At 63.5% G+C, this 57671-nt stretch carries 35 protein-coding genes and 5 pseudogenes (1 of these 40 running past the window's edge); 11 read left to right on the top strand and 29 right to left on the bottom strand.

Features of this window, described 5'->3' with window-relative positions:
- The 11 genes and pseudogenes from V5B44_RS18555 to V5B44_RS18505 form a co-directional block, all read right to left on the bottom strand.
- Positions 1-1006, bottom strand: a pseudogene (locus V5B44_RS18555) (Swt1 family HEPN domain-containing protein); it reaches 2350 nt to the left of the window's first position.
- Positions 1007-1013: 7 nt separating this feature from the next.
- Positions 1014-1319: a HepT-like ribonuclease domain-containing protein gene (locus V5B44_RS18550; RefSeq protein WP_332360488.1), complete on the bottom strand. Its 306-nt coding sequence runs from the start codon at positions 1317-1319 to the stop codon at positions 1014-1016.
- A gap of 19 nt (positions 1320-1338) precedes the next feature.
- On the bottom strand, positions 1339-1644 hold the full coding sequence (locus V5B44_RS18545; RefSeq protein WP_332360486.1) for a nucleotidyltransferase family protein: 306 nt from the start codon (positions 1642-1644) through the stop codon (positions 1339-1341).
- Positions 1645-1663: 19 nt separating this feature from the next.
- Positions 1664-4556 (bottom strand): annotated as a pseudogene (locus tag V5B44_RS18540) (DUF1156 domain-containing protein).
- A complete protein-coding gene (locus V5B44_RS18535; protein ID WP_332360485.1) occupies positions 4553-5206 on the bottom strand; it encodes an RloB family protein in 654 nt (217 codons plus the stop codon). The pseudogene V5B44_RS18540 and the gene V5B44_RS18535 overlap by 4 nt, the downstream one beginning before the upstream one ends.
- 3 nt (positions 5207-5209) lie before the next feature.
- The gene (locus V5B44_RS18530; RefSeq protein ID WP_332360484.1) at positions 5210-6502 is read right to left on the bottom strand and encodes an AAA family ATPase; all 1293 of its coding nucleotides are present in this window, start codon (positions 6500-6502) and stop codon (positions 5210-5212) included.
- Between the two features lie 229 nt (positions 6503-6731).
- A complete protein-coding gene (locus V5B44_RS18525; protein ID WP_332360483.1) occupies positions 6732-7031 on the bottom strand; it encodes a type II toxin-antitoxin system PemK/MazF family toxin in 300 nt (99 codons plus the stop codon).
- Entirely contained in the window at positions 7021-7251 is a 231-nt protein-coding gene (locus V5B44_RS18520) for an AbrB/MazE/SpoVT family DNA-binding domain-containing protein (protein ID WP_169069339.1), read from the bottom strand. Before V5B44_RS18520 ends, V5B44_RS18525 begins: the two co-directional genes overlap by 11 nt.
- 23 nt (positions 7252-7274) lie before the next feature.
- Positions 7275-7669 (bottom strand): annotated as a pseudogene (locus V5B44_RS18515) (DUF3883 domain-containing protein).
- A 347-nt stretch (positions 7670-8016) separates the two neighbouring features.
- Positions 8017-8799, bottom strand: coding sequence for a hypothetical protein (locus tag V5B44_RS18510; protein WP_332360481.1), 783 nt, complete (start codon positions 8797-8799; stop codon positions 8017-8019).
- Between the two features lie 286 nt (positions 8800-9085).
- A pseudogene (locus tag V5B44_RS18505) lies at positions 9086-9310 on the bottom strand (C-terminal helicase domain-containing protein); the annotation flags it as partial.
- A gap of 83 nt (positions 9311-9393) precedes the next feature.
- Between V5B44_RS18505 and V5B44_RS18500 the strand changes: the two are divergent.
- A complete protein-coding gene (locus tag V5B44_RS18500) occupies positions 9394-9552 on the top strand; it encodes a hypothetical protein (RefSeq protein ID WP_332360480.1) in 159 nt (52 codons plus the stop codon).
- A 227-nt stretch (positions 9553-9779) separates the two neighbouring features.
- Here the strand turns inward: V5B44_RS18500 and V5B44_RS18495 are convergent, their stop codons facing one another.
- Positions 9780-10964 carry a DEAD/DEAH box helicase gene (locus V5B44_RS18495; RefSeq protein ID WP_332360479.1) on the bottom strand — a complete coding sequence of 395 codons (1185 nt, stop codon included), beginning with the start codon at positions 10962-10964 and terminating at the stop codon, positions 9780-9782.
- A 181-nt stretch (positions 10965-11145) separates the two neighbouring features.
- Between V5B44_RS18495 and hpnC the strand changes: the two genes are divergently transcribed.
- From hpnC to hpnE, 3 genes are read left to right on the top strand one after another with little or no spacing between them, the layout of a single operon-like run.
- Positions 11146-11946, top strand: a complete 801-nt coding sequence (gene hpnC / locus V5B44_RS18490) for a squalene synthase HpnC (protein WP_332360477.1) — start codon at positions 11146-11148, stop codon at positions 11944-11946.
- A gap of 43 nt (positions 11947-11989) precedes the next feature.
- Positions 11990-12823: a presqualene diphosphate synthase HpnD gene (gene hpnD / locus V5B44_RS18485; protein WP_332360475.1), complete on the top strand. Its 834-nt coding sequence runs from the start codon at positions 11990-11992 to the stop codon at positions 12821-12823.
- Positions 12820-14178, top strand: a complete 1359-nt coding sequence (hpnE, locus tag V5B44_RS18480) for a hydroxysqualene dehydroxylase HpnE (RefSeq protein ID WP_332360474.1) — start codon at positions 12820-12822, stop codon at positions 14176-14178. The genes hpnD and hpnE overlap by 4 nt, the downstream gene beginning before the upstream one ends.
- Here the strand turns inward: hpnE and V5B44_RS18475 are convergent.
- Positions 14099-14785: an ABC transporter ATP-binding protein gene (locus V5B44_RS18475; protein WP_287632554.1), complete on the bottom strand. Its 687-nt coding sequence runs from the start codon at positions 14783-14785 to the stop codon at positions 14099-14101. The two genes, hpnE and V5B44_RS18475, sit on opposite strands and share 80 nt — an antisense overlap.
- Here V5B44_RS18475 and V5B44_RS18470 point away from each other — a divergent pair.
- The 4 genes from V5B44_RS18470 (at position 14784) to V5B44_RS18455 (ending at position 19788) form a co-directional block, all read left to right on the top strand.
- Positions 14784-15401, top strand: a complete 618-nt coding sequence (locus V5B44_RS18470) for an arylesterase (protein ID WP_332360473.1) — start codon at positions 14784-14786, stop codon at positions 15399-15401. The genes V5B44_RS18475 and V5B44_RS18470 overlap by 2 nt on opposite strands.
- A 28-nt stretch (positions 15402-15429) precedes the next feature.
- A complete protein-coding gene (gene mnmH / locus V5B44_RS18465; RefSeq protein WP_332360472.1) occupies positions 15430-16482 on the top strand; it encodes a tRNA 2-selenouridine(34) synthase MnmH in 1053 nt (350 codons plus the stop codon).
- Between the two features lie 27 nt (positions 16483-16509).
- A complete protein-coding gene (locus V5B44_RS18460; RefSeq protein WP_332360470.1) occupies positions 16510-16998 on the top strand; it encodes an OsmC family protein in 489 nt (162 codons plus the stop codon).
- Positions 16999-17097: 99 nt separating this feature from the next.
- Complete coding sequence (locus tag V5B44_RS18455) at positions 17098-19788, top strand: bifunctional acetate--CoA ligase family protein/GNAT family N-acetyltransferase (protein ID WP_332360468.1); 2691 nt, start codon at positions 17098-17100, stop codon at positions 19786-19788.
- A gap of 136 nt (positions 19789-19924) precedes the next feature.
- Here V5B44_RS18455 and V5B44_RS18450 read toward each other — a convergent pair whose 3' ends face one another.
- The gene (locus tag V5B44_RS18450; RefSeq protein ID WP_287694269.1) at positions 19925-20122 is read right to left on the bottom strand and encodes a DUF3460 family protein; all 198 of its coding nucleotides are present in this window, start codon (positions 20120-20122) and stop codon (positions 19925-19927) included.
- 865 nt (positions 20123-20987) lie between these two features.
- Here V5B44_RS18450 and V5B44_RS18445 point away from each other — a divergent pair.
- Together V5B44_RS18445 and V5B44_RS18440 are read left to right on the top strand one after the other, a co-directional pair.
- On the top strand, positions 20988-33734 hold the full coding sequence (locus tag V5B44_RS18445) for a Calx-beta domain-containing protein (RefSeq protein ID WP_332360465.1): 12747 nt from the start codon (positions 20988-20990) through the stop codon (positions 33732-33734).
- Positions 33735-33777: 43 nt separating this feature from the next.
- Positions 33778-34524, top strand: coding sequence for a hypothetical protein (locus V5B44_RS18440; RefSeq protein ID WP_332360464.1), 747 nt, complete (start codon positions 33778-33780; stop codon positions 34522-34524).
- Between the two features lie 118 nt (positions 34525-34642).
- Here V5B44_RS18440 and V5B44_RS18435 read toward each other — a convergent pair whose 3' ends face one another.
- The 13 genes and pseudogenes from V5B44_RS18435 to V5B44_RS18375 all read right to left on the bottom strand — a co-directional run bounded on the left by V5B44_RS18435 (position 34643) and on the right by V5B44_RS18375 (position 53731).
- A complete protein-coding gene (locus tag V5B44_RS18435; RefSeq protein WP_332360462.1) occupies positions 34643-34876 on the bottom strand; it encodes a DUF3567 family protein in 234 nt (77 codons plus the stop codon).
- Between the two features lie 13 nt (positions 34877-34889).
- Complete coding sequence (gene clpB / locus V5B44_RS18430; protein WP_332360461.1) at positions 34890-37469, bottom strand: ATP-dependent chaperone ClpB; 2580 nt, start codon at positions 37467-37469, stop codon at positions 34890-34892.
- 270 nt (positions 37470-37739) lie between these two features.
- The gene (moaE, locus tag V5B44_RS18425) at positions 37740-38189 is read right to left on the bottom strand and encodes a molybdopterin synthase catalytic subunit MoaE (RefSeq protein ID WP_332360460.1); all 450 of its coding nucleotides are present in this window, start codon (positions 38187-38189) and stop codon (positions 37740-37742) included.
- A 4-nt stretch (positions 38190-38193) separates the two neighbouring features.
- The gene (gene moaD, locus V5B44_RS18420) at positions 38194-38448 is read right to left on the bottom strand and encodes a molybdopterin converting factor subunit 1 (RefSeq protein ID WP_034909059.1); all 255 of its coding nucleotides are present in this window, start codon (positions 38446-38448) and stop codon (positions 38194-38196) included.
- Positions 38449-38461: 13 nt separating this feature from the next.
- On the bottom strand, positions 38462-39667 hold the full coding sequence (locus V5B44_RS18415; protein WP_332360458.1) for a molybdopterin molybdotransferase MoeA: 1206 nt from the start codon (positions 39665-39667) through the stop codon (positions 38462-38464).
- Positions 39661-40182 (bottom strand): molybdopterin-guanine dinucleotide biosynthesis protein B, encoded by a 522-nt coding sequence (gene mobB, locus V5B44_RS18410; protein WP_332360456.1) that lies wholly within the window; start codon positions 40180-40182, stop codon positions 39661-39663. The genes V5B44_RS18415 and mobB overlap by 7 nt, the downstream gene beginning before the upstream one ends.
- On the bottom strand, positions 40179-41513 hold the full coding sequence (locus V5B44_RS18405; RefSeq protein ID WP_332360454.1) for a hypothetical protein: 1335 nt from the start codon (positions 41511-41513) through the stop codon (positions 40179-40181). Before V5B44_RS18405 ends, mobB begins: the two co-directional genes overlap by 4 nt.
- A 5-nt stretch (positions 41514-41518) precedes the next feature.
- On the bottom strand, positions 41519-43456 hold the full coding sequence (locus V5B44_RS18400) for an ATP-dependent DNA helicase (protein ID WP_332360453.1): 1938 nt from the start codon (positions 43454-43456) through the stop codon (positions 41519-41521).
- A gap of 210 nt (positions 43457-43666) precedes the next feature.
- Positions 43667-44671: a transglutaminase family protein gene (locus V5B44_RS18395; RefSeq protein WP_332360772.1), complete on the bottom strand. Its 1005-nt coding sequence runs from the start codon at positions 44669-44671 to the stop codon at positions 43667-43669.
- Positions 44672-44682: 11 nt separating this feature from the next.
- The gene (locus V5B44_RS18390; RefSeq protein WP_332360452.1) at positions 44683-47241 is read right to left on the bottom strand and encodes a circularly permuted type 2 ATP-grasp protein; all 2559 of its coding nucleotides are present in this window, start codon (positions 47239-47241) and stop codon (positions 44683-44685) included.
- Between the two features lie 41 nt (positions 47242-47282).
- A complete protein-coding gene (locus V5B44_RS18385) occupies positions 47283-50669 on the bottom strand; it encodes a DUF2126 domain-containing protein (RefSeq protein WP_332360450.1) in 3387 nt (1128 codons plus the stop codon).
- Positions 50670-50807: 138 nt separating this feature from the next.
- Positions 50808-53402 (bottom strand): annotated as a pseudogene (locus V5B44_RS18380) ([protein-PII] uridylyltransferase); the annotation flags it as partial.
- Positions 53399-53731: a hypothetical protein gene (locus V5B44_RS18375; RefSeq protein ID WP_332360447.1), complete on the bottom strand. Its 333-nt coding sequence runs from the start codon at positions 53729-53731 to the stop codon at positions 53399-53401. The pseudogene V5B44_RS18380 and the gene V5B44_RS18375, both read right to left, overlap by 4 nt.
- A 452-nt stretch (positions 53732-54183) precedes the next feature.
- On the opposite strand from V5B44_RS18375, the gene gltA reads away from it, so the two are divergent.
- The gene (gene gltA / locus V5B44_RS18370; protein WP_332360771.1) at positions 54184-55488 is read left to right on the top strand and encodes a citrate synthase; all 1305 of its coding nucleotides are present in this window, start codon (positions 54184-54186) and stop codon (positions 55486-55488) included.
- A gap of 133 nt (positions 55489-55621) precedes the next feature.
- Here the strand turns inward: gltA and V5B44_RS18365 are convergent, their stop codons facing one another.
- Entirely contained in the window at positions 55622-56548 is a 927-nt protein-coding gene (locus V5B44_RS18365; RefSeq protein WP_332360446.1) for a TatD family hydrolase, read from the bottom strand.
- A 17-nt stretch (positions 56549-56565) separates the two neighbouring features.
- On the bottom strand, positions 56566-57348 hold the full coding sequence (locus tag V5B44_RS18360) for an EboA domain-containing protein (RefSeq protein WP_332360445.1): 783 nt from the start codon (positions 57346-57348) through the stop codon (positions 56566-56568).
- Positions 57349-57671: the final 323 nt, after the last annotated feature.

The following is a 57671-nucleotide window of genomic DNA, read 5'->3' as shown; positions in this document are numbered from 1 at the left end:
CGTCGGCCGCCAGCCGCGCGAATGCTGGTTTGCCGCCAAGCTGCCAGGCCAGTTCGCCCCAAAGGGTGCGCACGACCGTGCCGTCGGGCTTGGTAGACGGGTTTCCCGGAGAAATCTTGTTACCCACCAGCACCACGCGCCGGGTCGTCGGAATCCTGCTCGCCCCGGCGGCGGCCATCACCTCGTCGATGCCGGCCAGCTCGGTCGGCGCGATGCCCGAGAACAGGTGGTAGAGCGCCAGCATCGAGTGCGTCTTGCCGCCACCGAAGTTGGTCTGCAACTGCACCACCGGGTCGCCGCCGCCGGTGGTCAGGCGCTGCACCGCGCCGACCAGCATCCCCTTGAGGCTTTCGGTCAGGTAGGTGCGGCAGAAGAACTCCACCGGGTCCCGGTATTCGTCCGTCCCCTCGCCGAGATGCACCTGCCACAGATCGGCGGCGAACTCGGCCTGCTGGTAGCGACCGCTCGCCACGTCGGCATGCGGCATGACCACTTCGCGCCAGGGCTTGAGGTTGCCGGTGACGCCGCTTTCGATCGCCGTGCTGGCCGATTTCCGCTTTTCGCTGCGCGCCTGCTCGTCGAAGCGCACGCGCAGCAGTTCCATCTTCATCTTGTCGACGTCGTCCGCCTGCGCTGCCGAAACGGCGGACAGCAGGCGCCCGGCGGAATCGAGGGCGCGGTAGGCGTCGTCGCTGGAGAAGGGTTCCTGATGCGCCCAGGCGTTGCGCACGCCCAGCAGTTCATTGACCAGACTGCGCTCGCTCTTGCCGAGAATCTGGCGAAACACCTCGGTCCATTTGCGGTCCATGACCACCAGCGAGGCGGCGACGTCGTGAAGGGATTCGCCCTTGCCGGCGCTAAGGCGGGTGTCGGACAGTAGCTCCTTCACTTCGAAAGCCCAGCCGTTGCCATACTTCGCTTTCAGTTCCCGCTCGATGAACGGCAGCAGGCCGGTTTTCAGAAGTTCCAGCGCTTTGCCGACGCGCTCGTGGTTGGTGAGGGCCATGGTGGTGTTACTCCGATTCGAACACGGTTTTCAGTTGTTCCAGAAGCCCCGGCAGCGCGAGCTGCACGGTGTCCCACAGGATGTTCTGGTTGATGTCGAAGTAAGCGTGCACCAGGCGATTGCGCATGCCGACGATCTGCGGCCAGGGTACGCCGGGAAACTCGCTGCGCCCGGCTTCGCTCACCTGAGTTGCGGCCTCGCCGACGATCTCCACGGCGCGAGTCAATGCCAGGCGTAACATCGGGTCACTCTCCAGATCCTCGCGTCTGCGTCCCTCGACGAAAGCCAGCGCCTGGCTGGCCGCATCGATCATGTGGCCGACCCGCCAGCGATCATCCGGCGACATACTGCACCTCTGCCGTACGAACCACCTCGTCGCGGAAGTAGCGACTCAAGTCCTGCGCGGTACGCAGATCGACTTTCCGCCCCCCGAGGGCTTGCGACAACTCGATTTCCATCTGCGCCATGTCGAGCAACGTCGGTCGCGCGTCCGGCAGAAACTCGACCAGCAGGTCGACGTCGCTGTCCGGCCGAGCCGTTCCCTTCAGTTGCGAGCCGAACAGCGACAGGCGGCGAATGTGATGGGCTTTGCAGAACTGCGCCAGCGCTTCTGCGTCGAGGTTCAATAGTCGTTTCATGACAGGCTCCTTCGCTGCTTCATTCTTGCCCAAACAGGTCAGGCGTACCAGCTATCAACGCACAGGGCTTCTCGGCGGCCAGGCGGGTGATCTCCGGCCAGCTCTGCACGAGACCGTTGTAGGCCATGGCCTCGACAGCGCGCTTCTTGCGCTCGCACAGGGTGTAGAGGCGGTAACAGAGTTCGCGGGCGGTTTCGGCCTTGCTGCCGAGCTTGGCGACCAATCCGGCCGCGGCGCTTTCGCCGCCGGATTCAGCGCGCGAATGAGGTGGTGCACGATCTCCCAGTGGGTCAACCGCTTGTCGGTCAGCGGGTCCCAGTCGGCCGGCAGTTCGTCCGGCTTCAGCAGGCGCACCTTGCCGGCCCTGGAGACCAGAATGCCGGCTTCGTCCAGGCCACCGACGCTGGTGTTCTTGGACTTGGAAAGCTGCTCCGCGACACCGTAATCGCCTTCGGCAAAGCCGGTCTGGTCGAACCAGGTGAGCGCCCAGCGGCTGTCGGCGTCGAAGTCGCCTTCCTGCTCCGCCAGGGCTTCGTCGAGGGTCTCGTTGATCAATGCCAGTGCAGCGCGCACCGAGAGCTGCTTGCCTTCGGCATCGAGCACCTTCGCGTAGCGCGTATAGACCGCCATGCCGGGGCCGATCGCCGCTTGCGCCAAGTCTACCGGGGCGATGTTGCCGGCCTGCAGGTGAGCCAGCGCCTGTGGAAGTTCGGCCTTGAGGGCAGTGACAAACTCACGGCGGGTGGCGGTGGGTGCGGTAGCTGGACGTTGGCGACAGACGAGGACGATGCTGGACGCGAGCGCGTTGGTGCCCGATCCGATCATGCGGTTGCTCAGTTCGGTGCGCATTGGCCAAGTGCCGCTGATGGCAAAACCGGCTTCGATGACGGCAGCGAGAAAGGTGTCCCAGCCAGTGTTGGTCGTGCCGTCCGCGCCGTCACTCTCCGCTTGCTTGAAGGCGTAGTAGATGGTCACGGGAAAGGCCGGGTGCGCCTGTTCGGCGAGCCGGTGCATGGCCTGCGTCATCCCCTCGAGGAAGAAAGTCTCGGCTTTTGCCTTGCTGCCGTGACGGTAGGGCGTGGCCACCAGTTCTTCGGCCTTGGGCACGGCCAGCGTCGCAAAAAGATCGGGGAAAACCCGCTTGAGCGAATGGCGCAGCCAGACGTAGAAGAAATCCGACAAATCAGCGTAGCCGATGTTGTCGTAATACGGAGGGTCGGTGGAAACGACCCTATCAACGCTCGTCGTCTGGGTGCTTGCGTCGGATTGAAGCGCACAGCCATTCATAGCGCCTGCACAAGCCACGCCTTTAGTAGTGTAGTCGAGCGAATTGCCGAAACTACCCGACTGAGTTGAAAGTGGATTCACTTCGGCAAAGTCCCAGGACATTGGAATTGCTTGCCGGGCGAAAGTGTTTCGCATTTTGGTGCCCCACGTCGGTCCGCCAGCATCCCAAGTGCAGATCGTTGTCATCCGATCTGACAGGCTGCTTACTACGAACCCCAGGTACACCCCAACCGCATCCGCATACGCCGTGGCGCCAGCGCCGACTTCCTCCAACGCTTTCCCGTCATCGGGCAGGCCGCCGGCGATGGCATCGCGCTTTACCCGTTCGCGCGCTTCCTGCACCAAGTCGGAAAAGGTCGTCAGCGCGACGAGTTGGCGGGGGGTGAAGAGGTCGCCATACGTTGTCAGCCCGTAGGGTGGCGTCCAGTGCGAGCGCATGTCTGCGGGTAATGGCGTCTCCGGCTTCCACTCTGGTTGCGCCGTCAGGGCGATCGCTTCCATTTCCGGCGTTGGCGCGAGATAGACCCGCCCGCGCTCGCCCTCGGCAACGATGGCCATCAACCGCGCGCCCATCCGTCCCGCCTTGCCTTCGCTCTTGACATGATCGCCAGACATCGGCGCGTCCGACATCAGGCACCTGAAGTTCGCCCCCCGCGACAGCTTGGTGCCGTTCTTCGCTCCCTCAGCATCCTTCGGCTTGCCCACCTTGACCGTGAACCGATAGCCGCCACCCTCGATCACCGGCTCGACATAGGCTTCCTTGCCCGCCTTGGTCGAGAGCATGAAGGTCGAGGCCAGCGGCACATCGATGTTGGCGAAGGCCGGGTTGGGGCTCTTGACCGTGCGCGCCCACAGCCAGGCGATGACCGTCAGCTTCCGGCCGCGTATTGTTTCAGGTCCGGCCGTTCCTGCACCATCGCTGCCGTGACCTCGATCTTGGGGTAGAGATGGCCGATGCGCTTCTCGGCCTCGTCACGCATCCACTGGCCGTAGTAGCGCACGTCCTCGGCGAGGCCCTGCGCGCCTCGCCAGCTCTTGTCCATCTGCGCTTTCTGGCGCTGCGCATCCGGGTTCACCGGCGGTTTGCCGGCGAACTTCGGCGGAATTTCGATCATCGCCTTGTTGATCAGCACCGCCACCGGGTTCAGGTCGCTGGCGTAGCTCTCCAATCCCAGCCGCTGCGCTTCGAGCGGCAGCGCGCCACCGCCGGCGAACGGGTCGTGAAACGCCGGCAGCCTGTAGCGGTCGAACAGTTCCTTCGCCCGTGGATGATCGGCATTCTCGGCGCAGGTATAGCGCCAGCTCTGCCAGATTTCGTCGCGTGCCTGCTGCAGCACGGTCTCGTTGGTCGTGTTCTCCCACTTCACCAGATCCTCGATGATGCGGAACAGCCGCTGCCGCTCCTTCTCCTGCTTCTTCTCGGTGGGGAAGATGTCGAGATGCGCCGATGGGTCATCGACCATCTGCGCGAAAATCACCGCCCGCGCCGCCGCCAGCGGCCGCCGCGCCCACCACAGGTGCAAGGTGCTCGGGTGCCCGTGGCGGATCGATTTCTCGCGCGCACTGGCGATGTTGATCGCCTCCAGCGGCAGCGCGACTTCGATGAGTTTTTTCTTCTGGATCACGTGATGTCTTTCTGATCGGCCACTTGCGCGAAATGCCGGAGCACGTGGTGAACCGAGGTGTACGGGTTGTACCCGGTGTGCTCTGCCTCAGTCTCGACCCAGGCGGCGTTTTCGAGGGCGTTTTGCAGCCTCGACATGAGTTGCCTGGCAATGGTGACATCCGCTTTTTCATAGCCTGGCATGTGCTCGCGAAGTCGTTCGATCACGTCGGCGCAACGGTTGAACGGAGCGTCCGTTCTTTCGTGGTGCAGGAGCACCCAGAATTCGAAACACGGGATTGAAATCGCGTCCCGAACGGGGAGCGGCTTGTTCTTGCGCCCGGCCAAGGTTGCGATCCTTGCTCGCGCGCGGTCAAAGCTTTCGTGGCCGTCACGGTCGAAGACACAGTAGATCTGATCATAGCCGCCGCGCTCCGCACACTTCTCCTCGGCGCAGGCGACGACGCTGATGGGCGCCGCGCCTTTCGTGTTCTCGGCAAGAACGATTTCCGCGGTCGTCAGCCCGTACTTGAGACGCGCGGCCTCGAAATACTCCTGTTCGGTCTCGCCCTCGCACACGATGAGGGTGATTGATCGGGGCGGCTTCTGTCCTGCCGTACGACGGAATGATCCACGATCCCGCAGCTTCGAAATCGGCATGCGGCGCGCCATGCGTCAACCGCCGATGCTGCCGATGAAGGGAATCGCGCCGTAGCGGCCCTTGAGATAGCCACGCTCCAGGGCTTCGTCCTTCCTTGGCGAGTATTCCAGCAGTGAATAGAGGTGCGAACAACCCTGCTTGTCTTTCTCCACGAACCAGATCTGGTCGCGCCGTAGAAGTTCGGTGTCCAGCAAGGTCGTGTCATGCGTCGTGAACACCAGTTGCGCGTTCTTTTCGTTCTTCCGGCTATGGAACAGACACACGAGGAAGCGCGTCATGTGGGGATGCAGGCTGCGGTCCAACTCATCGACGAGCAGCGTTGCCCCCCATTCAAGCGCACGCAACCAGCCGCCCGAGAACTCAAACAGCTTCTGCGTACCGTCGGACTCGTCGCCCATGTCGAGCGCCACTTCTTCGTTGGAATCCGCCCGCTTGTGCCATGCCAGGACGCGCAAGTGCTTCGGTGCTTGCGGAGGAGAGCCCAACGGCAGACCAACCTCCAGGTGAACCCGTACGGCGCCCGGAGGGAGCTTGCCCGCAGTGGGCGAGGGATGGTCTTCTTCCAGCAGTTCCAAACGATCGATGCCGATATCCGCCGCGCGCATGAAGCGCATGATCTGTTCGTGCTCACCCGCGTCGCGCAGGAGGTTAAGGCTCAGGAATGGGTTCATGTCGACACCGGGCACCAACACGATGAGCTTCTGGGTAATCCAGTTGAAAGCCGGCCGGAGTTGGGCGTTGTTCAGTTGAATGGCCGTCGACAGAAACAAGGCGTTGTCCCGGGTGAACTCCTGCCAGACCTTGCGCTCCGCCCGCTCGGCGCTGAAGTTTGGTCCGAACCACCAGCGTTGCGTTTTGCTTTCCGCGCTGTACTCCCGTTCAAACCACCTTTGCGCGCGACCATGCGGGTAGGCCACGAGCCATTCCTTGAACACACGCTCGGAACTTGCCGCGCAACAGTAGTGATAGCGGACACCATCGTCGGCAGTGAAGATGATCTCGAATTCCGAAGGCTCTTCAGATGACGCCTGTGCAAAGAGAAACGGCGTCACGGGGATGGCATGGCCCTCCTGGAAACTCGTGGCGGAGTTCTGCACCAGTTGCCGCAAGGTTTCCACGGCGCGCAAAACGTTGCTCTTGCCCGCCGCGTTCGGACCATAGATGACCGCTGACCGCAACAGGCGCAACTCTTTAGTCTGGCCCGTGACGTTGCGTTGAAGATGAGCAGCGTCTGAGCTCGCTACCATGCTCAGCTTTTGCCCCGCCCGAATCGAGCGGAAATTAGCGACGCTAAACTCAATCAACATGTGGGTCGACTCACCAAACGTGAAATCACGGTCTGATTCTTGCTGTATTTCCGCAATTTGGCAATCAAAATTTCACATTCTGGCCGCTTTACTCAACTGATGTCGGGGATTCACGGCCGGCGTCAGCAGGTCGGCGAAGTCGGAGTTGACGCGGGTGACCCCAAGATCCGGCTCGCGCTGAAATGGCTGGCGTAGGTGATATTCACGGTCGACCTGGCCAAGGCCCAGGCTACGTTGGATGGCGATCGAGCTTCCCGAGTTCGCCGCGCACCAGGCGATGGTCGAGGGTGAAGAGCTTGAAACGCACCTTGGACGGCGCTGGCAAGCCGGCGGCGGCGAGGTCGGCGAGCGGGCAGTCGAGCGGCCAGGGGGCATTGGCCTGCGAGGTGATCATCGCCATCACCGAATGACCGGCCGGAGTGTTGAAAGCCGCGGCGTCCGAGAGCACCAGCGCCGGGCGGTTCTTCGTGGCGTTGCGGTCGGTGAAGGGAAACGGCACGCGGACGACCGCGAAGCGTTCAAAGCTCACGATAGGCTTCCTCGTCGGCGCTGCCCGACCATTCGGAGAGCGTGCCTTCGACGGCGCGCAGGTATTCGAGGTCCAGCGGTTGCACGCGGCGGACGGTCGCCGTGCCGTCGGCGCCGACTTCCCAGGCGATCAGGTCGCCGGGGGCAACATGCAGTGCGGCGCGCACGTCCTGCGGGATCGTGGTCTGGCCCTTGGCAGTGATCTTGGCAACGGCGAGCATTTCGTTCTCCAGTAAGGATTGCATTACATTCTTACTTTACAGCGGGCATTCGCCTGAATCAAGCAAGCAGGAGGGCTTAGCGCGGGTCCCTCGGCACGCGCCAGCAATCCGGCAAAGTCGTAATCGACGGTCACAGCGTTGAAATCGGGCTCGCGCTGAAACGGCTGGCGCAGGTAATGCACCTTGTGCGTGGTCGCGTCGATGAACTCGACGATGGCGAGGATGAAGTCGTCGGGCTTGTTGAGCGAGTAGAGGATCTCGTTGCGCGTGACGGTGATCGTCGGCGCGCCGGAACGCGGCCCTTCACCTCGATGAAGCGCAGCTTGCCGGTGCCGGGAACGCGGCTTTCGATGTCGTAGCCGAGCTTCTCGAATTCGCGGTCGGTGGGCTCGAAGCCGAGCTTGCGCTCGATGTCCATGACGATGGCGCGAGCGCGGGCGGCGCTGATCTGGGTGTCGACGGGCGGGTGTGGTCGGCGAGCGTTGTTTGGCCGGTCATGGCCTTGATCAGGCCGATCGGCACGACCAGCAGGCCGCCCAGCACCACCGGCGGCAGCGGCGAGATCTGCGCTTCGAGCTTCAGGTCGTCCAGCCGCTTTTGCAGCCGCCCTTGCAGGAGGTCGGCGCGCTTGCGTGCCTCGCCGGAGTTGAGCTTGGCGTTGGGCTTGCCCGGCCTGCTCCTGCAGCTTGAGTTCTTCGGCGCGGTGGTCCCAGTAGGTGATTTCCTTGGTGAGCCGATCCTTGACCGCGGCCTCGGTCTTGGCGATCAGTTCGAGCTTGCGCGTCCCGCACCTCGGCCAGGTGTTCCGGCACGACCTGGGCGATGGCGTAGCCCTGGCCTTTTTCTCCAGTTCGCGGTGATCCACTGGCATTCGGGCCGGTCGAGGATCGCGTCGATGCCGGGCTCGCCCGTCGCGAGCGGGCGGTAGTCGAGATAGGGGGCGTAGTGCACATGGCGGGTGCGCCGTCTGGCGTCCATTTCGACATAGAGCATGCGCTTCGAGACGACCCGGCGCTCGCCGGCGCGGGTGAGGCCGGCGTCCTGGATGGCGTGCTCCAGGTAGAACAGCACGCGCGGCTGCATGCCGGGATCGCGCTCATCCACCAGCACGGTGCCGCGCTTCAGCAGGTCGCGGTGACGCTCCAGCGTGAGGTCGATGACGGCGTCGAGCAGCGGGTGGCCGGGGCAGACGAAAGCGGCCAGCGGCTGGCCCTGGGGCGCGACCAGCGATTTCTCGAAGGCGATGCGCTCGTAGCGCGGCAGCACCGGTTCGCCGATGCCGATCAGGCGGTCGCGGTTGCGCACCGGGGCGGGCACGTGGGTGATCTCGTAGCGGCGGGGCTCGCGCTGTTTGGCGGTGCCGCCGAGCCGCGCTGAAGGCTTCGTGGAAGAACGACTCGATGTAGTGCGGCTGCAGGCGGCGGGCCTCGGCGCGCTCCATGTCTTCGCGGATGCGCTGCACCCGGCTGGCGTCCATGGCGTCGTGGGCGAGCGCGCGCTCTTCGAGCAGGCCTGCAGGTGGCCGCGGTCGAGCGCGTTGTCGAGCACCGTCGTGAGGTAGGCCTTGACCTCGGGCTTTTCGCCGTAGCGGATGGCCTCGATCAGCAGGTCGCGCAGCGGCCTTGCCCTCGAACTGGAGCTTGCCGAGCACGTCGAAGACCTGGCCGCCCAGCGCCTGGCGCGCCTGTTCGAGCTTTTCCAGCAGCTTGCGGTAGACGTCGCCCTCGCGGGTCTCGTCGGCCACCAGGTTCCACAGGTGGCAGACCTCGGTCTGGCCGATGCGGTGGATGCGGCCGAAGCGCTGCTCGAGCCGGTTGGGGTTCCACGGCAGGTCGTAGTTGACCATCAGGTGCGCGCGCTGCAGGTTGATGCCCTCGCCGGCGGCGTCGGTGGCCAGCAGCACCTGCACCTCGGGGTCGTGCTTGAAGGATTCCTGCACCTTCAGGCGCTCTTCGCGGCCGATGCCGCCGTGGATGATGACCACGGCCTCCTTGCGGCCGAGCAGCGTGGTGATGCGCTGTTCGAGGTAGTTGAGCGTGTCGCGGTGCTCGGTGAAGATGACCAGCTTCTGGTGCGGCGAAGGCTTGGGCGGCGGGATCGGCCGGCGCCATAGGGGCGGCGGTTCGGCGAACGCGATGGCCGATGGCCGCCGGGGTGAAGATCTCGCCGAGCAGGCTGGCCAGTTCGCGCCACTTGGTGTCCGGTGCCGCTGCGGCGGACGGCCAGCGCCTGGCCTTCCAGCCCTTCAGGGTTTCGATCTCGATGCGCAGTTCGGCGATCGAGCGCGCGGCGGTGGCCTGATCGAGGATTTCTTCCTCGGCGGCCTCGACCTCGTTGTCGGGCGCTTCGTCCAGGTCATCGACGTCTTCGCTGTCGAGGGCGGGCAGCGATGGCGGGAGATCGGCGCGGTTTGGCCGCCGCGCTGCAGCACTCCAGTTCGCGCAGCCGGCTTTCCAGCCGCTCGCGGCGGCGGCGCAGCGACTGGTAGATGGCCTCGGGCGAGGAGGCCAGCCGCCGTTGCAGGATGGTCAGGGCAAAGCCGACGGTGCCGGCGCGCTTGTCGTTCTCCAGGGCCTCGGCGCGGTTGAACTCCTCGCGCACGTAGTCGGTGACGGCCTTGTAGAGCGCGGCTTCGGCGTCCGAGAGCTGTAGGGCACGGTGTAGGCGATGCGCTCGGGGAACAGCGGCGTGCCGTCGAACTTGAGCAGGTTTCCTTCACCATGCGGCGCATCAGGTCGGACACGTCGGCGGTATGCACGCCGTCGCGGAAGCGGCCCTCGAAGCGGTCGCCGTCGAGCAGCGCCATGAAGAGCTGGAAGTCCTCTTCCTTGCCGTTGTGCGGCGTCGCCGTCATCAGCAGGAAGTGCCGGGTCAGCGTCGAGAGCAGCTGGCCGAGCGGTAGCGCTTGGTGTACTTGGTCTCGCCGCCGAAGACGTGGCCGACATCTTGTGCGCCTCGTCGCAGACCACCAGGTCCCAGCGGCAATCGGGCGCCTGCAGCTTCTGCTGCACGTCTTCGTTGCGCGAGAGCTTGTCGAGGCGGGCGATGACCAGGTTGGTTTCGAGGAACCAGTTGCCGGTGCGCGCGGCTTCGAGCTTGTCGTTGGTGAGAATCTCGAAGGGCAGGTGGAAGCGCCGGTAGAGCTCGTCCTGCCACTGCTCGGCCAGGCTGCCGGGGCAGACGATCAGGCAGCGCTGCAGGTCGCCGCGGGCGATCAGCTCCTTGATCAGCAGGCCGGCCATGATGGTCTTGCCGGCGCCGGGATCGTCGGCCAGCAGGAAGCGCAGCGGCTGGCGCGGCAGCATCGCCTCGTAGACGGCGGTGATCTGGTGCGGCAGCGGATCGACGACCGAGGTGTGGACCGCCAGCACCGGGTCGAACAGGTGGGCGAGGCGGATGCGCTGGGCCTCGGAGACCAGGCGGAACAGCGCGCCGTCGCCGTCGAAGCTCCAGGGCCGGCCCTGCTCGACGAGTTCCAGGCGGGGCTCGTCGTGGCGGTAGAGCAGCTCGTTGGCGACCTTGCCGGCGGCGGTCTTGTAGGTCAGTTCCAGCGCCTCGGAGCCGAACCACTGGACGCTGACCACGGTCACCAGGGCGTCGGGAACGATGCCGCGGATGGCGGCGTTGGGTCTGGAGTTGTTCGAGCATGGCTGATCGGAACCGGTACGGACTACCTTGGACTGCTTTCTGCCCAGGAAGGGAATCGCCCCCACACCTTGCGGCGGCAGGACCTAAACCTGCTGCGTCTACCAATCGCCAGGCACTGCCATGGCGCCGGGTAGCAACTCGATCTCGCCAGCAACGCCACTGCTCCGTCGATCAATGGATATTCTAACCGCCCGCACCCTATACTGTCAGCCGCCGCCGGGCTTCTGGCCAGCCAGCTCCTCAACGATGCCTGTCGACGAGAACTTCCCTGTTGCCTCGCTGCTATTGCCGCGGCGCCTGCGCCGGCCGATCGAGGCGATCTATCGTTTCGCCCGCGCGGCCGACGACATTGCCGACGAAGGAGAGGCGCGCGCCATCCGCCTGCAGGGCCTGGCTGAGTACCGGGACGAACTCGACCGGATCGAACGTGGTCAGGCTCCCGCCGGGGAGGACTTCAAGGAGCTGGCGGTGATCGTCGCCGAGTGGCAACTGCCGGTACCGCTGCTCCGCGACCTGCTCGACGCCTTTGCCCAGGATGTCGTCAAGAAGCGTTACGCGGACTACCCGGAATTGCTCGACTACTGCCGGCGGTCGGCCAACCCGGTCGGTCGCCTGTTGCTTCATCTTGCCGGGCGAGCCAGCGAAGAGAACCTGCGCCGCTCGGACTGCATCTGTTCGGCCCTGCAACTGGTGAACTTCTGGCAGGACATCGCCATCGACTGGCAGAAGGACCGGGTCTATCTGCCACAAGCCGACCTCGCACAGTTCCATGTCGCCGAAACACAGATCGCGGCCGGACGCTGGACTGCCGAATGGGCTGCGCTGCTTGATTTCCAGCTCGACCGCACGCATCGCCTGATGAGCGAAGGCGCGCCGCTGGTCCATCAGCTGCCGGGCCGCATCGGTTGGGAAATACGGTTGACAGTCCAGGGGGGCCTGCGCATCCTGGAGAGAATCCGTCATGCACGCGGCGACGTCTTTCGGTATCGGCCGATGCTTGGCGCCGGCGACTGGCTGCGCGTCGGTGGACGCGCGCTGTTGATGTAAGTCATGGGAGAATGACTGCCCCGTGGAAATCCCGAGATCGCGCATGACCCCCGACGAATACTGCCAGGAGAAGGCGGCCCGCAGTGGCTCGAGCTTCTACTACAGCTTCCTTTTCCTGCCGCAGAATCGGCGGCGCGCCATCACGGCGCTCTATGCGTTCTGCCGGGAAGTTGACGACGTCGTCGATGAATGCCAGGACCCGCAGGTGGCCGCCACCAAGCTCGCCTGGTGGCGACACGAGCTGGCACGCATCGACGGCGGCCAGCCGCAGCACCCGGTGACGCAGGCGCTGCAGGCGGCCAGCGCAGAATTCAACCTGCCGCAGGAGCAGTTGCAGGAGATCGTCGATGGCATGGAAATGGATCTGCAGCAATCACGTTATCTCGATTTCAAGGCGCTGTCGCTCTATTGCTACCGTGTCGCCAGCGTCGTCGGTCTGCTGGCGGCAGAAATCTTCGGTTACCAGGACCGCAGGACGCAGAAGTACGCCCATGATCTCGGCCTCGCCTTCCAGCTCACCAACATCATCCGCGACGTCGGCGAAGATGCGCGCATGGGCCGCATCTACCTGCCGATCGACGAATTGCAGCGTTTCGAGGTGACTGCCGCCGACATCCTCAACGCCCGCCATTCGGACAACTTCCGCCGCTTGATGGACTTCCAGGTCGAGCGCGCCGAGAGCTATTACGCGCAGGCGATCGACGCCCTGCCGGCGGCTGATCGCCGGGCACAACGCCCGGGGCTGGTGATGGCGGCGATCTACCGCACGCTGCTCGACGAGATCAAGCGTGACGGGTGCCAGGTCCTCACCCAGCGAACTTCGCTGCCGCCGATCCGCAAGCTGTGGATCGCCTGGCGGACCTGGGTGCGTGGATGAGGGCAGCGATCGTCGGCGCCGGCTGGGCAGGTCTGTCGGCTGCCGTCGAACTGGCGCAGGCGGGATTTCGCGTGACCGTCTTCGAGGCCGCCAGACAGCTTGGTGGACGCGCCCGCAGCGTCGAGGTTCAGGGGCACCGTCTCGATAACGGGCAGCACCTCCTGGTCGGCGCCTATCGCGAGACGCTACGGCTGATGAAGCAAGTCGGTGCCGACCCCGATCGCCTGCTCAAGCGCCTGCCGCTCGAACTGAGCTTCCCTGGCGGTCCGCTTCCCTTCCGCCTGCGCCTGCCGCGCCTGCCCTCACCCTGGCACCTGGCGGCCGGCCTGCTGACGGCACGCGGCGCCTCGCTGGCCGAGAAGATCAGTGCGGCTCGCTGCATGCGCTCGCTGCAGCGTGACGGCTACCGGCTTGGCGAAGACTGCACGGTGACCGCCTTGCTCGATCGCCATGGCCAGCGCGGGAGCCTGCGCCGTCACCTGTGGGAGGCGCTCTGCCTGGCAGCGCTGAATACGGCGCCCGAACGGGCCTCGGCGCAGATCTTTGCCAATATGCTGCGCGACAGTCTCGGCGGCGGGAGCGGTGCGACCGATCTGCTGCTGCCGGCAGCCGACCTCGACCAGCTGTTGCCGGCAGCCGCTGCCCGCTTCATCGAAACGCATGGCGGCGACCTTCGCCTGTCGTGCCGCGTCGAAGCCGTCGACGCCGGCCCGATGATCGATGGCGAGCGCTTCGACTGTGCCGTCGTCGCAGTCGGCCCGCAGCATGCGGCGGCCTTGCTCGCTCGCCATACAGAAACAGCGGCTGTCGCGAAGATGCTCGCCGGCTATGCCTTCGAGCCCATAGGCACTGTCTACTGCGCGTATCCGCCGCAAGTCGCCCTGCCCTTCCCGATGCTCGGGCTCGACGATCGTCCTTCCGGGCAGGTCGGTCAGTGGGTCTTCGATCGCGGAGCGCTTTGCGGCACGCCAGGGGTCATGGCCTTCGTACTCAGCGGCCATGGCGCCTGGGAGCAACTCGACAACGCGGCGCTGGCCGCAGCCCTGCAGCGCGAACTCGCCGCGACACTGCATGCCCGCCTGCCACCGGTGCTCTGGCAGCAGGTGATCCGCGAACGTCGGGCGACCTACTCCTGCCGCCCGAATCTGCACCGCCCAGCCGCCCGGACGGCGCTGGCCGGCTGCTGGCTGGCCGGCGATTACGTCTGCGCCGACTATCCGGCAACGCTGGAAGCAGCAGTCCGCAGCGGCGTCGCTGCGGCGCAGGACATCCTGCTCAGCGCAGCTCTTCCAGCTGCCCGGCGTGCATCCGCAGACGGCGCGAACAGCGCGCCGCGATCTCTTCGTCATGGGTGACGAGAATCAGCGTGGTGCCGCGCTCGGCATTGATTTCGAACATCAACTCGATGACCTGATGGCCGGTCGCGGCGTCGAGATTGCCGGTCGGCTCATCGGCCAGCACCAGCCGTGGGCCCGGGGCAAAGGCACGCGCCAGGGCGACGCGCTGCTGTTCCCCACCGGAGAGATGTTTCGGATAGTGTCGCAGGCGGTGCGCCAGTCCAACCCGCTGCAACCAGTGTTGGGCCTCGGCTCGGGCATTGGCGGCGCCGGCCAGTTCGAGCGGCAGCATGACGTTCTCGATGGCATTCAGCGAAGGCAACAACTGGAAGGTCTGGAAAACGAAGCCCAGCACGCGGCCGCGCAGAACCGCCCGCGCATCCTCGTCCAGGCGACCGAGATCCTCGCCAGCCAGGGCCACCGTACCGCTGCTCGGCAGGTCAAGGCCGGCCAGCAGGCTCAGCAGCGTGGATTTCCCCGAGCCGGAAGCGCCGACGATCGCCACCGTCTCGCCGGCCGCGACGGCGAACGAAATCTCGTGCAGAATGGTCAACGGCTCGCCACCGTTATCGACCCGCTTGGCAAGATCCTTCACCTCAACGACCATCGCTGTGTCTCGAACCATGTCCCTTTTCCGGAAATACCGCCACTTCCTGCTTGCTGGCCTGATGCTGCTCACCGCGACCGTCCAGGCAGCAGGAACCATCCTGGTTTTTGGCGATTCGCTTTCAGCCGGCTACGGTATTCGGCAGGATGCCGCCTGGCCCGCCTTGCTGGCCAGGCGCCTGCAGGAGAAGAGGCTCGATTATAGCGTCGTCAACGCCAGCATCTCGGGAGAAACCACCAGCGGTGGCCGTACCCGGATCGAAGCGGCGCTGGCCAGGCACTCGCCACGGGTGGTCATTGTCGCCCTCGGCGCCAACGACGGCTTGCGCGGGCTGCCGGTGGCGCAAGTGCGCGACAACCTGACAGCCATCGTCGCCAGCGCCCAGAAGAAGAATGCCCGCGTGCTGCTGGTCGGTCAGCGAATCCCACCCAACTACGGCCAATACGCGCTGCAGTTCCACCAGGTCTTCGCCGAGGTCGCCAAAGCCCGGCAAACGGCGCTGGTAGACTTCCTGCTCGACGGCGTGGCAACGCAGGCAGCGTTGTTTCAGGCCGACAACCTGCATCCGACCGCCGAGGCGCAGACGCTGCTGCTCGACAATGTCTGGCGCGGACTTGCCCCACTGCTAAAATAGCCGGCCGTCAGCAAGAGGCATTGCGCGCATGAAACATGACATCGCTACCGTCGAGCGGATCAGCGAGCTTTCTTCCTTTGATGAAATCATCGACGTTCGCTCGCCGTCCGAGTTTGCCGAAGACCACATCCCCGGCTCGGTCAACTGTCCGGTCCTCGACGACCAGCAGCGGATCGAAGTCGGCACGCTTTACAAGCAGGTTTCGCCCTTCGCAGCCAGGAAGATCGGCGCCGCCCATGTCGCCGAAAACATTGCCTGCCATCTGCGCACTCGTTTTCTCGAACGTCCGAAGAATTGGCGACCCCTGGTCGTCTGCTGGCGTGGCGGCCAGCGCAGCGGCTCGATGACCCACGTTCTGCGCCGGGTTGGCTGGGACGCACAACAACTGGACGGCGGCTACAAGACCTATCGCCGGCTGGTCATCGAGAATCTCGCAGCCATCCCTCGCCAGCTGAAGTTCAAGGTCATCTGTGGCGCAACCGGCAGCGGCAAGAGCCGCATCCTCCAGGCCGTCGGACGACTCGGCGAACAGGTGCTCGACCTCGAGGAACTCGCCTGCCACAAGGGCTCGGTGCTTGGCGTCCTGCCGAACTGCCCGCAACCATCGCAAAAGATGTTCGAGTCCCGTCTGCTGACCGCGCTGCAGGGCTGCGACCGCGACCGCCTGGTGTATGTCGAAGCGGAAAGCCGGAAAATCGGGTCGCTGCAATTGCCGACGGCCCTGATCGAAACGATGCGCGCCGGCGAGTGCGTGAATATCGAAGCGACGCTCGACGCCCGGGTCGATTTCCTCTTGCGGGATTACGACTATTTCCTGACCGCACCCGAGTGGCTGGACGCTCGCCTGCAACCCCTGCGCAATCTGCAGGGCGCAGAAACGATCCTGCGCTGGCGCGACCATGCCCGCGCGGGCCGCTGGCGCCAACTGGTCGCCGAACTGCTTGAACTGCACTATGACCCGCTCTACAGCCGCTCGCAGAATCAGAACTACGCCGGCTTCGGGGCGCCGACCAAGCTGAGCACCGACGATCTGACGCCTGCTGGCATTGAGGCCCTGGCGCAGCGCGTTTGCGGCCGATGATCAGATTCACCCGAGGAGAAAAAAACGATGGCACAAGACAGGCATGACCTGGTCGTTGTCAGCGAAAACGGCCAGGGACCTTACCAGCAGACGGTCCGCGTCGGCAAGCACTGCCTGATCGCCGATGAACCGGTCGCCATGGGTGGCAACGATGCCGGCCCGGCGCCCTTCGATTTCCTGCTCACCAGCCTCGGCAGCTGCACTTCGATCACCTTGCGCATGTATGCCGAACGCAAGGAACTGCCGCTGACCGGGGTCAGCGTCGAGTTGACCCACGACAGGGTCGACGTCGAAGGTGGCGGCAGGGTCGATCGCATCTCGCGCCTGATCCGCCTTGACGGCGACCTGACGCTGGAAGAGCGCAGCCGGTTGCTGGCGATCGCCAACAAGTGTCCGATGTACCGCTGCCTGCAATCGGACATCCGGATCGACAGCCTGCTTGCCGACCCTGATGCGGCATCAGCGGCCGATCGAGCGACACCGGGCGTACCAAATGTCACGGACAGGAGCGATTAGAGCCCGATTGCTAGAGACTTGCGGGACCATTCGTAGTAGAATTGATGCACTGCAACATCAACCCGTGCGGCGCCTCTCCAACCAGAGGTAAATCTTCCCATGCTAGAACATCACTACCTCACCACCCTGTTTGAGCCCAAGTCCGTCGCCGTCATTGGCGCTTCCGACCGGGAAAATTCGGTCGGTAATGTCCTCTTCAAGAACATTCTCGATTCCGGTTACAAAGGACGCCTGTACCCGATCAATACGGCCCACGACACGATCCAGGGGGTACCGGCTTACAAGTCGATCGAGGAGATCAGTGCCCGTGTTGAACTGGCTGTCGTCGTCACCAGACCACAGACGGTGCCGAAAATCATCGAACAATGCGGTCGCAGCGGCGTCAAGAACGCCATCGTGATCACTTCGGGTTTTGCCGAGGCGGGTCACTCGGGCGCAGCGCTCGAGCGCAAGATGATGGAGATCGCCCGCAGCTACGGGGTCCGCCTGCTTGGCCCGAACTGTCTCGGCATCATTCGCCCGAACCTGGGCCTCAACGCCACGTTCGCGCGCGTCAGCGCCAACGTCGGCAATCTGGCACTGGTTGCACAATCGGGCGCCATCTGCTCGGCCGTTCTCGATTGGGCAAGCAGCAACCGCATCGGCTTTTCCAGCGTCATCTCACTGGGTGGTACGGCGGATGTCGACTTCGGGGAAATCCTCGATTACCTGATCTACGACAACCTTACCCATTACATCCTGCTCTACGTCGAAGGCATTCGCGACGCGCGCCGCTTCATGAGCGCCTTGCGTTCGGCGGCGCGCATCAAGCCGATCGTTCTGCTCAAGGCCGGCCGTCACGCCGGCGGCCTGGCGGCCGTCGAAACGCACTCCGGTATGGCCGCCGGCTCGGATATCGTTTTCGACGCTGCCGTTCGCCGGGCAGGCGTCGTGCGCGTCAAGAACATTGGCCAGTTGTTCTACGCTGCCAAGGCTCTGGCGTCGAAGTTCCGCCCGCAGGGCAAACGTCTGGCGATCATCACCAACGGCGGCGGACCAGGCGCCATGGCGGCAGACCGCGCCGGTGATCTCGAGATTCCGCTCGCCGAATTGTCGGCCAGCACCATGCAGGCGCTCAACGCCACGATGCCACCGACCTGGTCGCAGCGGAACCCGGTCGACATCGAAGGTGACGCGACGCCCAAGCGCTATTACGACGCCATCCTCGCCGTCGCCGGGGATCCGGAGGTCGACGGCGTTCTCGTCATGCTTTCGCCGCAGGCCATGACCCAGCCGCTGGAAGTTGCCAAGGCGGTGATCGAAGTCGACCTGCTGACCGCCAAACCCATTCTGACCTGCTGGATGGGCGAGGAGCAGGTTCATCCGGCACGCGCCCTGCTCGAAGAAAACGGCATTCCTTCCTTCCGCATGCCGGAAACCGCCGTCGAGCTGTACTTCCACATTTCGACCTATTACTGGAACCAGAAGCTCCTCCTGCAGACGCCTGCACCCCTGTCGAAGCATGCGCGCCCGGAAACCGAGGGCGCCAAGATGCTGATCGAAGCGGTGCTGCATGAACGCCGCAAGATCCTCTCGGAAATGGAATCGAAGGCCATCCTGCGCGCCTTCCGGATCCCCGTGGCGCAGACCATGGTCGCGCATACGCCGACCGAGTCGCTGTTGCTTGCGGAGCAGATTGGCTTTCCGATCGTGATGAAAATCGACTCGCCCGACATCGTCCACAAGAGCGAAGTGGGAGGAGTGCGGCTCAACATCACCAATGCGCCGGCCGCCCGCAACGCTTATCACGACATCATCGAGACCGTCAAGAAACGCCACCCGACGGCGCGTATCAATGGCCTGTCGATCGAACCCTACCTGGCTCGCCCGAACGGCCGTGAGTTGATGATCGGCGTCTCGCGTGATCCGATCTTTGGTCCAATCATCACGTTTGGCGCCGGCGGTACCGAAGTCGAGGTTTTCAGCGACCGGGCGGTTGCCTTGCCGCCGCTCAACCGCTTCCTGGCGCGGGATCTGATCCGGTCAACGCGCGCCTCGAAACTGCTCGGCGAATTTCGCAACATGCCGCCGGTGAACCTGGAAGCGCTCGAAGACGTGCTGCTGCACGTCTCACAGATGATCTGCGAACTGCCCTGGCTGCAGGAACTGGACCTCAACCCGCTGATCGTCGACGAGAACGGCGGTATTGCCGCCGATGCGCGCATCGTCATCGACTATGCAGCGCCATCCGGTGACCGCTATGCGCACATGGCGATCCATCCCTACCCGGTGCATCTGATCCAGGAATGGGAACTGCCGGATGGCCGAACGGTGACGATTCGTCCTATCCGTCCGGAAGACGCCGAGCGCGAGCAACAGTTCGTCATTGCCCTGTCCGACGAAAGCAAGTACTACCGCTTCATGGATACCATCCGCGAGCTGACACAGACCATGCTGGTGCGCTTCACCCAGATCGACTACGACCGCGAAATGGCCCTGGTGGCGACACTGCCCGACGCGGAAGGCAAGGAACTGCAAATCGGGGTCGCCCGCTACGTCACCAATCCGGATGGCGAATCGGTCGAGTTTGCTCTGGCGATTGCCGATGACTGGCAGAAGCAAGGCATCGGCCGCAAACTGATGAGTGCGCTGATTGACTGCGCGCGTGCCAAGGGTTACCGGACCGTCGTCGGCGATGTGCTGTCGATGAATACCAAGATGTTCAATCTGATGACCAAACTCGGCTTCACGATTCACCCGCACCCGGACGATCCGGCCGTTAAACGGGTCATCAAGCCCCTGAACAACTAGGCACTGCTCTAAAGGGCCGTGGCAGAGACAACGTACCAAGGTTGACGAAGTCGGAGTCTTCGGCCGGCTGCAGAACCCATGCCGACGACTTCGCCTGAACGCCTCCAGACCGGCGTCTTGGCCCCTTCCCGCTGCCCTACTGCTGTTCGAAATTCACATCGTAGGGATACGAACGATGGGGTTCATTGGACTCCCGGCACGCCTTCTGCTCGTTGAGGTCGACTTTCCTGTCCCACCAGATGGCCCGTCCTCGGCGCTGATCCTCGGCCCATTCCGGGTGCTCGACCATCATTTCGCGCATGAACTTGGTGTGATCGGATTCGTACAACGCCATCTCGCCTGCTCCCAGTAAGAACACCCGCCAACGCGGGAAACTGCCGACGATTATACGCCCGCCCGGCGGCGCCTGCGCGTTGCCCCGGCGGCCGGTCAATGCAAGCACGATCGACCGCGCTGCCCGACGCACTATCGTCGAGCAAGGCGTCGGGCAGCGCGAGCGCTCTTGGCATTGGGCAGTCGGCGCGGCGGGGTCGTGGTGCCGCGGATCCCGCGGACCGCGCGCTGAGCAAGATCGGCTTGTCGCATGCCCACGTTCAGTGCGGCCGTAATCGACGGAAGCTAATCCTTGCGAGTCGGCGGACGACCAACTCCCAGTAGCTTTCCGCCAGAACTCATCGAAGGACCGCCAAGTGGACAGAAGGCGCCCCACTTTGGTCCAAAGCAGAGAGCAGCGGTGCAGTGCCCCTTACTCTCCAAATCAGGAAGAGTGTTGATCTAGGTCAAGCGAACTGCAGTTTTCACCATTTAGAGTAACTCCTGCGGATGCCCTCCGCAAAACGAATGGCTTGGGAGCGCAGGGGGAGCGCGATGCGATGCACCTGGAGTCTTACTACGATCTTGCAGCGAGTCTGGTGAAAAACGGCGCAGCGGGGAAACATGAGGCTGCCTACTGACTCTGCCAACTGCGCGTTCAATGGCCAATGCGCGGCACCTCCCTCACCGCGCAATACCTTCGCCAATTTCGGGGTGCGTCCTTTCACTCGGGGTAGCGGTCATCCACACGCAAGCAGCGCTGAACCCGATCGGCCGACGCCCATCGCTAAGGAAGCAATCAAGCCTCCACTTGGACGACTTTGGTCGTCGCGAAGGCAGCGCTCTGTCTTGTTCGCCACACATCATAGATCCCGGAGGTACTAGTTATGGCTACGATCACGCTAATGGATGATGACGACCTCGTTAACGCAGGAGATGAGGACGACATCATCTATGCCGGCGGCGGCAACGACACGGTAAATGCGGGCGGAGGCAACGATACCCTGATGGGCGATACCGGCGATGACCTGCTCGCGGGCGGGGCGGGTGATGACCAGCTGTTGGGAGACGCTGGGAGTGACCGCCTGTACGGAGGAGAAGGCAACGACGTCCTCGATGGCGGCACGACCTTCTGGACGGAGGACTTTCTGGCCGGCGGGCCCGGCGACGAAACCTACGTCATCGAGTGGAACAGGGATGCGGTCGTCGAGGCACCATCGGAGGGTGTGGACCTCATTCGCGCGGCTGCGGGCAACTACTTTTTTGGCGCCTACACGCTGCCAGACGGTGTTGAGAACCTGGATGCGGGGCAAGTGTCAGGAACCACGGTGAGGGGCAATGCGCTCGACAACGTGATCACGGGCAGTAGTGGCAACGACCAGTTGTACGGCCTGAGCGGCTCGGACCACCTGATCGGCGGGGACGGTGGTGACACGCTCATTGGCGATGGCGAAGGCTCTGACAGCGGACAGGTATCACTCTACGACGTGGGCCGAGGCGTGGGGGGCGTGCGGATCAACGGCGAGAAGGCGAACGACTATGCAGGAAGCTCGCTCACTGGGCTGGGAGACGTCAATGGCGACGGACACGCAGATATCGCGGTCGGCGCGTCGAGCGCGGTGTATGTTCTGTTCGGACCTTTCGGCAACAACTGGCAAATCAACCTCAACGATGCCGCGGCGGGTATCGGGGGCTACAAGATCGTTGCCAGTGGCAGTGAATACATCTACGGCTCGATCACCAGCGCGGGTGATGTCAACGGTGATGGCCTGGGCGACCTGCTGATCGCCAACTACAACGACCCCGAAGGCGGTGGCGGTTATTCCGGCGCGGCCTTCGTGGTCTTCGGCAAGGCCGACGGTGGTCAGATTGACCTGGCGCAGGTTGCCGCTGGCAACGGCGGCTTCAAGATCGTCGGCGAGTATGGCAATCAATACGGCTACTACTATGGTGACTGGGCCGGCTACTCGTTGTCCGCAGCGGGCGACCTCAATGCCGACGGCAACGACGACGTCTTGATTGGTGCGCGCTGGAACGACGAAGGCGGCTACCAGGCCGGTGCGGCCTACGTGGTGTGGGGCAAGGCCGACGGCCTCAAGGTCAATCTCGACGACGTCGCCAACGGGGTCGGCGGCTACAAGATCGTTGGCGAAAACGGTGACCGTCAACGCGCGGATGGACCGGGCGATGCGGCGGGTGAATCGGTCGCCGGAGTGGGCGACGTCAACGGCGACGCCATTCCCGACCTGCTGATCGGCGCGCCCGGACAAGCAGCCTCCTACCTGGTTTACGGCAAGGCCGACAACGGCAAGATCAATCTCGACGACGTTGCGCAGGGAATTGGCGGCTTCAAGATCAGCGGTGCAGGCAGTTCGGTGGCCTCGGGCGGAGACGTCAATGGCGACGGGCGGACAGACTACCTGATCGGTGGCTCGGGCGTGAGCTACGTGGTGTTCGGCTCGGCCACACCGGGCAACGTCTTGCTCACCGAGGTCGGTGCGGGCAACGGCGGCTACGCATTGAACTTCGGGGGATCGCCGGTCAACCTCGGGGATATCAATGGTGACGGGCGGGGCGACCTGCTGGTGACCAACTTCACGTCACAGCAGAGCAGCATCTACCACTCGGGCGTGGTATTCGGGCGAGCGGGCGGGACGCCCGTAAACGCGGCAGAGATACTGGCCGGAATCGGCGGCTTCGCGATCGGCATCGAGCAATACGTGTCGTTCTCGGCGACCGCCGCACCCGGTGACGTCACCGGCGACGGCGTGCCTGACCTGCTGGCCGGGTCGACCTACAACGACAATAACCGTGGGTACGCGTACCTGATCGACGGCCACGCAGCCGCGCACGTGCGAGGCGATGACCTGATCGAGGGCGGAGCCGGCGATGACTGGCTCGTCGGTGGCGGTGGCAGTGACAAACTCGACGGCGGGATAGGGACGGATACGGCGGACTACTCGGGCTCCGCGGGTGCCGTCATGGCCAACCTCGGTGTGGGCATGGCCACCCAGGACGGCCTGGGCGGTACCGACACCCTCGTCGACATGGAGAACCTCAACGGCTCGGCGCACGCCGACAAGCTCTTGGGATCGGCGCTCGCCAACGCGCTCTACGGTCAGAACGGCGATGATGAACTATGGGCCGGGGCGGGTGCCGATCTGTTGGACGGCGGCGCGGGCAACGACGTCCTCGGCAGCGATGCCGGGGCCGACACCCTGACCGGCGGTGCCGGGGCGGATTGCTTCGTCCTCCTGCCGGGTATGGAAGGCGAGACCATCACCGACTTCGTGCGCGGCCAGGACCGCATCGATGTGGCGGGCTTCGGAGCACTCGTTGCCGACTGGGCGGCCTTGCGCGCGCGCGTCAGCTATGTGAGTGGAGAGGCGCGCATCGACTTCGGCAACGGCGACCTTCTCACGATCAAGGGCATGCCCGTCGACGGCCTCACCGAAGCCGACTTCGTCGGGCTGGGAGCGCTGGGCGAACGCTGGGTTGGCTCCACGGGCGACGACGGCTACAGCGGCACGCCCTTCGACGACGTGCTCGACGGCCTGGCCGGCAACGACACGGTGAATGCCGGCGGTGGCGACGACGTGCTGACTGGCGATACCGGCGATGACCGGCTCGAGGGCGGCGCGGGTGATGACCGCCTCGAAGGCAACGGCGGCAACGACACACTCGACGGCGCAGCGGGCATCGACACCGCGGACTACTCCCGTGCGCTGGGCTCGGTCGGCGTGGATCTGGGTGCCGGGTTGGCTGCCGACGACGGTAACCTCGGCAGCGACACACTGATCGACATCGAGAACGTGATCGGCAGCCCTTATGCCGACCGTTTGGTAGGTAACGACGTATCGAATGGCCTGCTGGGCTCTTTCGGAAATGACGTGCTGATTGGTCTTGGCGGCAACGACGTGCTTGACGGGGCGTCGGGCAATGACACGCTGTACGGTGGTGCGGGTGACGACCGTCTCATCGGGGGGGCGGCCAACGAGGACGACTACCTGTATGGGGGCGAAGGCAACGACACGCTGGAGGACTTCGGTACCCCGTGGTTGCGCGGCAACACACTTGCCGGCGGGCCGGGCGACGACACCTACATCGTTGGCGACGCGACCTGGGGCGGGATAGTCGAACTTCCGAACGAAGGTGACGACCACATCATCGCAGACCTCGCCAGTGCCGACTACATCGCCTTTAGCTCGGTTCTGCAGGACAACGTCGAACGACTGAGCATCACGAAACCCGGCATGGCGCGTGGCAACGCCCTGGACAACGTGATCACCGGGAGTACGGGCAACGACAGGCTGATCGGCTTGGCTGGCACCGATCATCTGATCGGTGGCGCTGGCAACGACACGCTGCTGGGCGATGGCGAAGGCGCTGACAGCGGGCAGGTGTCACTCTACGACGTGGGCCGAGGCGTGGGGGGCGTGCGGATCAACGGCGAGAAGGCGAACGACTATGCAGGAAGCTCGCTCGCTGGGCTGGGAGACGTCAATGGCGACGGACACGCAGATATCGCGGTCGGCGCGTCGAGCGCGGTGTATGTTCTGTTCGGACCTTTCGGCAACGACTGGCAAGTCAACCTCAACGATGCCGCGGCGGGTATCGGGGGCTACAAGATCGTTGCCAGTGGCAGTGAATACATCTACGGCTCGATCACCAGCGCAGGTGATGTCAACGGTGATGGCCTGGGCGACCTGCTGATCGCCAACTACAACGACCCCGAAGGCGGCGGCGGTTATTCCGGCTCGGCCTTCGTGGTCTTCGGCAAGGCCGACGGTGGTCAGATTGACCTGGCGCAGGTTGCCGCTGGCAACGGCGGCTTCAAGATCGTCGGCGAGTATGGCAATCAGTACGGCTACTACTATGGTGACTGGGCCGGCTACTCGTTGTCCGCAGCGGGCGACCTCAACGCCGACGGCAACGACGACGTCTTGATTGGCGCGCGCTGGAACGACGAAGGCGGCTACCAGGCCGGCGCGGCCTACGTGGTGTGGGGCAAGGCCGACGGCCTCAAGGTCAATCTTGACGACGTCGCCAACGGGGTGGGCGGCTACAAGATCGTTGGCGAAAACGGTGACCGTCAACGCGCGGATGGACCGGGCGATGCGGCGGGAGAGTCAGTCGCCGGAGTGGGCGACGTCAACGGCGACGCCATTCCCGACCTGCTGATCGGCGCGCCCGGACACGCAGCCTCCTACCTGGTTTACGGCAAGGCCGACAACGGCAAGATCAATCTCGACGACGTTGCGCAGGGAATTGGCGGCTTCAAGATCAGCGGTGCGGGCAGTTCGGTCGCTTCCGGCGGGGACGTCAATGGCGACGGGCACACTGATTACCTGATCGGGGCATCCGGGACCAGCTACGTCGTCTTTGGCAGCGCCAACCCGAGCCACGTCTCGCTGACCGACGTCGCGGCCGGCAATGGCGGCTACCGGCTGGACTTCGGTGGCGCGCCGATTCGCGCGGGGGATCTCAATGGTGACGGTCGCGACGATCAGTTGGTGCTGAACTTCAACTACCCGCGTAGCGTCTTGTCGGGCGTCGTCTATGGCAAGGGCAGCGGCGTACCGGTCGGAGTCGGCGACCTGACTGGCGGGACGGGCGGCTTTGCCGTGGCCAACGAATACTCGGAGTGGATGCGGGGGATGGCCGCGGCAGGTGACGTGGACGCCGACGGCGTTCCCGACTTCCTGATCAGCACGGCGGGCCCCAGCAACGTCGGGGTGACCTATGTCGTCCTCGGCAAGGACGCCGTGCACGTGCGCGGCGATGACCTCATCGAAGGTGGAGCCGGCGACGATGCACTCATCGGCGGCGGCGGGAACGACACGTTGATCGGCGGTGCTGGCAACGATTACCTTCGAGGTGGCGACGGGGACGATGCTCTGGATCCGGGCATTGACGGCGATGTGCTCGATGGCGGCACCGGGACTGACCGGTTGATTCTGGACTGGTCGGGCGTTGGGGTGACCGGATCGGGGGACGGCATCGCCATGGAGGCCTACGACGCGAGTGGCGCGCCGACAGAGGATCCGACACTGGCGGTGGAATGGTCGATCCAGCAGGGGGCCACGACTGTCAATCTGGTGACCGCAAGGGGCATGGAGGTATTCGACCTCGCCGGGACGGCGGCCGATGACGTGCTTCGCGGTACCGTCCTCGCCGACACGCTGAAAGGCGGGGCCGGCGACGATGTTCTCGATGGCCATGCTGGTGCCGACCGGCTGACCGGCGACGAGGGGGCCGATACCTTCCGAGGTACACTTGCCGAACTCGACGGCGATACCATCAGCGACCTGTGCACCCTGGACGCGTTCCTCGTGACCGGCGACCGGCTGACAGCCAATCAGGTCGCATTCTCCAACGGCACTCTGCGCATCGACACCAACGGTGATGGCCTTTCCGAGGCCGAAATTGGCTTGGAGGGGAGCTTCTACGGCCGATTCGAGGTTACAGCCAGCGACCCCGCTGACGCCGCGGCGACTACCGTGCGCTACGTCACCGAACCGCCGGTGATTTCGATCAAGGCCCTAGACGACGAGAAGGCGGAAGGCGAGTCCGGTGTGACACCGTTTACCTTCGAGGTGACACGGAGCGGCGATCTTAACGGTACCTCGTCCGTGGACTACGCGGTGAGCGGGTGGGGCGACAACCCGTCTGACTGGCGAGATTTCAATGGATCAGTGATCGGTACGATTACCTTTTCTGCCGGAGAGTCATCACGAATGCTAACGGTAAGTGTGGCTAGCGACGATGCGCCGGGTCTAAGAGAGTCCTTCGCGGTTCAACTATCGAACGCGACCAATGCGACTTTCGCCATTCCTTCCGCTATGGCTTCAGTGTACGAACCACCTTTCCTTACAAAGGCCAATTTGACTGCAACTGAACTGACCATGGTCAACGGCTTCATACACAGCGCATACGGCCAACCAATACCTGGTGGCTACCGCCTACTCGGCCACACAGACCTCCCGACTATACCGGCTGGAAGATTCGATGCCCAAGGGTTTTTTGTCGGCGACCCGATACCCAACACCCCATTAGCTCAAGATCCCCAGCGGTGTCTCCCTGTGATCAGCAATAACGGCATGGAAATCATACTTGTGCACCCAGGCGGAAAAGTAGCCTCAGACGCGCATACCCATGGGGAGCTTTACCAAGGGGAGTCATTACTAATAAGCGCTATTAGAACTTATGTGCAACTTCAATATCCGACTGCCTCACCTGATTTATGGATCGTCGGGCATAGTCGCGGCGGGTCGACCGTAAATGAAATATTTACACAGGAAAAAAATCGCGCTGGCCCAACAGATATTTTTGACCAAGCGCGCTATATCGCTTTCGCTCCCGGAAACGTACAGGGAAATTCTGTGCTGCTGCGGGAAATAGCCAACATCGGATTCGAAAATGACTACGTGTTCAAGAGATTGCAGGGGGGTATTAACGATGAGAGCGATCCAAAGCGTCTTCCAGAAAACACCTCCACCACAGATAATCTCGTGTTTTTCTGGGAGGACTATACAGATTCGCGATCAGGGTGGGGCAGAGATGCGAACTCCATGCGTGCCCACGCACTCGATGCTTCGGACCTGTTTGTGGAAGTCGCAACAGATCCGCTGTATACGCAATACATTTTCGAGGATTCGGCTGTTCTGTTGAATCATGATGCCTCAAAGACCTATGATTTTCGCCACATCACGTCGAGCCATTACGGCTCCAGTGTGACCATTTTTGGCCGAGCAGCGAAAGACGAGATCATTGGAAGTGCGTATGGCGACAACCTGTTTGGCCGCTCCGGCGATGACACGATTATAGGGCTAGGTGGCATCGATAACATTTTCGGGGGGAGCGGCTCGGATAGCTTGTCCGGCGGCCCTGACCAAGACAGATTTATCGGCACACAGAGCGAGCTTAATGGGGATACGATCAAGGACTTCTGGTCAGAGGACGTGATTCGTTTTGATGGAGCGCGGTTTAGCAGCCGTGAACTCAATTACCAAGTGGGCTCGTTACTTATCGACAGTGACACGAATGGCACATTCGAAACCACCATCAAGTTGGGTGCCGATTTGTCGCCCGGGAAATTCGTCGCGACGCAGAGCTCTCCAGGGGAGCCAGTTCATACCCTCATTACTTACGAAGCGTCGGATGCCCTAGTCTGGATCGTGCCACCCTCCGTGAGTTACTATGAAGGTGATGTCGGCTCGGTCACGGAGTACGTTTACACAGTCATTCGGTCGGGCGATTTGGAAAAGCCGTCAATCGTCCACTGTACGATCGCTCCAGACGGTGCAGATGGTGCTGATCCAGACGACTTCGAAGGCGGGGTATTCCCAAAGTCGCGCGAGCTGATCTTCCAGCGGGATGAGACATCAAAAGATCTCCGGATTCGTGTTCAAGGTGACGACCAGAAGAACGAAAATGACGAAGGGTTCAAGATCACGCTATCGCCGATCACGAATGCGACAGTTGTCGGGGACAAGAAAGAGGCGATTGGAGTTATCCAGGATGATGATACCTATCCGCGTTTGACGATCTCAGATGCGACCGCCATGGAGGATGACGGGAAGATCGTGTTCTCGATTAGCCGTTCCGGTGATTTGAAGTACGACTCCGCCGTGAACTGGCGAGTGGAGTTCGAGGCAGGCCAGGCAGACGGTACTGACCTCGGCAATGTCCTTCACGGCACGGCCTTCTTCAAGAGTGGCAATGCGTCGCCTGAGGTTCCGCTTGAAATCGACATCGTCGACGACAGCCTGAAGGAGCCGAACGAAACCTTCAAAGTCTTTCTGGACAAACCGTTGCAGCTGGTGGTGAAGGACCCTGAGGCCCAGGGCACCATCAAGGACGACGACTCGCCAAAACAGGTGTCGATCAAGGCAGTTGATGCCGAAAAGGCAGAAGGGACTGATATCAGTGCTCCGCCCAGGGCCACCCCCTTTACGTTTGAGGTGTGGCGCGCGGGCACCTCGGATGAGGCTTTCTCCGTCAGGTACACGGTAACCGGAGCTGGGGTATCCGCTGCGGATGTGACCACAGATTTGATGGGTCTGACCACAGACACGCTCGATTTCGCCGAGAAGGAACCGTCGAAGACGATCACCATCGAGGTGGTTCCCGACGATCGGGACGAGGATGATGAGGGGTTTGTCGTGACACTGTCGCAAGCGACGAACGGCTTCGAGATCGATCAGGAAACTGCAAGAGGATTGATCCAGAACGACGATGACCTGGAGTTCTCCATCGCGCCAGATGGCGGCAGCAGCCAGCAGGAAGGGAATGCAGGGACGACTTACTTCACCTTCACGGTGTCACGCGGTGGCAACGCCCATGCGGGGGACATCGAGTGCAGCGTCGACTATGCGGTTGCGTTGGGCCCGAAAGGAGGGGTGTGGGCGGACTCGAACGACTTCGACGGGAAGATCATCGGCACGGTGACGTTCGCGGCCGACGGCGTGCTTTCGAAGACGATCAGCATTCCCGTGAAGGGCGACGCCGACCCGGAACTGGATGAACGCTTCTATGTCCAGCTGACGAATCCCGGTCGGAAGGCTGCTGGCGCGGCAGCCACGCCGGTGATCGGCACCGACAAGGCCCTGGGGACGATCGGGGACGACGACAGCAGGAAGCTCTCCATCGTCAGCGAGGTGTCGAAGAGCGAGGGCACTGATACCACTGCTCCGGTGCAGTGGACCGAGATGCAGTTCACCGTCACGCGCACCAACACCCAGGGGCCGGTGGAGGTGAGCTACGGCGTCACGCCGGGCCCGACGCTGCCGGCCGATGATCAGGACGTGCAGGGGCTTTCGTACACCGACAAGCTGAACTTCGCTGATGGCCAAGGCAGCGCCGTGATCACGGTGAAGGTCAACCCGGACGGCAACATCGAGCCGAACGAGACCTTCTTCGTGACGCTGGGAGACCTTGCCGGCTGGACCTTCAGCAACCGGCAGTCCGTCGGGACGATCGAGGATGACGATGCCCAGAAGGTGTCCATCGTCAGTAGCGTTTCCCGAGCAGAAGGGAGCAACGGCGGGACCACTCCCTTCAGGTTCGAGGTGACGCGCAGTAACACCCATGGTGTGCTTGAACTCTCCTATGGTGTGACCGGCGGACCGCAAAGTCCCGCCGACGGCAGCGATATCGCCAACATGGGGATTGGTAAGTTGAAATTCGAAGACGGGGAGGGAAAGCAGTGGATCGTCGTAGACATCAATCGGGACAATGACGAAGAGCGAAACGAGACATTCTTTGTGACGCTCGGCGACCCCGGTACAGGCTTGAAATTCGGCAACCGACAGGCGGTCGGCACCATCGGCAATGACGATATCTCGCTGCCGCCCTGGCCAAGACCGGTGTTTCGGGGCGATCCCCATCTGACCACACTTGACGGCCTGGCCTACGACTTCCAGGCGGTGGGCGAGTTCGTGGCGATGCAGAGCCCGAACGGGCACGATGTGTTGGTACAAGTCCGCACAGCACCGGTAGGCGACCTCGCGTCGAATATCACCGCGGTGGCGATGCTGCTGGATGGACACCGGGTGACGCTCACTGCCGGCGAAGCTGCGACCTTGCGAATCGACGGGGTCCAAACAGAAATTCCTCTGAATCAGGGGTTCATCGCAGTCGGGGGTGGCACCGTCACTTTCGATGGTGACGCCTACACGGTCATCGACCCCGACGGGGCGGGGATGCACGTTCAATCGTTCCCCGACCGGCTCGACCTGACTCTCACTGTCGGCGCAGCGTTCAGCGGCAATCTGCAGGGCTTGCTGGGTAACTTCAATGGTGCTCCGGCCGATGATCTCGTCTTGCCTGATGGATCGGTGCTGAGTCAACCGGTGGCCTTCGGCGATCTCTATGGTCGGTTTGCGGATTCGTGGCGGGTGACGATGGCGACATCGTTGTTCGACTACGGCCCGGGAGAGAGCAGCGCAACCTTCACGGACCACAGCTTCCCGAGGCAAGCGGTGACGCTGGACATGCTTCCACCAGCGATCGTTGCCCGCGCTACTGCCTTGGTCGATGAAGCAGGCATTGCCGATCCGACCGCGCGTGCGGCTGCGATTCTCGATCTGGCCCTGACCGGCGACATGTCATATCTTCGGAGTGCCGCGATCCCGGTACCGGTGACACAGGTAGCGCAAGTAGTGGACGTGCCGGCGCCGCTGCCCAGCCTTTCGATTCTTGGCCCAGAGGGTGTGCAATGGGAGGGCGATACCGGGGGCAATCACATCCGCTTCGACGTTTTCCGGAGCGGCGACACGACGGGTGCGCTGCCTGTGGTCTATGAGGTTGTTCCGTTCGGCACGCATCCGGCTGATGCCGATGACTTCGGTGGAACCTGGCCGACGGGCGTCTTGGAGTTTGCCGATGGCGAAGGGGCGAAGCCGATCGAGATTATCTTGAGCGGCGATATCCTCGCGGAATACAGCGAGGGGTTTGCCGTGCGTCTGTCAGTCTCCTCCGAGGACCGCGGTCGCGTGCTCCTGGCTGCATCCAGCGCCCGAGTGACGATCGAGAACGACGACGGCGATGTTCCGGCTCGCTTTGACATCGAGCCGGTAGTTGCCAGCGCCGCCGAGGGCGACGCCGGATCGGTTGAACTCACATTTTCCGTCATCCGCTCGGATAACCTGGCGACAGAGGCGTTGGTTTCCTACGCTGTCCTAGGGTATGGTCGCGCCGCAAGTGCGGACGATTTCGCTGGCGGAAGCTATCCTGCGGGCACTCTGGCATTTCTCCCCAATGAAAGGCACAAAGTCATCAGCATCACCGTCGCGCCTGATGCTGACGTCGAATTCGATGAAAGCTTTGTGGTGTGGCTGGCCAATCCGATCAACGGCGTTGTCGGTGCAGCAGCGGCTGCGGGAAGCATCCTCAATGACGATGTGCCGCCGGCTCCCGCCCTAGCGATTGTGGCAATTGACGCGCACCGGCCCGAAGGCAACGGTGACACGACCCCCTTCAGCTTTGTTGTCACCCGCACCGGCGATCTCACTGGCACCTCCACCGTGGCCTATGTGGTGACCGGCAGTGGCAGCAATTCCGCCAGTGCCACCGACTTCGGCGGCGCGTTGCCGAGCGGTACGATCAGCTTCGCAGCCAACGAGGCGAGCAAGACTGTAACGGTCGACGTCAGCGGCGACACCGCCGTGGAACCGGACGAGGGCTTCACGGTGACGCTGAGCGACCCCAGCAATGCCACAATCGCCACGGCAACCGCCGAGGGCACCATCGTGAACGACGATGCACCACCCCCGCCGACGCTGGGCATAACGACGTTGGGTGCCAACAAGGCGGAGGGCAATACGGGCACTACCGCTTTCAGCTTCACCGTTACCCGCACTGGCGACACCAGCGGCGTCACCAACGTTGACTACTCCGTCGCCGGCGCCGGAATGCAGCCTGTCGACGCTGCCGACTTTGGCGGCGCCCTGCCCTCGGGAACATTGACCTTCGGCGCCGGCGAAGTTGACCAGGTGATCACCATCGCTGTAAGGGGCGACACCACGGTCGAAGTCGACGAGCAGTTCGCAGTCCATCTCACCAATCCGACCAACGCCACGCTGGCGATCGCGTCGGCGTCGGCTACGATCGAGAACGACGACGTGTTGGCTTTGCCGGCGGTGTCGATTGCCGCGGAGCAGGCAAGACTGGCCGAAAGCAACAGCGGCACGACGGCGTTCTCCTTCCTGCTGACGCGCAGTGGCGACTTGTCCGGCGAGACGACCGTTTCCTACAGCCTGACCGGTGCGGCCGACGCGAGCGACTTCATCGGAGGCGTGCTCCCCGGCGGCCTGGTGGTGTTTGCCCCCGGAAGCAGCGAGCAGCGTTTGACGATCGATGTTTCCGGCGACGGGCAGATCGAGCCGCACGAGGGCTTTACGGTCATGCTCCACGACCCGGTGAACGCCACCGTGGATACGGCGAGCGCCGTCGCCACGATCATCAACGACGACACCTCTTCATTCAAGATCGGCGACGCACCGGCGCGGCCACCACGTTCCGACGCTGGCGCATGGGAGAGAAGCTGGAGCCATGCAGGCGTCAGTATCGCGCACAAGGCCAACCTGGCCGACGCGAACGAGTCGTACAGCAACGTCCTCTTCTCAAGTTCCGGTAGCGGCATACTCGCTGGCGGCGATGTCTCGGGTGGCGATCTCGGGGTCAGCGGCCAGACGCTGGCGACCAGCGCCGTCCTGCAGGAGCTGGACGGCAGCGAAGGCTTGCGCTTCGTGCTCGACGAGGAGGCAAACCAGATCAGCTTCCAGCTCAGCCGCTTCACCCGCGACGACGACGGCACGGGCTTCAACGAAGCCGGTCGGCTGCAACTGCTCGATGCCGCGGGAGTACTCGTCAAAGAAATCTTCTTCTACGCCGACGCACTGGACGGATCGAAGCAACTCTCGGTGTCGGTCGAGGAAGGTTTCAGTCAGGCCGTTTTCTCCGCTGGCGCGCAGAATGGTGAGGATTTCGTGTATGGGGCGTATGGTAACGAGGCCGGAAACGGGTTCGGATCGGATCCCTATTCTGCCAACGGCGGCATGCACGGCAGCGAGTACCTGATCGACTCGGTGGGGTTCACCACTGGCTATGTGGATCTCCTTTGGGCTGGCTAGGCAGCGTGGCTTTTTTTTGCGAAAGGTGTTGAGGAGGAATGCAATGAAAAGAAATGACATGACGTCAAACGGGGCATCGCTAAACGCGTGTACTCTCGGCTGTCGGGCAGCTATCGCTCGTACGCTCCTTCCGCTGGCGCTTGCCGCGTCACTTGTCGGCGCGGCGTCGGCCGAGGTGGTGTTCGAGCAGTCACCAGTGACCAAGAACGATGCCTTCCCCAGCATTTCCGCCGAACAAAGCGCCGACGGTTTCCGGCTATCGGCGACAACGGTAGTCACCGACTTGACGTGGTGGGGTTCGTATTCGCAGGATCCGACGACTTTAGCGGCAGACGCGTTCAGCGTGCGGATCTTCGCCGACGACGGGACCGGTGCGCCAGAGGCCGCTCCCACCGAGACGGTCTCGCAACAACCGATACGCTCGTCGACCGCGCTGATCGACCAGACCGGTTCGCCGGTTTATCGCTTCGACCTCTCGCTGACACCTTTCACCTTGGCCGGTACGAAGAACTGGTATCTATCGGTGGTCAACCAGTTCGATGTCGGCGATCCCGGCGCCGGGTGGTACTGGCTGCTGAGCAATCCAACCGACGAGAACTTCTATCGAACCGTCGATGGGGATGCATGGTCGAGTGACCTGACCGGCAACCTGGCGTTTGCGGTGAACGGCAATCCAGGAACGCCGATACCGCTGCCAGGGTCGTTGGTCCTGATGTTGACCGGTTTGGCGGGGTTGAACCTTCGCCTGCCAGGCCGCAGGAGCGTGACCGCAGTGCCGCGGGCGGCCTGATCGAGTTTCCGTAGGAAGGTGTCAAGCGGTAAGAATATCCGCCGAGGCACCAAACCGGTGCCGATCATGCGCTGCTCGACGGATGTTGCCTGCGCGCAGCAGACGACGCCCCAATGCCTCAGTGCAGCATGATGGGGCGTGCGGCGCCGGCGCAGTATTCGTCGAGCAGCGCATCGATCGCCTCCTCGTCGCGCTCGTTGTCGGGAATCTCGTCGATCGCCCTGCGCAGGTCCCTGGCTACCGATCCCTGAACGAAGAGGCTGCGGCTGGCCGCCTTGTCGACCAGCTCGAAGCCCTGCCGTACCGGATAAGCGAGAATCGCGTAGTGCTGACTGTTATAGACGATGTTCATCGCAAGCGCTGCTCTAGGCCTTGTCAAAACGCATGATGCCGCCCTCGCAAGCCACGCGGATGGTATCACCGGCAACGAAGCGGCCCTCGAGAATGGCCTTGGCCAAAGGATCCTCAAGTTGTGACTGAATCGCACGCTTCAGCGGGCGCGCGCCGTAAACCGGATCAAAACCGGCCGTCGCAACCTCCGAGATCGCGCTGTCGGCCACTTCCAGCTTCAGCTCAAGCTGCGCCAGGCGCTTCTCGAGGTAACCGAGCTGAATCCTGGCGATCGACCGGATGTGCTGCTCGTCGAGCGCATGGAAAACGACCACCTCGTCGATCCGGTTGATGAACTCCGGCCGGAAGTAGGTCTTCACCTCGCCCATCACGGCCAGCTTGATCAATTGGTAATCGTCGCCAGCCATCTGCTGAATCATCTGGCTGCCCAGGTTGGAGGTCATGACCACCACCGTGTTCTTGAAATCCACCGTCCGACCGTGGCCATCCGTCATGCGGCCATCGTCGAGGACCTGCAGCAACACGTTGAAGACATCCGGGTGGGCCTTCTCGACCTCGTCGAGCAGGATCACCGAATACGGCTTGCGCCTGACCGCCTCGGTCAGGTAGCCACCCTCCTCGTAGCCGACATAACCCGGAGGCGCGCCTATCAGACGTGACACCGAGTGCTTCTCCATGAACTCGCTCATGTCGACGCGGATCAGGTGCTCGTCGGAATCGAAGAGAAAGCCGGCCAGCGCCTTGCACAGCTCGGTCTTGCCAACGCCTGTCGGGCCCAGGAAGAGGAACGAACCGTAAGGCCGGTTGGGATCGGCAAGGCCCGCGCGCGAACGGCGAATGGCATTGGCCACAAGGCGTACCGCCTCATCCTGCCCGACGACGCGCTGATGCATCCGCTCTTCCATCAGCAGCAGCTTCTCGCGTTCGCCCTGCATCATCTTCGACACCGGGATGCCGGTGGCGCGCGAAACGACCTCGGCGATCTCCTCGGTGCCGACTTCGGTGCGCAACAGCTTGTTGTGCTGGCGGCCATCGCCCGACTTCTCGGCCACCGTCAGCTGCGCCTCGAGCTGCGGCAGCTTGCCGTACTGGATTTCGGCCACCTTGTCCCATTTGTTTTCCCGCTGCAGATGTGCCAGCTCAAGCTTCAGCTTGTCGATCTCTTCCTTGATCTGTGCACTGCCCTGCACCTGAGATTTTTCGGCCTTCCAGATTTCCTCGAGGTCGTTGTACTCGCGCTCCAGCTTGACCAGTTCCTCCTCGATCAGGTGCATGCGCTTCTTCGACGCTTCATCGCGTTCCTTGCGCACCGCCTCGCGCTCGATTTTGAGCTGGATCATGCGGCGGTCGAGCTTGTCCATCACCTCCGGCTTGGAGTCGATCTCCATCTTGATCCTTGCCGCGGCTTCGTCGATCAGGTCGATGGCCTTGTCCGGCAGGAAGCGGTCGGTAATGTAGCGATGCGACAGCTCGGCGGCGGCAACGATCGCCGGGTCGGTGATATCGACACCGTGATGCAGCTCGTATTTTTCGCGCAGCCCACGGAGAATGGCGATGGTCGATTCGACCGTCGGCTCGTCGATCAGTACTTTCTGGAAGCGACGCTCGAGCGCGGCATCCTTCTCGATGTACTTGCGGTACTCGTCGAGCGTCGTTGCACCGACACAGTGCAGATCACCGCGCGCGAGCGCCGGCTTGAGCATGTTGCCGGCGTCGATCGCGCCCTCGGCCTTGCCGGCCCCGACCATGGTATGCAACTCGTCGATGAAGACGATGATCCGTCCTTCTTCCTGGGCAATCTCCTTCAGCACCGCCTTCAGACGCTCCTCGAATTCGCCGCGATACTTGGCGCCGGCGAGCAGCGCCGCCATGTCGAGGCTCAGCACCTTCTTGCCCTTGAGCGTCTCCGGAACTTCGCCATTGACGATGCGCTGCGCCAGCCCTTCGACGATCGCCGTCTTGCCGACGCCGGGTTCGCCGATCAGCACCGGGTTGTTCTTGGTGCGCCGCTGCAGGATCTGGATCGCGCGCCGGATCTCGTCGTCGCGACCGATCACCGGATCGAGCTTGCCGAGGCGCGCGCGCTCGGTGAGGTCGATGCAGTACTTGCTCAGGGACTGGCGCTGCCCCTCGGCCTCCTGACTATCAACCGCCTGACCACCGCGCACCGAAGCTACCGCCTGCTCGAGCGATTGCTTGACGAGCCCATGCTGTTTGGCCAGGCGACCGCACTCGCCCTTGTCATCGCAGAGGGCAAGCAGGAACATCTCCGAGGCGATGAACTGGTCACCCCGTTTCTGGGCTTCCTTGTCGGTGACGTTCAGCAGGTTGGTCAGATCGCGGCCGACCTGCACCTCGCCCCCGTGTCCTTGCACCTTCGGCAGACGGCCGACCGCCTGGACAAGCGCCGTCTTGAGCGCCTGCACATTGACGCCGGCGCGGGCCAGAAGCGATGCGGTCGACCCGTCTTCCTGCTGCAACAAGGCCAGCAGCAAGTGCGGCGGTTCGATGATCTGGTTGTCGTGCCCGACGGCCAGGCTCTGGGCATCGGCCAGAGCCTGCTGGAACTTGGTGGTCAGTTTGTCCAAACGCATGGCTTATCCTCGGCAAGAGTTGCTTCGATGTTGCCTATCATGGGGACGACCGGCGGAAATTCAACGATCGGACCGGATCGTTTCCGGTCTCACGACGAAACGTGACAACCGATGGCACACCTCATCCCGGCATCTCGTGCCGCGTGCTGCCAGGCAATGAGAAGATAGTCGATCCTCTTGCCACTCCGGCTGATGCCCGGCGCCACAGCGGTGATCAGGGCCGCAGCCGGGACAGGCGGCAAACAGGAGTTTTGATCGATCCGGGCGGCGTCAATCGCGCCAACGCTCGGCTGCCTGCTCGTCGGCCAGACGCGCCTCCACCCAGCGCGCGCCCGCTGCGGTGACTTCGCGCTTCCAGAAAGGGGCACGGGTTTTCAGGTAGTCCATGATGAACTCGCAGGCGGCAAAGGCTTCGCCACGGTGCGCGCTGGCAACAGCGACCAGAACGATCTGGTCGGTCGGCAGCAGACGGCCGACGCGGTGGATCAACAGCACATCGATGAGGGTCCAGCGACGCCTCGCCTCGGCGATAATTTCCTCGAGCGCCTTCTCGGTCATCCCGGGGTAGTGCTCAAGCGTCAGTTCCGACACCCCGGCGCCGTCGTTCAAGTCGCGCACCAGACCAACAAATGACGCCAGTGCGCCGATCTGTGGCTTGCCCAGACGCAGCGCGGCCAATTCGGCGCCCGGATCAAAATCAGCCGCCTGAACGCGGACCACCTTCTCAGCCTCCAGTCACTGGTGGAAAGAACGCCACTTCGTCACCAGCCCTGATCGGCGAATCAAAGCGAACCATTTCCTGATTGACCGCGCAGCGCAGGTTCCTGACCGTGGCCAGAGCCTGCCACTGGTCACCACGCGCTGCCAGAAAACACCGCAGGCTGGCGACATCCGTCACCCCGGGCGGCAGATCCAGTTGCTCGCTGCCCTGCCCGAGCGTCTCTCGCAGACTGGCAAAGTAGAGAATCTTCAGCACCATCGGCTCGCCCGCGTTAGTTCAACAAAGCCGAAAACGGCAGGAAACGCACCCTGTCCCCACGATGGATCACTTGCTGCGGCGGGTTATCGACCAGCCCGTCAGCCCACACCGCCGAGCTCAGGACGCCCGATGCCTGGTTGGGAAAGAGGTCCACACCGCCGTCGCCATTGCTTCTGGCACGCAGGAACTCGCGCCGAGCGTCAGGCCGCAACCAGTCAAAATCGGCGCGCAGCAGATAAGCGGGGGGACTGACCTCGCGCACACCCTGCATCTTCAACAACAAGGGTCGCACCAGCATCAGGAAAGTGACAAGACATGAGACCGGGTTCCCCGGCAAACCGATCAGCGGCACTTCGCGCCCGGGCGAGGTGAGGTGGCCAAAAGCCAGCGGTTTGCCGGGCTTGATGGCGATCTTCCACATCTCCAGGCGACCCTCGAGTTCGACAGCCGCCTTGACGTGGTCTTCCTCGCCGACGGAAACGCCACCCGAAGAGAGCACCAGGTCGTTGTCGTGAGCCGCTTCACGCAGCGCCCGACGCGTCGCAGCCAGATCATCGGCGACCTGGCCGAGGTCACGCACCACGCAACCGAGCCGCTCGAGCAAGGGGCAGAGCAGAAAGCGGTTCGCGTTGTAGATCGCCCCCGGCGGCAGCGCCTCGCCAGGCATCCGCAATTCGTCACCGGTGAACAATACGGCGACACGTAAACGCCGAAAAACCGGCAGATCGGCAATTCCCACCGAGCCTGCCTGCGCCGTGTCCTGGGGCCGCAGCCGCAGCCCAACCGAAAGAATCTCGCTCCCCGCAGCAATGTCACTACCGGCGCGGCGAATGTGCTCACCGACTCGCGGCAGATGATTGATCAACACGGAATCGGCAGCGTGTTGGCAGAGTTCCTGCATCACGACCGCGTCAGCGCCGGCCGGGATCGGCGCGCCGGTGAAGATGCGTGCAGTGGTGCCCGGCTGCAGCCTGGTGCCGACACTGCCCGCCACAATCCGCTGCGAAACCGGCAGGCAGCTCGCCAACTGCGGCACATCCGCAACCGCGAGCGCATAGCCGTCCATGGCCGAGTTGTCGAGTGGCGGGGCATCGACCGCCGCCGCCTGCGCGCGTGCCAGCACGCGCCCGGCGGCAGCCAGGGTCGGCAGCGAGCGTACTTCCGAAACTGTTTGCGCGCCATCCAGCAGGCGAGACAGCGCCTCGTCAAAGGTCAGCATGCATCTTTCTCCCAGGTTGAACAGTAATCGAGGATAAAGCGGACAATCGCATCCGTATCATTCAGATCCAGCCACACCCTATCGGCCGGCAGGTTCGCCGGCCGCGCCTGATCGGAGGCAACCGCGACGATGTGCGAAAGCCCGGGCCACAGCGGTGGCTTGCCATTGGCTGGCCGATACACTTCCAGTTGTGGAATCGCCTCGTGCTTGAAGCCCTCGACCAGAACCAGATCGCAGGGCGAGAAATGTGCGGCGTACTCGGCCAGCGTCGGCTCACGAGCGCCTCGCCGCTCGTTCATCAACACCCAGCGTGCGCTGCTGGCCAGGAGCACCTCGCTGGCACCGGCCTGGCGATGGCGAAAAGAGTCCTTCCCCGGCTGGTCGACATCAAAGTTGTGGTGCGCGTGCTTGAGTACCGAGACGCGCAGACCGAGCGACGTGATGCGCGGCAGCAATCTTTCCATCAGCGTTGTCTTGCCCGAACCGGAGTAACCGGCAATGCCGAACAGCTTCATCTGCAGCTTCCTGCCAAACCTTGGCACGGCACCGGAAAAACCGCAGCAAAGCCGCCGCCGGGAGTCCGGAAATTGGTCGTCTGACCACGGTACAGACGCGCCGACACCAGTTGCACGGCGCCACGATAAACGTAGTTGCGCAGATCGACCTTGAAGTCCTGCTCGACGCCGTCGACCAGCAGGCGCCGCAGCGATGGCTGAACCACTGCCTGCGCCACGTAGCCACCACGCGACACCTCCTCGAAAACGCGCCGGGTCACCTTGTCGCCACGATAGGTTGCCCTGCTGCCAAAACCAGCCACCGGCTTGAAAAACCACTGCCTGCGACTGGCCCAGAAGGCCTCGGCCTGCGCCGGAAGCACTTGCTCGGTGCGTGGAATGCTGCTTGACAGGAGCAGGCGCTCGTCCTCATTCAAGCCGATTTCTCGCAGCCAGCAGTCATCGCCAAGGGCTGCCAGATTGCGCTTGTCGGCAAACAGCGCATGCGTCTGCGGATGCGGCGTGAGGACCACGGCATCGGCCAGGTAGGCGGCCCGCAGCGCAGCGTGCTGCGGCTCTTCAAGGGCAAAGTCGGTGAGTCGATTGTAGACCAGGTCGATCACCTGCCCGCGGCAGTGCAGACGCTCCCCGTCGAAGGAGAGCTCGGCCGGGTCGGCCACCATGGCGCCAATACCGTTCGCCTCGAACAACTGGCGAAAGAGTTCGAATTCTGGCGCCAGGTATTGCTCGCCCGGCCGCTGATCGACAATCACGATGTGCGCCAGCGGCCGCAGGGCCGCAGCGGATCGGGCCAGATGCCATTCCTCGCGAAACATGGCGACCAATGCCGCGTCGACCGGAGTCTGCGCCGGCATCATGCTGGCGACCGGCGCGCAGCAGGCCCGCTGCGCGCGCAACAGGCGCGCGTTCAACAGCGCCCCGCCCGCATTCGAGTTGATCTCGATCAACTGCGGGCCGTCAGGGCCGAGATGGAAGTCGTAACCCAGAAAGACGCCGGCGGCTCCGGGCGAGTAGCGAGCTACCGGCGGCGCATAGGCGAGAACCCGTTCGCGATAGGCGGGCAAGCTCACGACCTTTTCGAGCACAGCGATAATCCGCGCCATGCGCGCGAGATTCGCCTCGCTGACAAAGACCACGCTATTCGCAAACAGATGGGGTCGGGTCGCCAGCACCTCGGCGTGTGACACCGTGCCCTCGCCCTCTTCGAGCGCCCGTTTCAACGATTCGTGGTCAACGGAGATACAGACGCAATCACGATTGATCAGGTCGGCTGCAACGCGGCGGTCGGCCGCCAGCAAGCCGGATAAGGACGCAGGAAGATCTGTGTCCATGCGATCTAGGCAACCGGTCCGCTGGCAAAAAAAGCCAGCGCGTCAGCAAGGTCGCGCGTTCTCTTCATCGGTGGCAGGCTGCGCCAGATATGTTTGCCGTAGGGCTTGCTGATCAGCCGCGGGTCGCAGATCATCAGGACGCCGCGGTCGGTTTCGTCACGGATCAGGCGGCCTGCGCCCTGCTTGACGTTGATCACCGCACGTGGCAACTGGTACTCCATGAAGGCATTGCGACCGGCGCTCTTCAGCTTCTCGATGCGCGCCGAGAGCACCGGGTCATCCGGTGGCGCAAACGGCAACTTGTCGATCACCACCAGCGACAGCGCTTCGCCACGCACATCGACGCCCTCCCAGAAACTCTGACTGCCGATCAGAATGGCGTTGCCCAGTCGGCGAAAACGTTCGAGCAACTCGTTCTTGCTGCGTTCTCCCTGCAATAACAGGGGCAAGTCGAGCCCGTCACGTTGCAGCCACTCGGCGAGCAGCTCGTGCGTTCGACGCATCGCACGCAGGGAAGTACACAGAAAGAACGCCCTGCCACCGCTCGCCTTGAGCACCGGCAATGCCGCCTTGACCACCGCCTCGGTATAGCCGGCACTGTTCGGATCGGGCAGATTCCGCGGCGCGTACAGCAGGGCCTGCCGCGGGTAGTCGAAGGGACTCTCCCAACGCGCCGAGCAGGCGTCTCCCAGTCCCATCTCGCCGCAGTAGTGCGCAAAATCGTTCTGCACGGCGAGGGTTGCCGAAGTGAATATCCAGGCCCGCGGGTGTCCGCTCATCTGCTTCTGCATGATCTCTGCGATCGCCAGCGGCGTGGCATTGAGCTGCAGCGCGTGCGTATAGGTCTCGCCCCAGCGGACGAAGTCGGCATTGGCCCCGCTCTGCCAGGACTGCAGGCGGGTCAACAAGTCGCTCGCACGCCGCCAGCAGTTCTCGAGCCCTTCGGCGCGCTGTGCCTGCGTCTCGAGCAACGATGCCAGGGCTTCGAGGTCGGCGATCACCGCGGCCAGCGCACTCGCAAAGCCGGGCAGCGCTTCGAGCTGGACCAGCGCGTAGCGTGCAGGATCCACCGGCAAGGCCAGACGCAAGTCGCGAACGGCCTTTTCGAGCACGCGACACAACCTGGGCAGATCAAGGCAGTCCCGCGCCGAGGCCACCCCTTCGAGTTGCGCATCGCGTGCCAGTTCAAGCAGCTGCGCGGTGGACACGCTGTCGCCAAAAAACAGGCTGGCGACTTCGGGCAACTGATGGGCTTCATCAAAAATCACGGTGTTACAGGCCGGCAAAAGCTCTGCCGTGCCCTCGTCGCGGAGCATCACGTCAGCGAAAAAGAGGTGATGGTTGACCACCACCAGATCGGCTGCCAGTGCCTCGCGACGAGCGGCCAGCACGAAGCACTCCTTGTGGTTCGGACAGTCCTGACCAAGGCAGTTGTCACGCGTCGAGGTGACCATCGCCCACACCGTCGCGTTCTCAGGGACATCAGCGCACTCCGCCTTGTCACCGCTGCGTGTCTTGCGGGCGAACCGGGCGATCCGTTGCGCATGAGATGCGTCGTCACGGGAAAGGAAACGGCCGTCAGCCAGCGAACGCGCGAGGTGATAGTGGCAAAGGTAGTTGGCTCGCCCCTTGAGCAGCGCCACCTTGACCGGCGACTTGAGCGCCTGACGGATGGTGGGGATATCGCGCGTGAAGAGCTGGTCCTGCAGGTTGCGGGTACCGGTCGACACGATGACCTTTCCACCCGCAAGCAGCGCCGGCACCAGATAAGCATAGGTCTTGCCGGTGCCGGTGCCGGCCTCGGCGACCAGCACGCGATTGTCGGCCATCGCAGCAGCGATGCGCTCGGCGAGCTCAAGCTGCTGGCTGCGCAGGCGATAGCCGGGAACACCGGCCGCCAGCGGCCCATCTGCAGAAAAGACGTCGGAAAGCAAGGCGGTCATTGGCGGTTCGTCGGAGCCAACGGGAATCCTAACAGAAGCGGGCACGGCCAACCCACCCACCGCCGGAATCGACAACAAAATAGACGGTCAAGTCGATGCATCTCCGCCTCAAGAATGACAGCCGGTGCTGCAGGCACTTCGTCGACAGCGAGTCCAGGCGGCGTCTCGTCGGCGACCGGGATACACGCCCACCAGTCCGTGCCGCGAGCCCTAAGGCTCTGACAAAGCCACATCGCAGGCTTTGACGATCGGCGTGACGGTGACGGCCACATCAAGCTCGTGCGCGTCGCCCCCAAGAATGACGCCGCGCAGTGGTGAGACGTCGGCGAAATCGCGCCCCCAGGCCAGCGTGATGTGCTGGGTGTCTGGCAGCAGGTTGTTGGTCGGGTCGAAGTCCACCCAGCGGCCGCCTTCCAGTTCCGGGCAATACACCGAAACCCAGGCGTGTGAGGCATCAGCACCCACCATTCGGGGTTGGCCTGGTGGCGGATGGGTGAGCAGATAGCCGCTGACATAGCGCGCAGCGAGACCCTTTGAGCGCAGGCAGGATAGCATCAGGTGGGCGAAGTCCTGGCAGACACCACGCTTTTCGGCCAGCACCTTGAGCACCGGTGTAGCGACGGTGGTCGCCTCGGGATCGAACTCGAACTCGTTGTAGATGCGGCTCATCAGCGCCTGCACGGCCTCAAGCACCGGCCGCCCGGGCGTAAAGCACGGTTGCGCGTAGGCGGCAAACTCGTGCTTCACACGCACATAGGGCGACTCGAACTGGAAGCAACCGGCGTCGAGCAACACCGGCCGCGAGCCGTAAGCCAGCGCCTCGCGTACCGACTCCCACGCCGGCGACGCTCTCAGGTAGCCAGGTGTCGTCGACTGCGGCTGCCTGGCCTGGCCAGCAGTGATCGCCGGCGTACAAGCGCCCAGGGCAAGCAGTGCGTCAGCCGGCAAATGCGGCAAGACGTCAATCGTGCTCTCGGCGCGAACGGAAAGGCTGTCGTGGGGAAACTCGATGGCGAGCTCCATGACCGGATTACCGAAGCAGTCCAGGCGCTCGCGCACCGCGGTCACCGTCGGGTCGACGGTGATCTGGTGCGCCAGGCAGCGCTGCCATGCGCAGTCTCTCGGCGTCAGATGCAACAGCTGACGCGACAGAGACACCGGGCTCTCGTAACTGTAAATCGTCTCGTGAACAATATGATAGCGGGCTGGGAGCAGGTTCACGGCGATCACGAGGCGAGAGTGTAGCGGCTGACATCGCCGACATGGCTGAAAAAACGCATCGCCAGACGATCCGAAAGCGCCGCCGCAGCGAGGGAAATCTCCCCCAGCATGACCGCCAGATCAACGCAGGGATCGCAACCGCGGCAGTCGGTAAAACTCTGGCCCTCGAAACGCCCGAGGTCAAAGCTCTGCAGGCGTGCCCCAGCCGAACGCAGGGCTTCGTCACGGGGACCGCCGAGCAGGCGCGTCAGATTGTCCAGGTAACGGACCAGGATCTGCAGTTGAAAGGCGACCGAATGCGGGTTGCCTTCGTCAAAAACGATCAGGTCCAGCGCCGGCAGGACCTGTGGCTGGATCATGTAGCGCGAGCGGTAGGTGATGATGCTGTCGGTCAGCTCCAGCAACCACTCGAGGCTGCCGGCAGCGCGTGCCGACTCCAGGCGGAGAAAGCCGGAAACCGCGTTGGCAAGGAAGACGAGGCGTTCGATGCGCCGGCCGATCATCAGAAAACGCCAGCCGTCGTCGCGGGTCATGTTGTCCATCGCGAAGCCGGCCAGCGACGAGGAAGTCAGCAGGACCTGATCGAGAAAGGCGAGCGCCTCGCCGAGCTCGGGCTGAGCGACCTCGGTCATGCCTTCGCTGTAACGTTGCAGTTGGTGTTGCAGACGGTTGATCGCATGCCAGTTGTCGAGCGAGAAGCGCTCGCGTACCTGGGTTGCCACCCACAGCAGGCGGCGGATGTCGCCGGCCAGACCGTCACCCCACTCCTTGCTGCAAATGGCGCTGAGCATCTGCTTTTCGCGCGACCAGTCGGCAGCCACAGCTTTGGCCTTGGTGGCACTGTTGGCTTCGGCCTCCGCGCTTGGCAGCAGTTGCAGGACACGGCAGAGGTCGACGGCCGAGATGAGGGCCGGCAGTGTGTCGACGCCGGCATCGACCAGGCGTGAAAGCGCGACGCGCAAGAGGCGGGAAGTCTTGTCACAGCGTTCGGCGTAGCGGCCAAACCAGTACAGGCTTTCGACCACCCGCGAGGACAGGTTGCGGCCACCACGCACCAGGTCGGCCTTGCCAACCGAATGCTTGAGCAGGCTGAAGGTATTGACCGCCTGATCCGTCAACACCCAGGTGTCCTTGCTCGAACCGCCGCGCTGCATGGAGATGACTCGCGCATTGGAGACGGCAGAGACGCGCGTCAGTCCCCCCGGCATGACCACATGGCCACCCGGGGTGGCGGCGACAAAGACGCGCAGGCCCACGCCGCGCGGCAATAGACGCCGGGCATGGGTCGTGCTCCACGCCGGCGCCTGCGAGAAATTCACCAGCTCCTGCGCGACATAGGCCTGCGGCCTGGCGCGCAGGCGGGCAATCATCGCTTCGCGTTTGCTGCCGGTCAGCTCATTGCCGAAAATCGGATCGAAACGCTGCGAGGGGTAGGAACCCTTGATCACCAGTTCGTCGAGGTGGTCGATGGTGAACTCCAGCGCCGCCTGCTCGCCACACCACCATGTCGCCACCGAAGGCATCTTCAGCGGCTCGCCGAGCAGCTTCTCGCAGATACCGGGCAGGAAGCCGGGCAGCGCCGCCGACTCGAGCAGGCCACTGCCGAGCGCATTGGCAACCAGGACATTGCCCGCGCGTACCGCCTGCAGCAGGCCGGGAACGCCGAGCGCCGAATCGCCGCGCAGTTCAAGCGGATCGCAGTAATCGTCGTCGAGTCGCCGCAGGATGGCGTGCACGCGGCGCAAGCCGCTCAGCGTCCGCAGGTAAACGCACTCGCCGCGCACCGTCAGATCGTGTCCCTCGACCAGTGGAAAACCCAGATAGCGCGCCAGATAAGCGTGCTCGAAATAGGTTTCGTTGTAGGGACCCGGCGTCAACAGAACGATCAGCGGTGCTTCGCTGGTCGGCGCCGCCCAGTAGGCCAGGCTGTCCTGCAGCTCGCGGAAAAACGAGGCGAGGTGCTGGACATGCAGATCGCGAAACTGCTCGGGAAAAACCCGGCCAATGATGGTTCGGTTCTCGAGGGCATAACCCGCACCGGAGGGCGCCTGCGTGCGGTCGGCAATCACCCACCAGCGCCCATCAGGCGAACGCGCAAGATCGGCCGCGTAGAGGTGCAGCCAGGTTTCGCCAGGCTGCTGGACAGCCTGGCACGGCCAGAGAAAATTGTTGTGACCAAACACCAGTGCCGGCGGCAGGCTGCCGTCCTTGAGCAGATCCTGCGGGCCATAGAGGTCCTTCAGCACGGCATTGAGCAAACGGGCCCGCTGCGTTACGGCGCTGGCCAGTTCCTGCCACTCGACAGGTGACAGGATCAGCGGCAGCGGATCGAGCTCCCAGGGCCTATCTGCTCCCTTGGGATCGGCGTAGACATTGTAGGTGACACCGTTCTCGAGGATTCGCCGGCGCACATAATCGAGCCGGTGCCGCATCTGCTCGGGCGTTGCCGCGTCAAGGTGGGCAACGAAGGGTTGCCACGACGCGCGAACGCTGCCATCCTCGGCGAGCATTTCGTCGAAGCGGTCGGTTTTCTTCAGGTAACTCGAAAGCAGGGAACGCGGCATGAACGAAACAGGCGCGGGAGTTCTTCCCGCGCCGAGTGTTTTCAGGATCGCCGCAAGTCTAGCGTAAACGGGAAGCCAGCATTGGCTGGCGTGGGTTGCACGTCGATCACACCAGGCGTATGGCCGAAGGGAATGAAGCGCGCAAGGCGGCGGCCTTCGGCCTCGTTGGCATTGACCGGGTAGCGGTCGGGGTTGCGCCCGCCGGGATGTTCGACGTGATATTGGCAACCACCGAGCGAGCGCCTCATCCACGTGTCGACCAGATCGAAGACCAGTGGGGCATGCACGCCAATCGTCGGATGCAGCGCCGAGGGCGGGTTCCACGCCCGGTAGCGGACGCCGGAGACAAACTCGCCAACCTTGCCGGTCGCGCGCAGCGGCAAAGCGCGGCCGTTGCAACTAACGAGGTAACGATCGCTGGCCATGCCGCTCACCTTGATCTGCACGCGCTCGAGCGACGAGTCGACGTAGCGTGCCGTGCCGCCGATCGCCCCCTCCTCGCCCATCACATGCCACGGTTCGAGCGCGTGTCGCAGTTCCAGGTCGATGCCCTGTGCCGAAATGCTGCCGTGCACCGGAAAACGGAACTCGAAATGCGGCGCAAACCACACGCTCTCGAGCGGATAGCCGGCAGCACGCATCTCGGCAATGACGTCGTCGAAGTCCTGCTGGACGAAGTGGGGCAGCATGAAGCGGTCGTGTAGCTCGGTCCCCCAGCGGACCAGCCGCTCCGGCGCGTACGGCGAGCGCCAGAAGCGCGCGATCAATGCCCGCAGCAGCAGTTGCTGGGCCAACGACATGCGTGCATGCGGCGGCATTTCGAAAGCGCGCATCTCGAGCAGTCCGAGGCGGCCGGTCGGGCCGTCGGGTGAGTAGAGCTTGTCGATACAGAACTCCGCGCGATGCGTGTTGCCGGTCGAGTCAATCAGCAGGTTGCGCAGCACGCGGTCGATGACCCAGGGCGCGACGCACTCACGGCCATCGCCTGACGGCGGCGGGAACTGGCTGAAAGCGATCTCGAGTTCATACACCGAATCATTGCGTGCCTCATCGACGCGCGGCGACTGACTGGTCGGGCCAATGAACAGGCCCGAAAAAAGATACGACAGCGACGGGTGGTTGTGCCAGTAACTGATCAGGCTGCGCAACAGGTCAGGGCGGCGGAGGAATGGCGAGTCGAGGGCGGTGGCCCCACCGAAAACGAAATGGTTGCCGCCGCCGGTGCCCGTATGGCGGCCGTCGAGCATGAACTTCTCGGTGCACAAGCGCGACAGGTGCGCCGCCTCATAGAGATGCGTCGTCCTTTCCACCAGTTCATCCCAGGTGGCAGACGGCTGAATGTTGACTTCGATCACCCCGGGGTCGGGGGTGACACGGAAGTTGGTCAGTCGTGGATCGGACGGCGGCTCGTAACCTTCGACAATGATCGGCGAGGCGAGCGCCTCGGCAGTGGCTTCGACGGCTGCCACCAGTTCGAGATAGTCGTCGAGCGTTTCGGTCGGCGGCATGAAGATATACAACACGCCGTTGCGGGCTTGCGCCGAAACGGACGTACGCGTCACGGCTGCCGCCGGTGTCGTCACCGGCAGGAGTCGAGCGCCACCTTCTTCGCCGACGTGCGTCAACGCGTCCGACAGTCGTTCGAGCGCCCGCTCGGCGAAATGCTCGCCGGTGACGGCGGCCTGCTCGGCAGCCAGGCTCTCGCTGTGGCTGATGACTACCTGAGCCCTGATCTCGGCATGCGGACGCAGCGGCGGGAAAGCCTGCGTCGGATCGGGTGCGTGGATGTAGGGATAGTCCTCTTTGGCCACCCAGGGCTGTGAGTCTAGCGGCAAGCGATAACCGATCGGTGAATCGCCCGGCACCAGGTAGCAGCGACCACTGCGCAGGAACCACTGGCCGCTCCGCCAGCCAGTCTGGGGATCGCGCTTCAGTGGCAGGACATAGCCGACCACCTTGTCGAGTCCCTGACGAAAAACCTTCGCCAAGCGCTCGCGTTCAAGCGGGTCATCGAGGCGGGAACGAAAGGGGTCCACGTTGGCTGGCAGACGGTGCTCACGCCAGAGGTAGTAGAAAACATCCTCGCAGGCCGGAAAAACATGCTTCGGGTTGACCGCCAGCCGCTCGGCGAGCTGGTGCAGGAAGCGCCCGGCGAGAACGTCATCGGCGCCGTAGTCGCGGGTCTCGTCGGCATACAGCGCGGGATTGTTCCACACCGGCTGGCCGTCGCGCCGCCAGTAGCAGTTCAGTGACCAGCGCGGCAGTTGCTCGCCCGGATACCACTTGCCCTGACCGAAGTGCTGCAACCCCTGCGGCGCATACTTCTCACGCAGACGGTGAAAGACTTCCGCTGCCCGCGTCCGCTTGGTCGGCCCGAGGGCATCGATGTTCCATTCCGCACCGTCATGGTCGTCGATCGAGACAAAGGTCGGTTCACCGCCCATCGTCAGACGGACGTCGCCGCCAGCCAGCTCGGCATCGATCTGATGGCCCAGCGCCTCGATTGCCGACCACTGCTCCTCGCTGTACGGCCGGGTCACCCGCGGCGCCTCCCAAACGCGTTCGATCTTCATGTGGTGCTCGAATTCGCATTCGCAGGCCTCGGTGAAGCCCGTGATCGGTGCTGCCGACGACGGTTGCGGCGAGCACGCCAGCGGGATGTGCCCCTCGCCGGCGAACAGGCCCGAGGTCGGGTCGAGGCCAATCCAGCCAGCTCCCGGCAGGTACACCTCGCACCAGGCGTGCAAATCGGTGAAGTCATGATCGGTGCCGGAAGGCCCGTCGAGCGACTTCACGTCGGGTACCAACTGGATCAGATAGCCGGAAACGAAGCGTGCTGCCAGCCCCAGATGACGCAGCACCTGCACCAGCAGCCAGGCCGAATCACGGCACGAGCCACGCGCCAGTTCGAGGGTCTCCTCAGGTGTCTGGACGCCAGGCTCAAGCCGGATGACATAGCCGACCGCACGTTGTACCTGCTGATTGAGGTCGACCAGAAAGTCGACGCTGGCCCGGGGTGCCGAGGGCACCGTATCCAGGAAACCTCGCAGGAGGGGCGTCAGCGGCAGGCGGTGCAGGTAGGGTTCGAGCTCTTCCTGTTGCCAGTCCTGGTACTGAAAAGGGAATGTCGCGGCATAGGGCTCGGGAAAGAAGTCGAACGGGTTGATCACCGACATGCTGACCACCAGGTCGACTTCGACACAGAACTCGCGCGTCTTCTCCGGAAACACGAGGCGCGCCAGGTAGTTCGCTTGCGGATCCTGCTGCCAGTTGATGAAATGTTGCGCCGGGGTGACCTTCAGCGAGTAGCTGAGGATGGGCGTACGCGAGTGCGGTGCCGGCCGCAGGCGAACCACCTGTGGCGAAAGCGCAATCAGACGGTCGTAACGGTAGCGAGTACGGTGATTGAGGGCAACATGAATGGACACGGTCAGCTCCGGAGCAAAAGATCACGATATGATGATAGCAAGAATCGGTCCACGAAAACAGAGCCCGCCATTTAGCCGAAATTTCGGCATTGCACGCCCGTGCACCATGCTGGTGCACGGGCCGTGACAACTCAGATCTGCAAGTTGCTTCAGCAAGTCGGTTTCCAGCCTGACACGGCTGGTGCTTTCCTCGAGATGCCCGCCGCTGATCAGGAAGGTGTCTTCGACCCGCTCACCCAGCGTGGCAATCTTGGCCGTATGCAGGCTGGCGCCATGTCCGGCCAGTTCTCGCGCAACAATGAAGAGCAAGCCCGGGCGATCCGCGGCGACAACGGTCAGCACAAACAACTTCCCGGTCTCGTCGGCTTCGAGACTGACCAGCGGCTGGATGCTGACCAGCGGTTGAATCGGGAAGTGCCTGACCTGCCGTGAAATGCGCCCGTTTGCGGGCACATCCGGAGGTGCCTGGTGCGCCAGTCGATCGCCAAGTTCGTGCTCGACGTAGCTGATCATTTCACGGTCGCCGTCACGACCACTGACGTCAAGCAGCATGAAGGTGTCGAGGGCGTAGCCGTGCAGCGTGGTGTGGATCCTGGCGTCGACGATGCTGTAGCCGGCACGGCTGAAAAATCCGACCATGCGCAGAAAGAGGTCCGCCTGATCGAGCGTGTACACCATCACTTCCAGGCCCTCGCCAAGCGGATTGAGGCGCGCCCTGACCACCGGCTGGTCGGTGTCGATGCGATCGTGCAGCGCGCGCGCGTGCCAGGCGATTTCCTCGGCCGATTGACGCAGGAAATACACCGTATCGAGCTGCTCCCACAGAGCTTCGTGCGCGGCTTCTGGCAACGCGAAATAGCGCATCAGACGTTGCGCTTCCCGCTGTCTCTGCGCGATGGCGCCGCCGGTCATCAGCGTCGCGTCACTCGACAGCAGGCAGCGACGGGTCGCCCTGAACAGTTGTTCGAGCAGCTGCCCCTTCCAGGTATTCCAGACCTTCGGGCTGGTGCCGCGGATATCGGCCACGGTCAGCAGATAGAGTGCGATCAGATGACGTTCGTCGCCGACAATGCGGGCGAAATCGCCCACCACGGCAGGGTCGGAAAGGTCCTGCTTCTGCGCCACGCGGGACATCAGGAGATGCTGGCGAACCAGCCAGACGATCAGTTCGGTGTCTTCAGCGGCCACCCCGTGATCCGCACAAAACGCCTGTGCGTCGATCGCTCCGAGCTCGGAATGATCACCGCCACGCCCCTTGGCGATATCGTGAAACAGGGCCGCAATGTAAAGGATCCAGGGATCGCCGAAATCGCTGATCAGGCGACTGCAGAACGGGTACTCGTGCGCGAACTCCGCCATCGCAAAGCGGCGCAGGTTGCGCACCACCTGCAGAATGTGCTGATCGACGGTATAGACGTGGAACAGATCGTGCTGCATTTGGCCAACAATGCGTCCGAAGCCAGGCAGATAGCGACCGAGAACGCCGGACTGGTTCATCCGCCGGAAGACCTGCAGCAGCCGATGCTCCTGCTTGAAAATGGCCAGGAAGCGCGTGCGGTTCTCCGGATCGCGGCGGAATTCGTCGTCGATCAGCTGGCGCGCGCGCCACAGAGCGCGTTGAGCGCGCGCAGTCATCCCCTTCAGTTCAGCATGTTCCTGGAGAAGCAGAAAGGCCTCGAGAATGGCCGCAGGTCTTGCGTTGAACACCTCCTCATCGATCACGTCGAGAAACTCGTGCACATTCTGGAAGCGCTCATTGATTGGCTGCGGCGGCTCATCGGGAGGTGGAAACAGCGCCGCGCCAATGTTCTGCAGCAGGATGGCGTTGATCTGGGTGACGGTCTTGGCTGTCCGGTAGTATTGCTGCATCAGTTGCTCGCTGGACCGGCGCGTGGCCGTGGCAGCGAAACCGAGTTGCTCGGCGAGTGCCGTCTGGTACTCGAAGAGCAGGCGATCTTCCCGGCGCCCGGCTTGCAGGTGGAGCTGCGTACGCAGCAGACGCAGGAAGGCCTCGCAGGTTTCGAGGACTCGCCCCTCCTCGTCGGTGATGAAGCCGCGCTGCTCGAGATCCTTCCAGCACTTGCCGTAGCCCGCTGCCTGAGCAATCCACAGGATCAGCTGCAGATCGCGCAGTCCCCCGGGCCCGTCCTTGCAGTTCGCTTCCAGGCTGTAGGGCGTGTCGCTGAAGCGCTGATGACGGTCTTCCTGCTCCACCCGCTTGGTCTGGAAAAAAACGCGTGCGTCCAGACTGCCCTTGACAATCGACGAGAAGCCTGCAAAGAGCCTGGCACTGCCGGTCAGCAGGCGGGATTCGATCATCGCTGTCTGAACCGTGATGTCGCCGGCAGCTTCCTCCAGACACTGCTCGATGGTGCGCACGCTGTGGCCGATTTCGAGGCCAATGTCCCAGAAGAGGCAGACCAGTTGCTCGAGTTGCGCGGCCAGCAAGCTGTCGGCCTGCTCCGGTAGCAGGATCAGCAGATCGACGTCCGACGCCGGGTACAGCTCGCCTCGACCGTAACCACCGACTGCAATCAGCGCGAGCGAAGGCGGCATGGCCAGTTCGTGCCAGAGTTTGCAGAGGACTTCGTCAATCAAGCGGCAGCGTTGGTGCAGCAGTCGCGCGGCATCACGCTCGGCGAGATACTGCTCGCGGATCACCCGCTGTCCATCCTGCAGGCGGGTCTTCAAGGACTCGGTCAAGGCCTGGCGCGCGACGACCTCGGTCTTCATCGCCGTCCGCCGGCTGGCGCCACTCGATAGGCGCGCAGGAGGGGCACGAAGGCTGTCGGCGCCAGCCAGTGCCTGGCCAACCAGGACCAGTGCCGCACGCTGCCTCGCATCAGCAGCCAGGGCCAGGCAAACAAAGGGTAGGTGGCCAAGCGCTCCTGTTCGAGCAGATCGAGCAGGATCTGTAGCGCAGCGCCCCAATAACAGGAGCTGCCTCGCTCGCCGGTCATCAATTCCGCCTGACAAGTCGCTTGCTGCCACAGCGCTTCGGCGCGGCTGTCACTCACGCCGGCCCTGTGGGCAAGCCAGGGAAGCACCATCGGTAGTTTCATCTCGTACTCCGCTGATCAATCAACAAGGCCCGCAAATGCGGGTCGGGCTACTCTCTCAGGCCGGACCGTGCAGTGCCGCCTGGCGCCTGATCGAATGGGTTTCAACCACCTCAAGCAAGATTCGTGCAAGGCTGGCTTCCGCTTGGTATGTGTTTTGCTTGGATTCAGGCGAAGCGTGCCGTGATCGATTGCGGCTGAGCACCGGGAGGAAAGTGCTGCCACTTGCAGCAGCCGTCGCCGAGAGCAGCCGGGAGCCGGGCAGGAGAACGGATCCCGGAGCAGCAATGGGCACAAGGCCGGTGCGCCAGGTTGGCGCCAAGCCCCAAAAGGGGGCGGCGATCATCCTGCCAGCCATGCGGGAAGGCGCGCAGGCCGAAGGCGGAGAGAGGCTGCGCAGCTTCAAGCTTGAAAGAGCCGTACTGCTGTCAAAACATCTGGAGAGGAGCGAAACCATGGCTACCGAACGCAAGGCCACCTTGACCGTACCCGGGGAGACTCCCGTGCATTTCCCGGTCATCGTGCCAACGCACGGCCGGGATTGTCTCGATATTCGTACGCTGGGCACGAGGACCGGGCGCTTCGCTTACGACTCGGGCTTCGAGTCGACCGCGAGTTGCAAGTCGAAAATCACCTTCATTGATGGCCAGCAGGGTGAGCTTCTTTATCGCGGCTATCCGGTCGAGCAGCTTGCCAGGCATTGCGACTTTCTCGAGGTCGCCTGTCTGCTGAAGAATGGCGAGCTGCCAGACACCCGGCAGAAGCAGGCGTTTGACGCTGCGATCCGAAAGAATGCCCCGGTACACGAGCAGATGGTCAAGTTTTACCAGGGCTTCCGGCGAGATGCCCGACCGATGTCGGTCATGGTTGGCGTGGTCGGCGCCTTGTCGGCCTTCCATCATGAAGCAGCGGATTTCTCCGATGCCGAGGAACGTAACCTCAGCTTCCATCGCATTGTGGCCAGGATGCCGACGATTGTCGCCATGGCCTACAAGTACTCGATCGGCGAGCCCTTCATGAGCCCGCGCCACGATCTCGGCTACGCCGCCAACTTTCTCTACATGATGTTCGCCACCCCCCGCGAAGCCTTCCGACCGAACCCGGTCCTCGTGCGCGCGCTCGACAGGCTGCTCATAGTGCACGCCGAATACGGGCAGGATGCCTCGACGTCGACCGTGCGCATGGCTGGTTCATCGGGTGCCAATCCGTTCGCCTGCGTTTCCGCAGCCATCGCCAGCCTCTCCGGCCCGGCGCATGGCGGGGCCAGCGAGGCCTGCCTGGCGCAGCTGGCGGCAATCGGCGACGTCTCGTGCGTCGCGCAGTTCGTCGCCCGCGCCAGAGACGAGAGCGACAGCTTCCGGCTGACGGGCTTCGGCCCCTCGGTGTACAGCAGCTTCGATCCGCGGGCAAAGCTGCTGCGCGAAGTGTGCGACGAGATCCTGCCCGAACTCGGGCTGGAGGATCATCGCCTCTTCAAGGTGGCCAGGGCACTTGAAAAAGTTGCGCTCGAGGATCCCTATTTCGTCGAGCACAAACTCTACCCAAACGTCGACTTCTATTCCGGCATCCTGCAGAAGGCACTCGGCATTCCACCCTCAATGTTCGCCTGCACCCTCGCCCTCGCCCGCACGCCTGGCTGGATGGCACACTGGGAAGAAATGCTGGACGATGCGGAATTCAAGATCGCCCGCCCGCGCCAGCTCTACACCGGTGTGAGCAGGCGTCACCTGATGGCGTTGTCGCCTTCCAGAAACGGCTGAAGAACCGTCATTGCCGCATGCGCCGACGGAGCAGGAGCAGGCTGGTCAGCGAGCGGTCCGGGCAGCAGGCGGCCAGTCGGGTGATAGCGGCACCCACCAGGGGAGGCCCCACTCGCCGTCGGCGACGATCCGCCTACTTGAAGACCATCGTTTCGACACGTTCGGGGATCTCGGGCAAGGCGCCAACGCGCGGTGACTGCCCACGCAATACCGAGTTGCCCTCAAACAGGGTGCGCTGGTCTATGGGCGCGGGCGCCAGCCAGTGCGACTCAAGCATCTGGCCGCTCTGCCCGTAGGCGGCGAGCGCGTTGCCGTAGCACGTCGCCTCCACGTCCTGCTGCGGGATGCCGCGCTCGAGCATGAGCCGCGCGGTCTTCGGCACCGCCAGCGGATCAGAGACACCCCAGTCGGCACTGGAGTCAACGAAGATGCGCTCGGATCCATACTGACGAACGATCTCGACCATCCGTTCGTTGCCCATCTTGGTATTGGGATAGATCGTGAAACCGGCCCAGAAGCCGCGGTCGAGCACGTCGCGCACGGTCTCCTCGTTGTTGTGGTCGATGATCACCCGCCCGGGAGCCATGCCCATCTCGATCGCCACGTCCATGCTGCGGATCGTGCCGGACTTCTTGTCCCGGTGCGGCGTGTGCACCATCACGAGCATGTCGAACTCGCAGGCAAGTGCAAGCTGGGCACGGTAGTACTTGTCCTCGCTCACCGTCTGGTCGTCGTAGCCGATCTCGCCGACGGCAACCACGCCCTCCTTGGCCAGGTAGCGCGGCAGGATATCCATCACCTGTTCGGCGAGCGCCTCGTTATTGGCCTCCTTGCTGTTCAGTCCGATGGTGCAGTAGTGACGGATGCCGAACTGCGAGGCGCGGAAGCGCTCCCAGCCGACGATGCTCGACAGATAGTCGATGTAGCTACCGACGCTGGTACGCGGCTGCCCAAGCCAGAAGGCGGGTTCGATGACAGCGACGATGCCGGCGGCGACCATACGTTCGTAGTCGTCCGTGGTGCGTGCCGCCATGTGGATATGCGGGTCGATGAAACGCATCGCTCTTCTCCCTTGGGTCAGTTGAACTCGAGTGCGGATTTCCAGTCGATGCCGCGCGCCGCCACGGCGTCACGCAATGCGGCATGGCGATCGAGGAGGTGGCGGGCTTCGGGATCGGAGGCGCTGCGCAAGGCGAGCACGGCAGCGGCGCGCTCGGGCGGCGTGCCCGTCTCCAGCACCCGTCCAAGGTCCGCGAGCAACGGACCCGACGCGAATGGACCCACGCACCGCCACAGTTCCGGGCTCACCTGCCGGCCGGCGGACCAGCGTTCATGCGCGTAGTCGCCGAGCATGCGCGCCAGGGTGGCATTGGCCCGGCTGTCCAGACCGACGATCGGGGCAAGCGTACTGCCGACGAAGAGCGCCTTCAGCACCATCTGGTTCCAGGCATCTTCCGGCAGCTGCTCGGCAGGATAGGGATTGCGGTGTGCGACCGCCTCGAACACCACCTTCATATTGGTGCGCAGGCCTTCGGCCGCGCGCAGGCGATGGCGGGGCGGATCCGGGTAGATCGGCAAGCCGCAGTAAAACGCCACCAGTTCGTCCAGATCCGCTGTGGCGCAAAGTTGGTCAAGGCGGCGCACAAAGGTGTCGCTATCGGTCGCCGCCGCGAGCAGCAAGCGGATGCGTGCGGCCTGGTCGACTGTCCATGGCGCCGGATCCCAGCCCGGCCGCGCCTTCTCGGCGACGGCCAGCGCCGCCGCATCGAGCGCCAATGGCGCCTTTCCGAGCTTGCGGGAAGCCAGGCTGATGCAGCGGAACAGGTCGCGATCCGTGCCCCCGCCCTTCAGCGTCGCCACGGATTCGCGCAACCATTGCGCACTTGCCGCGTCGAGACGCTGATCCAGCCAATGCTGCAACGCTGCCTCAGGGGTCATGCCATCGCCTCCCGCCTTTCCATGAACCGCTTGTCAATGCTACGGCCGCAAACACGTGATCCAGCCAGCAGTTGCTTCGCCACCGCGGCGGGCACGGGCCCGTTCGCGAGCAGGCCGGATGCCGTCATGATGCACGGCGGCCGGCTCTCCAACCGAAAAATAGAAAATCAAACCGCAGCGGCAAGAGTATATGAGCCCCGATCGAGCGGCGTCAATCTCGCATTTGGCCCCCGGAACCTCTGCAA

The sequence above is a fragment of the Candidatus Accumulibacter necessarius genome (assembly GCF_036625085.1).
The sequence above is the reverse complement of the archived record's forward strand: the minus strand, read 5'-3'. Positions and strand labels throughout refer to the sequence as shown.

Bases quoted from the DNA above. Each gene is read 5' to 3' on its own strand.
- V5B44_RS18455 (WP_332360468.1), top strand. From the start codon at position 17,098: ATGCTAGAACATCACTACCTCACCACCCTGTTTGAGCCCAAGTCCGTC.
- V5B44_RS18405 (WP_332360454.1), bottom strand. From the start codon at position 41,513: ATGGACACAGATCTTCCTGCGTCCTTATCCGGCTTGCTGGCGGCCGAC.
- V5B44_RS18440 (WP_332360464.1), top strand. From the start codon at position 33,778: ATGAAAAGAAATGACATGACGTCAAACGGGGCATCGCTAAACGCGTGT.
- V5B44_RS18445 (WP_332360465.1), top strand. From the start codon at position 20,988: ATGGCTACGATCACGCTAATGGATGATGACGACCTCGTTAACGCAGGA.
- V5B44_RS18520 (WP_169069339.1), bottom strand. From the start codon at position 7,251: ATGCTCGCCGTTGCCAAGATCACTGCCAAGGGCCAGACCACGATCCCG.
- hpnC (WP_332360477.1), top strand. From the start codon at position 11,146: ATGCCTGTCGACGAGAACTTCCCTGTTGCCTCGCTGCTATTGCCGCGG.
- hpnD (WP_332360475.1), top strand. From the start codon at position 11,990: ATGACCCCCGACGAATACTGCCAGGAGAAGGCGGCCCGCAGTGGCTCG.
- gltA (WP_332360771.1), top strand. From the start codon at position 54,184: ATGGCTACCGAACGCAAGGCCACCTTGACCGTACCCGGGGAGACTCCC.
- V5B44_RS18500 (WP_332360480.1), top strand. From the start codon at position 9,394: ATGGCCGCCGGGGTGAAGATCTCGCCGAGCAGGCTGGCCAGTTCGCGC.
- V5B44_RS18375 (WP_332360447.1), bottom strand. From the start codon at position 53,731: ATGAAACTACCGATGGTGCTTCCCTGGCTTGCCCACAGGGCCGGCGTG.
- moaD (WP_034909059.1), bottom strand. From the start codon at position 38,448: ATGGTGCTGAAGATTCTCTACTTTGCCAGTCTGCGAGAGACGCTCGGG.
- V5B44_RS18390 (WP_332360452.1), bottom strand. From the start codon at position 47,241: ATGCCGCGTTCCCTGCTTTCGAGTTACCTGAAGAAAACCGACCGCTTC.
- V5B44_RS18450 (WP_287694269.1), bottom strand. From the start codon at position 20,122: ATGGCGTTGTACGAATCCGATCACACCAAGTTCATGCGCGAAATGATG.
- mobB (WP_332360456.1), bottom strand. From the start codon at position 40,182: ATGAAGCTGTTCGGCATTGCCGGTTACTCCGGTTCGGGCAAGACAACG.
- V5B44_RS18415 (WP_332360458.1), bottom strand. From the start codon at position 39,667: ATGCTGACCTTTGACGAGGCGCTGTCTCGCCTGCTGGATGGCGCGCAA.
- mnmH (WP_332360472.1), top strand. From the start codon at position 15,430: ATGAAACATGACATCGCTACCGTCGAGCGGATCAGCGAGCTTTCTTCC.
- V5B44_RS18530 (WP_332360484.1), bottom strand. From the start codon at position 6,502: ATGTTGATTGAGTTTAGCGTCGCTAATTTCCGCTCGATTCGGGCGGGG.
- V5B44_RS18545 (WP_332360486.1), bottom strand. From the start codon at position 1,644: ATGAAACGACTATTGAACCTCGACGCAGAAGCGCTGGCGCAGTTCTGC.
- V5B44_RS18460 (WP_332360470.1), top strand. From the start codon at position 16,510: ATGGCACAAGACAGGCATGACCTGGTCGTTGTCAGCGAAAACGGCCAG.
- V5B44_RS18365 (WP_332360446.1), bottom strand. From the start codon at position 56,548: ATGCGTTTCATCGACCCGCATATCCACATGGCGGCACGCACCACGGAC.
- clpB (WP_332360461.1), bottom strand. From the start codon at position 37,469: ATGCGTTTGGACAAACTGACCACCAAGTTCCAGCAGGCTCTGGCCGAT.
- V5B44_RS18550 (WP_332360488.1), bottom strand. From the start codon at position 1,319: ATGATCGATGCGGCCAGCCAGGCGCTGGCTTTCGTCGAGGGACGCAGA.
- V5B44_RS18535 (WP_332360485.1), bottom strand. From the start codon at position 5,206: ATGGCGCGCCGCATGCCGATTTCGAAGCTGCGGGATCGTGGATCATTC.
- V5B44_RS18400 (WP_332360453.1), bottom strand. From the start codon at position 43,456: ATGACCGCCTTGCTTTCCGACGTCTTTTCTGCAGATGGGCCGCTGGCG.
- V5B44_RS18475 (WP_287632554.1), bottom strand. From the start codon at position 14,785: ATGGTTCGAGACACAGCGATGGTCGTTGAGGTGAAGGATCTTGCCAAG.
- V5B44_RS18435 (WP_332360462.1), bottom strand. From the start codon at position 34,876: ATGAACATCGTCTATAACAGTCAGCACTACGCGATTCTCGCTTATCCG.
- hpnE (WP_332360474.1), top strand. From the start codon at position 12,820: ATGAGGGCAGCGATCGTCGGCGCCGGCTGGGCAGGTCTGTCGGCTGCC.
- V5B44_RS18470 (WP_332360473.1), top strand. From the start codon at position 14,784: ATGTCCCTTTTCCGGAAATACCGCCACTTCCTGCTTGCTGGCCTGATG.